Annotated in this window: 57 protein-coding genes, 2 tRNA genes and 1 pseudogene (2 of these 60 only partly in view); 40 read left to right on the top strand and 20 right to left on the bottom strand. The window is 56.7% G+C overall.

The annotated features are described in order from the left end of the window. On the top strand, window positions 1-528 hold the 3' portion of the coding sequence (locus F8B91_RS01160; RefSeq protein ID WP_196501887.1) for a hypothetical protein. Its footprint begins 51 nt before the window's first position; only the last 528 of its 579 coding nucleotides appear in the window; the start codon falls outside the window, past its left edge; its stop codon occupies window positions 526-528. 38 nt (window positions 529-566) lie between these two features. Here F8B91_RS01160 and F8B91_RS01155 read toward each other — a convergent pair. From F8B91_RS01155 to mnmA, 4 genes are all read right to left on the bottom strand, one after another. Beyond that, window positions 567-643, bottom strand: a tRNA-Met gene (locus F8B91_RS01155). A 51-nt stretch (window positions 644-694) separates the two neighbouring features. Beyond that, window positions 695-1477, bottom strand: coding sequence for a CDP-alcohol phosphatidyltransferase family protein (locus tag F8B91_RS01150; protein ID WP_196501886.1), 783 nt, complete (start codon window positions 1475-1477; stop codon window positions 695-697). 51 nt (window positions 1478-1528) lie between these two features. Next, on the bottom strand, window positions 1529-2134 hold the full coding sequence (locus tag F8B91_RS01145) for a class I SAM-dependent methyltransferase (RefSeq protein ID WP_196501885.1): 606 nt from the start codon (window positions 2132-2134) through the stop codon (window positions 1529-1531). Beyond that, window positions 2127-3323 carry a tRNA 2-thiouridine(34) synthase MnmA gene (mnmA, locus tag F8B91_RS01140; RefSeq protein WP_210324314.1) on the bottom strand — a complete coding sequence of 399 codons (1197 nt, stop codon included), beginning with the start codon at window positions 3321-3323 and terminating at the stop codon, window positions 2127-2129. The genes F8B91_RS01145 and mnmA overlap by 8 nt, the downstream gene beginning before the upstream one ends. 229 nt (window positions 3324-3552) lie before the next feature. Here mnmA and F8B91_RS01135 point away from each other — a divergent pair, with 229 nt between their 5' ends. From F8B91_RS01135 to F8B91_RS01120, 4 genes are all read left to right on the top strand, one after another. Next, a complete protein-coding gene (locus tag F8B91_RS01135) occupies window positions 3553-3828 on the top strand; it encodes a DUF1153 domain-containing protein (RefSeq protein WP_196501884.1) in 276 nt (91 codons plus the stop codon). 91 nt (window positions 3829-3919) lie between these two features. Then, entirely contained in the window at window positions 3920-5770 is a 1851-nt protein-coding gene (locus F8B91_RS01130) for a monovalent cation:proton antiporter-2 (CPA2) family protein (RefSeq protein ID WP_196501883.1), read from the top strand. Window positions 5771-6417: 647 nt separating this feature from the next. Continuing rightward, window positions 6418-8037 carry a DUF262 domain-containing protein gene (locus F8B91_RS01125; protein ID WP_196501882.1) on the top strand — a complete coding sequence of 540 codons (1620 nt, stop codon included), beginning with the start codon at window positions 6418-6420 and terminating at the stop codon, window positions 8035-8037. Window positions 8038-8077: 40 nt separating this feature from the next. Further along, window positions 8078-8842: a PIN-like domain-containing protein gene (locus F8B91_RS01120; RefSeq protein WP_196501881.1), complete on the top strand. Its 765-nt coding sequence runs from the start codon at window positions 8078-8080 to the stop codon at window positions 8840-8842. An 81-nt stretch (window positions 8843-8923) separates the two neighbouring features. Here F8B91_RS01120 and F8B91_RS01115 read toward each other — a convergent pair whose 3' ends face one another. After that, window positions 8924-9451 carry a GAF domain-containing protein gene (locus tag F8B91_RS01115; protein ID WP_196501880.1) on the bottom strand — a complete coding sequence of 176 codons (528 nt, stop codon included), beginning with the start codon at window positions 9449-9451 and terminating at the stop codon, window positions 8924-8926. 121 nt (window positions 9452-9572) lie between these two features. On the opposite strand from F8B91_RS01115, the gene F8B91_RS01110 reads away from it, so the two are divergent. From F8B91_RS01110 to F8B91_RS01100, 3 genes are read left to right on the top strand one after another with little or no spacing between them, the layout of a single operon-like run. Then, entirely contained in the window at window positions 9573-10532 is a 960-nt protein-coding gene (locus tag F8B91_RS01110) for an aminotransferase class IV (protein ID WP_196501879.1), read from the top strand. Between the two features lies 1 nt (window position 10533). Beyond that, entirely contained in the window at window positions 10534-11130 is a 597-nt protein-coding gene (locus tag F8B91_RS01105; protein WP_196501878.1) for a LysE family translocator, read from the top strand. After that, on the top strand, window positions 11127-11846 hold the full coding sequence (locus tag F8B91_RS01100; protein WP_196501877.1) for a hypothetical protein: 720 nt from the start codon (window positions 11127-11129) through the stop codon (window positions 11844-11846). Before F8B91_RS01105 ends, F8B91_RS01100 begins: the two co-directional genes overlap by 4 nt. Before the next feature lie 36 nt (window positions 11847-11882). Here F8B91_RS01100 and F8B91_RS01095 read toward each other — a convergent pair whose 3' ends face one another. Beyond that, the gene (locus tag F8B91_RS01095) at window positions 11883-12197 is read right to left on the bottom strand and encodes a flagellar export protein FliJ (protein WP_196501876.1); all 315 of its coding nucleotides are present in this window, start codon (window positions 12195-12197) and stop codon (window positions 11883-11885) included. Window positions 12198-12742: 545 nt separating this feature from the next. Between F8B91_RS01095 and ctrA the strand changes: the two genes are divergently transcribed. Continuing rightward, a complete protein-coding gene (gene ctrA, locus F8B91_RS01090; protein ID WP_196501875.1) occupies window positions 12743-13462 on the top strand; it encodes a response regulator transcription factor CtrA in 720 nt (239 codons plus the stop codon). A gap of 236 nt (window positions 13463-13698) precedes the next feature. Then, window positions 13699-14133, top strand: a pseudogene (locus F8B91_RS17120) (class I SAM-dependent methyltransferase); the annotation flags it as partial. Between the two features lie 331 nt (window positions 14134-14464). Here the strand turns inward: F8B91_RS17120 and F8B91_RS01080 are convergent. Then, window positions 14465-15571, bottom strand: coding sequence for a vWA domain-containing protein (locus F8B91_RS01080; RefSeq protein WP_196501873.1), 1107 nt, complete (start codon window positions 15569-15571; stop codon window positions 14465-14467). 128 nt (window positions 15572-15699) lie between these two features. Further along, window positions 15700-17121: a glycosyltransferase family 39 protein gene (locus F8B91_RS01075; protein WP_196501872.1), complete on the bottom strand. Its 1422-nt coding sequence runs from the start codon at window positions 17119-17121 to the stop codon at window positions 15700-15702. A 292-nt stretch (window positions 17122-17413) separates the two neighbouring features. Between F8B91_RS01075 and F8B91_RS01070 the strand changes: the two genes are divergently transcribed. The 3 genes from F8B91_RS01070 (at window position 17414) to F8B91_RS01060 (ending at window position 21819) form a co-directional block, all read left to right on the top strand. Next, window positions 17414-18046 carry a transglutaminase-like cysteine peptidase gene (locus F8B91_RS01070; protein WP_348641781.1) on the top strand — a complete coding sequence of 211 codons (633 nt, stop codon included), beginning with the start codon at window positions 17414-17416 and terminating at the stop codon, window positions 18044-18046. Between the two features lie 97 nt (window positions 18047-18143). Beyond that, the gene (locus tag F8B91_RS01065; RefSeq protein WP_196501870.1) at window positions 18144-19883 is read left to right on the top strand and encodes a methyl-accepting chemotaxis protein; all 1740 of its coding nucleotides are present in this window, start codon (window positions 18144-18146) and stop codon (window positions 19881-19883) included. Window positions 19884-20082: 199 nt separating this feature from the next. Beyond that, window positions 20083-21819: a methyl-accepting chemotaxis protein gene (locus F8B91_RS01060; protein ID WP_196501869.1), complete on the top strand. Its 1737-nt coding sequence runs from the start codon at window positions 20083-20085 to the stop codon at window positions 21817-21819. Between the two features lie 66 nt (window positions 21820-21885). Here F8B91_RS01060 and chpT read toward each other — a convergent pair whose 3' ends face one another. Beyond that, entirely contained in the window at window positions 21886-22542 is a 657-nt protein-coding gene (gene chpT, locus F8B91_RS01055) for a histidine phosphotransferase ChpT (protein WP_196501868.1), read from the bottom strand. A gap of 99 nt (window positions 22543-22641) precedes the next feature. Between chpT and cysQ the strand changes: the two genes are divergently transcribed. The 3 genes from cysQ (at window position 22642) to F8B91_RS01040 (ending at window position 25423) form a co-directional block, all read left to right on the top strand. After that, a complete protein-coding gene (gene cysQ / locus F8B91_RS01050; protein WP_196501867.1) occupies window positions 22642-23421 on the top strand; it encodes a 3'(2'),5'-bisphosphate nucleotidase CysQ in 780 nt (259 codons plus the stop codon). Window positions 23422-23686: 265 nt separating this feature from the next. Continuing rightward, complete coding sequence (locus tag F8B91_RS01045) at window positions 23687-24280, top strand: DUF1134 domain-containing protein (protein ID WP_196501866.1); 594 nt, start codon at window positions 23687-23689, stop codon at window positions 24278-24280. Window positions 24281-24466: 186 nt separating this feature from the next. Then, window positions 24467-25423, top strand: coding sequence for a hypothetical protein (locus F8B91_RS01040; RefSeq protein WP_196501865.1), 957 nt, complete (start codon window positions 24467-24469; stop codon window positions 25421-25423). 11 nt (window positions 25424-25434) lie between these two features. Here the strand turns inward: F8B91_RS01040 and F8B91_RS01035 are convergent, their stop codons facing one another. After that, window positions 25435-26052: a DUF2306 domain-containing protein gene (locus tag F8B91_RS01035; protein ID WP_196501864.1), complete on the bottom strand. Its 618-nt coding sequence runs from the start codon at window positions 26050-26052 to the stop codon at window positions 25435-25437. A 51-nt stretch (window positions 26053-26103) separates the two neighbouring features. Here F8B91_RS01035 and F8B91_RS01030 point away from each other — a divergent pair, with 51 nt between their 5' ends. Next, the gene (locus F8B91_RS01030) at window positions 26104-26574 is read left to right on the top strand and encodes a hypothetical protein (RefSeq protein WP_196501863.1); all 471 of its coding nucleotides are present in this window, start codon (window positions 26104-26106) and stop codon (window positions 26572-26574) included. 15 nt (window positions 26575-26589) lie between these two features. Further along, the gene (locus F8B91_RS01025; protein ID WP_196501862.1) at window positions 26590-27057 is read left to right on the top strand and encodes a hypothetical protein; all 468 of its coding nucleotides are present in this window, start codon (window positions 26590-26592) and stop codon (window positions 27055-27057) included. Window positions 27058-27101: 44 nt separating this feature from the next. On the opposite strand, the gene F8B91_RS01020 is transcribed toward F8B91_RS01025, so the two are convergent. Continuing rightward, window positions 27102-27932 (bottom strand): universal stress protein, encoded by an 831-nt coding sequence (locus F8B91_RS01020; protein WP_196501861.1) that lies wholly within the window; start codon window positions 27930-27932, stop codon window positions 27102-27104. 412 nt (window positions 27933-28344) lie between these two features. Here F8B91_RS01020 and urtA point away from each other — a divergent pair, with 412 nt between their 5' ends. From urtA to F8B91_RS00985, 7 genes are all read left to right on the top strand, one after another. After that, the gene (gene urtA, locus F8B91_RS01015) at window positions 28345-29583 is read left to right on the top strand and encodes an urea ABC transporter substrate-binding protein (protein WP_196503852.1); all 1239 of its coding nucleotides are present in this window, start codon (window positions 28345-28347) and stop codon (window positions 29581-29583) included. Between the two features lie 144 nt (window positions 29584-29727). After that, complete coding sequence (urtB, locus tag F8B91_RS01010) at window positions 29728-31335, top strand: urea ABC transporter permease subunit UrtB (protein WP_196501860.1); 1608 nt, start codon at window positions 29728-29730, stop codon at window positions 31333-31335. Further along, on the top strand, window positions 31332-32468 hold the full coding sequence (gene urtC, locus F8B91_RS01005) for an urea ABC transporter permease subunit UrtC (RefSeq protein ID WP_196501859.1): 1137 nt from the start codon (window positions 31332-31334) through the stop codon (window positions 32466-32468). The genes urtB and urtC overlap by 4 nt, the downstream gene beginning before the upstream one ends. Then, window positions 32465-33226, top strand: coding sequence for an urea ABC transporter ATP-binding protein UrtD (gene urtD / locus F8B91_RS01000; RefSeq protein WP_196501858.1), 762 nt, complete (start codon window positions 32465-32467; stop codon window positions 33224-33226). Before urtC ends, urtD begins: the two co-directional genes overlap by 4 nt. Window positions 33227-33229: 3 nt before the next feature. Further along, entirely contained in the window at window positions 33230-33925 is a 696-nt protein-coding gene (urtE, locus tag F8B91_RS00995; RefSeq protein WP_196501857.1) for an urea ABC transporter ATP-binding subunit UrtE, read from the top strand. A 317-nt stretch (window positions 33926-34242) separates the two neighbouring features. Further along, window positions 34243-35448: a tyrosine-type recombinase/integrase gene (locus F8B91_RS00990; RefSeq protein WP_196501856.1), complete on the top strand. Its 1206-nt coding sequence runs from the start codon at window positions 34243-34245 to the stop codon at window positions 35446-35448. A gap of 41 nt (window positions 35449-35489) precedes the next feature. Next, window positions 35490-36401, top strand: coding sequence for an abortive infection family protein (locus F8B91_RS00985; protein WP_196501855.1), 912 nt, complete (start codon window positions 35490-35492; stop codon window positions 36399-36401). Here the strand turns inward: F8B91_RS00985 and F8B91_RS00980 are convergent. From F8B91_RS00980 to F8B91_RS00965, 4 genes are all read right to left on the bottom strand, one after another. Further along, window positions 36398-37408 (bottom strand): DUF2971 domain-containing protein, encoded by a 1011-nt coding sequence (locus tag F8B91_RS00980; protein ID WP_196501854.1) that lies wholly within the window; start codon window positions 37406-37408, stop codon window positions 36398-36400. The genes F8B91_RS00985 and F8B91_RS00980 overlap by 4 nt on opposite strands. Before the next feature lie 108 nt (window positions 37409-37516). Continuing rightward, window positions 37517-38410, bottom strand: a complete 894-nt coding sequence (locus tag F8B91_RS00975; RefSeq protein ID WP_196501853.1) for an HNH endonuclease — start codon at window positions 38408-38410, stop codon at window positions 37517-37519. 193 nt (window positions 38411-38603) lie between these two features. Continuing rightward, window positions 38604-38888, bottom strand: coding sequence for a hypothetical protein (locus F8B91_RS00970; protein WP_196501852.1), 285 nt, complete (start codon window positions 38886-38888; stop codon window positions 38604-38606). Beyond that, window positions 38881-39117 carry a hypothetical protein gene (locus F8B91_RS00965; RefSeq protein WP_196501851.1) on the bottom strand — a complete coding sequence of 79 codons (237 nt, stop codon included), beginning with the start codon at window positions 39115-39117 and terminating at the stop codon, window positions 38881-38883. Before F8B91_RS00965 ends, F8B91_RS00970 begins: the two co-directional genes overlap by 8 nt. Before the next feature lie 180 nt (window positions 39118-39297). Here F8B91_RS00965 and F8B91_RS00960 point away from each other — a divergent pair, with 180 nt between their 5' ends. The 7 genes from F8B91_RS00960 to F8B91_RS00930 all read left to right on the top strand — a co-directional run bounded on the left by F8B91_RS00960 (window position 39298) and on the right by F8B91_RS00930 (window position 45293). Further along, complete coding sequence (locus F8B91_RS00960; protein WP_348641706.1) at window positions 39298-39888, top strand: recombinase family protein; 591 nt, start codon at window positions 39298-39300, stop codon at window positions 39886-39888. A 155-nt stretch (window positions 39889-40043) separates the two neighbouring features. After that, window positions 40044-40739, top strand: coding sequence for a hypothetical protein (locus F8B91_RS00955; protein ID WP_196501849.1), 696 nt, complete (start codon window positions 40044-40046; stop codon window positions 40737-40739). Window positions 40740-42357: 1618 nt separating this feature from the next. Continuing rightward, window positions 42358-42774 carry a hypothetical protein gene (locus F8B91_RS00950; RefSeq protein ID WP_196501848.1) on the top strand — a complete coding sequence of 139 codons (417 nt, stop codon included), beginning with the start codon at window positions 42358-42360 and terminating at the stop codon, window positions 42772-42774. Continuing rightward, complete coding sequence (locus F8B91_RS00945) at window positions 42771-43262, top strand: hypothetical protein (protein ID WP_196501847.1); 492 nt, start codon at window positions 42771-42773, stop codon at window positions 43260-43262. The genes F8B91_RS00950 and F8B91_RS00945 overlap by 4 nt, the downstream gene beginning before the upstream one ends. Further along, the gene (rnhA, locus tag F8B91_RS00940) at window positions 43262-43726 is read left to right on the top strand and encodes a ribonuclease HI (protein WP_196501846.1); all 465 of its coding nucleotides are present in this window, start codon (window positions 43262-43264) and stop codon (window positions 43724-43726) included. Before F8B91_RS00945 ends, rnhA begins: the two co-directional genes overlap by 1 nt. Window positions 43727-43822: 96 nt before the next feature. After that, a complete protein-coding gene (locus F8B91_RS00935; protein WP_196501845.1) occupies window positions 43823-44686 on the top strand; it encodes a hypothetical protein in 864 nt (287 codons plus the stop codon). 139 nt (window positions 44687-44825) lie between these two features. Beyond that, window positions 44826-45293 (top strand): hypothetical protein, encoded by a 468-nt coding sequence (locus F8B91_RS00930; protein WP_196501844.1) that lies wholly within the window; start codon window positions 44826-44828, stop codon window positions 45291-45293. Window positions 45294-45296: 3 nt separating this feature from the next. Here the strand turns inward: F8B91_RS00930 and F8B91_RS00925 are convergent, their stop codons facing one another. The 3 genes from F8B91_RS00925 to F8B91_RS00915 all read right to left on the bottom strand — a co-directional run bounded on the left by F8B91_RS00925 (window position 45297) and on the right by F8B91_RS00915 (window position 46570). Beyond that, window positions 45297-46184, bottom strand: a complete 888-nt coding sequence (locus F8B91_RS00925; RefSeq protein ID WP_196501843.1) for a hypothetical protein — start codon at window positions 46182-46184, stop codon at window positions 45297-45299. 127 nt (window positions 46185-46311) lie between these two features. Further along, window positions 46312-46386: transfer RNA gene (locus F8B91_RS00920), tRNA-Glu, on the bottom strand. Between the two features lie 43 nt (window positions 46387-46429). After that, window positions 46430-46570 (bottom strand): hypothetical protein, encoded by a 141-nt coding sequence (locus tag F8B91_RS00915; RefSeq protein ID WP_196501842.1) that lies wholly within the window; start codon window positions 46568-46570, stop codon window positions 46430-46432. Here F8B91_RS00915 and F8B91_RS00910 point away from each other — a divergent pair, their 5' ends adjacent. The 4 genes from F8B91_RS00910 (at window position 46571) to rpoH (ending at window position 50433) form a co-directional block, all read left to right on the top strand. Next, entirely contained in the window at window positions 46571-47539 is a 969-nt protein-coding gene (locus F8B91_RS00910) for an RluA family pseudouridine synthase (RefSeq protein ID WP_196501841.1), read from the top strand. 63 nt (window positions 47540-47602) lie between these two features. Beyond that, window positions 47603-48757, top strand: coding sequence for a 2-trimethylaminoethylphosphonate dioxygenase (gene tmpA, locus F8B91_RS00905; RefSeq protein WP_196501840.1), 1155 nt, complete (start codon window positions 47603-47605; stop codon window positions 48755-48757). Continuing rightward, window positions 48754-49335 carry a (R)-1-hydroxy-2-trimethylaminoethylphosphonate oxygenase gene (tmpB, locus tag F8B91_RS00900; RefSeq protein WP_196501839.1) on the top strand — a complete coding sequence of 194 codons (582 nt, stop codon included), beginning with the start codon at window positions 48754-48756 and terminating at the stop codon, window positions 49333-49335. Before tmpA ends, tmpB begins: the two co-directional genes overlap by 4 nt. Before the next feature lie 171 nt (window positions 49336-49506). Next, window positions 49507-50433 (top strand): RNA polymerase sigma factor RpoH, encoded by a 927-nt coding sequence (gene rpoH, locus F8B91_RS00895; RefSeq protein ID WP_196501838.1) that lies wholly within the window; start codon window positions 49507-49509, stop codon window positions 50431-50433. A 53-nt stretch (window positions 50434-50486) separates the two neighbouring features. On the opposite strand, the gene F8B91_RS00890 is transcribed toward rpoH, so the two are convergent. After that, window positions 50487-50978, bottom strand: a complete 492-nt coding sequence (locus F8B91_RS00890) for a CAP domain-containing protein (RefSeq protein WP_196501837.1) — start codon at window positions 50976-50978, stop codon at window positions 50487-50489. Window positions 50979-51142: 164 nt separating this feature from the next. Here F8B91_RS00890 and F8B91_RS00885 point away from each other — a divergent pair, with 164 nt between their 5' ends. Next, on the top strand, window positions 51143-52540 hold the full coding sequence (locus F8B91_RS00885; RefSeq protein WP_196501836.1) for an EAL domain-containing protein: 1398 nt from the start codon (window positions 51143-51145) through the stop codon (window positions 52538-52540). Here the strand turns inward: F8B91_RS00885 and F8B91_RS00880 are convergent. After that, window positions 52537-53829 carry an adenylosuccinate synthase gene (locus F8B91_RS00880; protein WP_196501835.1) on the bottom strand — a complete coding sequence of 431 codons (1293 nt, stop codon included), beginning with the start codon at window positions 53827-53829 and terminating at the stop codon, window positions 52537-52539. The two genes, F8B91_RS00885 and F8B91_RS00880, sit on opposite strands and share 4 nt — an antisense overlap. A gap of 260 nt (window positions 53830-54089) precedes the next feature. On the opposite strand from F8B91_RS00880, the gene F8B91_RS00875 reads away from it, so the two are divergent. The 3 genes from F8B91_RS00875 to F8B91_RS00865 form a co-directional block, all read left to right on the top strand. Further along, window positions 54090-54446: a hypothetical protein gene (locus tag F8B91_RS00875; RefSeq protein ID WP_196501834.1), complete on the top strand. Its 357-nt coding sequence runs from the start codon at window positions 54090-54092 to the stop codon at window positions 54444-54446. Between the two features lie 118 nt (window positions 54447-54564). Then, complete coding sequence (locus F8B91_RS00870; RefSeq protein WP_196501833.1) at window positions 54565-56013, top strand: DUF2125 domain-containing protein; 1449 nt, start codon at window positions 54565-54567, stop codon at window positions 56011-56013. Window positions 56014-56097: 84 nt separating this feature from the next. Continuing rightward, window positions 56098-56201, top strand: partial view of a hypothetical protein gene (locus tag F8B91_RS00865; protein ID WP_196501832.1) — the 5' portion only. The gene runs 1285 nt beyond the window's last position; 104 of the gene's 1389 nt are visible here — the first part of the coding sequence; its start codon is at window positions 56098-56100; its stop codon lies beyond the right edge, outside the window.

Raw genomic sequence — 56201 nt, 5'->3', positions numbered from 1 at the left:
TCACGTGCCGAATGCCTGGATGAAATCAAGGCCATGATGCAGGCGCATCTGGCGTCCGGACCCTATCACGTCTCCATGGATCAAAGCATGGGTGGCACCACTCGCAAGATCGAGGCGGATGTGATCCTGCCCTCAAGCTTCCACATGAAATCCCCAGAAATGGAAGCCGTGATGCTGAAGCAAGGCACCTGGATGAAAATGGGTGGCGCCTGGCGCCAGATGCCTGCGGCCATGACGGGCGCCATGAGTGGTGCCATGAAAATGGAGATCGAAGACGGCATGAAAAACGTCAAGAATGCGCAATGTCTGGGCAGTCAATCCATCGAAGGCCAAAACCTTGACGCATTTATTTTTGATTCAAACGCCAATGTAATGGGCACCAAAGTAATCAGTCACATCACTGCCTACAAAGATGCCCAAGGCCGGCCTGCCATCATGATCATCGACGGTGAAGCCATGGGCAAGAAATCAAAGACAGTGCAGCACATCACCTACGACCCCGCGATTACCATTTCGCCGCCCAAGTGAAAACAAAAAGGCCCGGTAAAAACCGGGCCTTATGATGGTGGTAGCGAGAGAGGGAGTTGAACCCCCGACCCCAGGATTATGATTCCCGTGCTCTAACCAACTGAGCTACCTCGCCGAGATTGCGTCCGTATATGTAAAACCCATGCGCCAAGTCAAGGCACCTGTGTCACTCGTGTTCCTCTTCCTTGTCGCCCACCACAAAGGTGCGCCACAGCGAGATGCCGGCAAAATAGAGCGACGCGAAGCCGAACAGGAACAATTGAATCTTGTAGGACCAATCGGAATAGTCCGGGTTGCGGCCTGAAATCACCAGGCTGAGTGTCAATGCCGCCCACAGCACCGTCATCGGCACCGTCACATTGCGCCACAGCGTGACGCGCAGTGGATGCACGAACTTCACCGGAATAAAAGTGAGGATGGAAAGCCCAATGATAGTGATGAAATTGACCACCCAGCCGGTATTGAACAGGTAGAAATACAGCACCACCACATTCCAGATGGCTGGAAAGCCCACGAAATAATAATCGAAGCTCTTCATGTTCACATTGGCGAATGTATAGAGCGAAACGGCCATGATCAGCGCCGCCATGATCAGGCTCCAGGTCTGGGTGCCGAACCAGAAGGGCGCGGGCACCATGTCAAACCAATAGATCATCAATGCCGGCACTGCCACGTAAGTGAAGAAATCGATCACCAGATCGAGCGAGCCACCATCAAAATTCGGTGTGTATTCTTTCACGCGGGCCCGCCGTGCCAGCGTGCCATCTACTCCGTCCACGAAAAGTGCGAGGCCCAGCCACATGAAGGCGGCAACGGCATCATTTTTCAGAACCGATACGAGCGCGAGAAAACCCAGCACGATGCCGCTGGCTGTAAAGGCATGAACCGACCAGGCCACGCCCTTCTTGATCTCATGTTCGAGACTAGGCTTGATTTGAAGCTTCGGCACCGCATCTCCCCATTTTTATGAAACTATAGAGAGGAGAGTGGACCTGCGCAATCACTCCCGCTTGTCATAATGCCAGACGAAGGCTGGCGGAAAATTGGCAAGAACCAGTTCCTGCCGCCGCCCCGCCAGCCCGGCGCGCAACGCGTCATCAGGTGCGATGGGCGGCAAGAGACGATAAGTGAACTGAACGACAGTGCCGCCCGGCGCCAGCGCGCGGCCCATCGCCATCACGATGCGGCTGGCACTCTCTGCCGGCAAATTGCGGAACGGCAAGCTCGACAGGATCAGCGCTGCTTTGTCCAAGCCGCGTTCCGCCAGCATCATATCGAGATCTGCCGCATCACCTTCAGCGACATCAACGCCCAAAAATTCTTTCCGCAGCCGGCGCGCAAAGACCGGATTGAATTCGACCAACATCAAATGCGCAGGTTCAATGCCCATGGCCAATAACCGGCGGGTGAACACACCCGTGCCCGGCCCCAGCTCCACCACCAGCCCGGAACAGGGCGCCAAGCCCTTGACCATGGCCGCAGCCAGATGCTCGCCACTGGGCACAAAGGAGCCGACCGCACGTGGTGACTCAACAAACTGCCGCAGGAAAACCAGCGGCTGGACCGCCTTGCGGCATGTTTCCACAATGCGGTTGGGATTAGGCATGGGCCGGCAACGCTTGCGAACGAGTGAAGGCGACACGGGTTTTCGGCAGCGCGATAAACCCGCCGCCCAACACACGCTGGCCAGCGCCCTGCCCGTCATAAAACACAGCGGCCTGGCCGGGCGATACGCCGAATTCGCCTTCCGCCACCGTGAGCACGGCCCCTGCCCCATCGCGCTTCAGCAAAGCGGGAACGGGGGCACGCGTCGAGCGGATGCGGGCAAAAACTTCCTGAGGCTGATCCGACAGTGCCAAGGCACCCAGCCAATTCACATCGCTTACGCTGATATCATGCTGCTTCAAGGCTTCACGTGGGCCGACCACCACTTGCGCGGTATCAGCCTCCAGCCGCACAACAAACAAGGGCGCTCCACCGCCGATGCCTAAACCTTTGCGTTGGCCGATCGTGTAATGGATGATGCCATTGTGCTGGCCCAGCACACTGCCATCCATATCCACAATATTGCCTGGCGTTGCCGCATCAGGCCGCAGCTTCAGAATCACATCGGCGTAATTGCCATCCGGCACGAAGCAGATGTCCTGACTGTCTGGCTTCTGCGCCACCATCAGGCCCAGTTCCTCCGCCACAGCGCGCGCTTCCGGCTTGCTCAGCAGGCCCAGCGGGAAGCGCAAGAAATCCAGCTGCTTCTGCGTGGTGGCAAAAAGGAAATAGCTTTGGTCACGCGCAATATCGGCGGGCGTGAACAGGCCGCGGTGGCCGTTGGCCAGCACGCGGCTTTCTACATAATGGCCCGTCACCAAAGCGGAAGCGTCCAGATCATGGGCGCGGGCGAGCAGATCGGCGAATTTCACCGTCTGGTTACAGCGCACGCAGGGAATGGGGGTGGCCCCCTGCACATAGGCTTCGACGAATTCGTCGATCACGCTTTCCTTGAAGCGCGTTTCAAAATCCAGCACGTAATGCGGAATATCCAGCGCAGCGGCCACGCGGCGCGCATCGTGAATATCCTGGCCCGCACAGCAGGCGCCCTTCTTGCGGATGGCTTCGCCATGATCATAAAGCTGCAGCGTGATACCGACCACATCATAGCCGGCCAACTTCAGCAGCGCGGCGGCCACGGAAGAATCCACCCCGCCTGACATGGCGCACACGACTCTATGCGATGACGGATCACCTGGCAGAGCCATGGCGTCATGCACGAGATCAATGATGCGTCTGTCGATATTCATGAATTCTTCAAGTGGGTACGATTGCGGCTTTCTTACACCCTTTTTCAAATTATTCCGCAAGGGAACGGCGGAAGGGGCTTTTCTGTGCCGAATTGAACCAGCCTGAGGCCGGTCTTTGGAATTTGTTTAGAAGCACTTAGGTCGTTGTTAAGGCCAGCGTGGCAGATTTGTAACTGTGCGGATGATACATTTCGTCTCCTTCGCAAGGTCAGTTTGTGAGTATGCGTAAATGAATGGTCAGTTGCGTCCACGCGTCAATTACGTCATCGGGCCCGATGGCAGTCCCTTGACGATCGCCGATCTTCCTCCTCCCGGCAATCACCGCTGGGTGATCCGCCGCAAGGCGGAAGTGGTGGCTGCCGTTCGCGGTGGTCTCCTTTCCCTGGAAGAAGCCTGCAGCCGGTATACCCTCACTGTTGAGGAATATCTGGGCTGGCAGCGGTCGATCGACAAGCACGGCCTTGCCGGTTTGCGCACCACGCGCATCCAGCATTACCGCCAGTAAAACGGCGTAGAGTTTTTGCAAAAGCCGGGGCAGCCCGGCTTTTGGCGTTTGAGGCTTCCCAATTTGGCCGACCGCCGCCATATTGGCGCGCATGGAACTCAATCAATTTCTTCTCTGGTCTCTCCTCTATCTCGCAGCCGTGGTGATCTCGGCACCCATTGCCAAGCGCCTGGGCCTCGGTTCGGTGCTGGGATTTCTCGCTGCCGGTGTGATCATCGGGCCTTCGGTGCTGGGCTTCGTGCGCGCTGGCGACGAGGCGGTTAAAAACTTCGCCGAATTCGGCATCACCATGATGCTGTTCCTCGCCGGCCTTGAACTCGAAATCGACAAGCTGAAAGAGCTGCGCACCAAGATGATGGGCCTTGGCGTGGCGCAACTTCTCGGCGTAGCCGGCGTGCTGGGCCTTGCCGCCTTCGCTTTCCGTGGCGATTGGCGCGAGGCGGTTTGCATCGGGCTTATTCTCGCACTCTCCTCTACCGCCATCGTGCTGCAATCGCTGCAGGAAACAGGCAAGCTGAAGACCCCGGCTGGCCAATCGGTCTTCGCCATTCTCTTGTTCCAGGACATTTCGCTGATCCCGATCCTCGCCCTCTTGCCGCTGATTGCCGGCACGCGGCCCGAGCCTGATGAGCACAGCCTGAACCTGTTCGCGCATACGCCAGTCTATCTCCATGTCGGCGCGATTATTCTCGCCGTTGCTGCCGTGCTGGTGGCCGGGCGTTACATCCTGCGCCCGCTGTTCCGCATCATCGCCGGCACCGGCCAGCGCGAAATCTTCGTCGGCTTCTCGCTGCTGCTGGTGATGGCGATTTCGCTGCTGATGGCTTGTGTGGGCTTGTCGCCCTCGCTCGGCGCCTTCCTCGCCGGCGTGGTTCTGGCCGACAGTGAATACCGCCACGAAATCGATATGGACTTGCAGCCCTTCAAAGGCTTGCTGCTGGCCATCTTCTTCATCGCGGTGGGTGCCGAGATTGATTTCAGCCTGTTCAAGACGGCAGCCGTCACCGTGATCGCCAGCCTCGTCGGCTTCATCGCGCTGAAATTCGCCACCCAATATGTGATCGCGCGGATTTTCAAACTGACCAAGCCGGACCAGTGGTTCTTCACCGCGGCGCTGACGCAAGCCTCGGAATTCGGCTTCGTGCTGATCGCCTTCTGCGTGGGGCTTGGCCTTCTGACGGCAGAGACTGCGGCCATGCTCACCGCTGTTGTGGCACTGTCGATGGCCGCTGCACCGCTGCTGATGATGCTGGACCGCAAGGTGATCCAGCCCAGCTTCACCCGCGCCCTCGACGCGCGCGAGGCTGATGAGATCATCCATGATGGTGCGGATGCCATCATCGCCGGCCATGGCCGTTTCGGCATGACGGTGGGCCGCGTGCTGAACGCGCAAGGCTACAAGACCGTGGTGCTGGAGAATGACTCGAGCCAGGTCGATGTGATGCGCAAATTCGGCTTCAATGTTTTCTATGGCGATGCGCTGCGCCTTGATCTGCTGGAGGCTGCCGGCGCGCGCCATGCGAGATTGCTGGTCATCGCCATTGACCAGCCGGATAAGGTGAATGAGCTGGTCCAGATCGTACGCGGCAATTTCCCCAATCTGGAAATCTTCGTGCGCGCCTTTGACCGCAGCCACGCGATGGAGCTGATGAAAAACGGTGTCACCAATGTGTACCGCGAGGTGTTCGGCTCGTCGCTGTTCATGAGCCACGACATCCTGCTCGCCCTCGGCCACACCAAGCCCGAAGCCGGCCGCATGGTGAAACTGTTCCGCGAACTGGACGAGAAGTTCCTGAGAAAATCTGCCGCCGTGCAGGATGACGACGAACAGAAACTGATCGATCTGGCCAGACAGTCACGCAGCGAAATCGCGAGAGTCTTCGCCGCCGACCAGGAACTGCAAAAGCAGGAAGAACAACGCAGCATCCGCCACGAAACCTGAGCCCCCTCACCTCCCCCATGCTCCGCATGGGTCCCCCTCCTCCCCAAAGCATTTTCGAAGAAAATGCCTGGCAAGCGGGGCGAGGCCATGTACACGCACCTACTCCCTCGCCCCGTGAAACGGGGAGAGGGTTGGGGCCCGCGAGTGAAACGAGTGGGATTGTGAGGGGCCGCTCAAGTCATGCAGTCACCGCGCAAACCAAAAAAGTGGAGGGGATGCCCCGCCACTGGCTTCAAGCCCGCATATGCATGATTGTGGAATTTAGTGGCCGTGAGGCTCAAAGCCCGTGGGCAGAACGCAGCGATTTTAAATCCGGCACTAATATTGGTTAGCCATTGAAGGCGCGTGGGTCTTAGTGCCCGCGGTCCAGTACCGGAGCTCCCGGAAGCATGGAGTGAGTTAGTCTCCACCCTGCAGGCGCTGCCATCTTTTCCGCGATCATGGAACTCTGTGATCATCATCGTCCCCTACTGTGAAAAAGACTGCGGGAACGGATAGCGAACTTTTATTTCCTTGTAAAGGAATATTTTCTGTATTGAGAAATTCGCCATTATCTCGTTGATATACGAAGCAACCTTCATTGCGCCACCTGCAGTTCTTGAATAAGGTCAGGTCACTGCGAATATTTATACGTCGAGGTTGAAGCAATGGCCCAAACGGAATTAAACGCAAATGCCAGTACAGCAGGCGCGTTGTTTTCAAGCTCGATGTTCGAAGTTCCTCCATACCAGCGTGAGTATGCTTGGCAAGACGAGGAAGTGAAGGAGTTCTATTCCGACATACAAGGCGCCCTTGAGGGCGAAAGTTATTTCCTTGGCCTAGTGATCTTAACTGAGCAAGGCCAGCGAAAACAGATTGTCGATGGGCAACAGCGAATTGTCACTCTAAGTTTGCTTGCGGCTGCGCTATTTCACGAAGCAACACGCAGCGGTCGTAAGGCGCTAGCTGATAGACTTCAGGCAGATTTCCTAAGCTCAATTGATTATGCAACTGATGAAACCAAGCCTCGTGTGTGGCTCACTGACAGCGAAGATAACGTCACATTTCAAGATATCATTGCCAACGGCACCAAGGCCAAAAAGGTCAAAAACCAAGATAGCACCTCGGGGCAAATGCGTGCGTCGTTCGATTTTATTGCAAAATCTCTTGCTACGGACTTAGCGCCAGATCCGTTCAGACGGCTGGGTAAGTGGACCGAGTTTATAACACACAAGCTCTACTTTGCAGTTTTCGTACATCCGAACCCTGCGACAGCCTACGGTGTTTTTGAGGTTATCAATACAAGAGGACGCGATCTCACCACCGCCGACCTCCTAAAAAATTTCATTTTAAGCCAAACGCCAGAGATTAAAAGAGAGTCGATATATGAAAACTGGAAGCGGATCGCGAGCACGTTTTCTGCTGAAGGGACAACTAGTCTCGTTCAATATATTCGTCATGTCATCACCGTCGAGAGCGGTTATGTATTGCCTAGGGACTTGTTTGCGTTTTTGGCAAATCGCGATCCGTCCAACAGTAAAAGAGCACCTTCAGCCTTAGAGGTCTTAAACCTCTTGGGCCAACGCTTGCCAATATATTCTCAAATGATTGACCCAACTCTAGAGGGCCCAGCTGAACCGTTTGCACTGAAGGCGTTTATCGCACTGAACAAGTTAAACGTCATCACCGTTCGACCTCTCATGTTAGCTATTTCAGATTTACCTAATCCGCAGCAGGGGCTCGAATATGTACTGAAACTAGTTGTCAGGCGCATTATCGTAGGAACACTTGGAACCGGCAATATTGAACGCAGATTTTCGGATGCGGCCAAAAAAGTAAAAGACACTTCGTCATGGGGGTTCCTTGAAAGCGACCTGCGCGACCTCAATCCAACAAAAGATTTCTTTGAAAGCCAGTTGAGCAAAAGATCGTTCAACAAAGGAACGCTATCATTCATTCGAAACTCCATTGTGTCTCGGTCAATCGTTCCAGAGACCTACGGAGTCTTGCATTTCGTTATGCCGAAAACCGCTATCGCCTGGCCTGGGTTTGATGATGATGAGCGGGCCTATTGGCTCACCACAATCGGCAACACGTTTTTGTCATCCGAAGTCAGGCGACCGGGCGACGCGATCACATGGCCTGGGTTCAAGGTGCACGTGCTTCCAACTGCATGGCATGGGGAGTGGGTGCGCGAGCTAGAAGAAATTGAAGTTTGGGATGCAACCGCAGTTAAGTTGATGGCAGCGCGCCTAGCAAAAGCGGCAGCTGATATTTGGTATGCTTAGAGCAAGAGCGAGGGTTAGACCGGAAGCCTTGTTAGCGAAGATGATTGAAGTCTTCGACAGACAACTAGAATTGCCAGCACTTCCCGCGCTCATATCCGCATTGAGTACTGCGCAAACCAATCGACCATTTGCAAATGCAGCAATTGCTCTTGATGCCAGTGCCGTGCTTCGCATTCCCGGTCATAAAAAAAGCGTGGGGATAATTGACTATCTGAATGCCCAACATCAAGGACCAATCATACTCCCGGGGCAGGTCGTTCAGGAATTTTGGAATAATCAGCTAAATGTGATCGACACCATTTCTAAGAGTCTGCAAAAAAACTTTGAGGCTTTCATGAAGGATGTTGAGCGAGCGGGAAGCGAGACAGATCCAGCTCTAATATCTTTAAAAGCAGGGCTGGATGATTTCAAAGATAGAAACGGGGCACTCTTTCATCCCGATATGATCAGACGTACTGAGCAATTTCTTGAAGGGCTAAAGTCGACGGCAGAAGTGCCATTTGCCCCTCGCCAAGCACTACATCAGAGTGCTGAACACCGGAAGAAAGCGAAGACACCACCAGGTTTCAAAGATCCGGGTGACGGCGATTTTTATGTTTGGGCAGATCTTTTATTTGGCCTACTTAAATTGAAAGCAAACCGTCGCAATTTTGACCGGCTCATTTTGATAACAAACGATGCGAAATTGGATTGGTGCAGAGAAGGTAAGCCCCATCCAGTTTTGTTCGCGGAAGCGCGCGCTTTGCTCGAAGTTGATTTTGATATCTGGACACTCGACAAATTTGCGAACGGTGTGGCCGCTTAGACTCACTGCACTGGCCGCGAACTTCCACAATTACAATATTGGTCGGTGCAACCTGTCCATTTGATCTCGTTAAATGCCGCGTTACTCCGCCAGCTCCACCTGCTCCCGCATAGCCTTCCGCGCCTCGAGCTGCTCCATCACCTGCCCGGCCAGTGCCCTGAGCGCGTCCTTCTGCGCGTCCGTCAATCCTTCCGGGCGCGGCACAAGGTCGATCACGCAGAGCGAGCCCAGCGGAACGCCGTCGGTGGTGCGTAAGGGCGCGCCGGCATAGAACCTGATGGAAGGATCGCTGGTCACCAGCGGGTTCATCTTGGTGCGCTCATCCTTGCTCAGGTCGGTGATCACAAAAATGTCGTCCGACCACATGGCGAATTTGCATACCGATTTATCCAGCGTGGTTTCGCAGCCGTCAAAACCCGCCGCCGCCTTGAACCATTGCCGCTCGGGCACCACGAAAGTGACCAGCGCCACCGGCGTGTTGCAAATCTCCTTGGCCTGCTGGACGACGGCGTCATAGCCCTCCTCCGGCGGCGTATCGAGAATGTCAAACGCTTCCAGAGCCAGCATGCTTTTGAGGAGATTGTCGGGTTCGAAATAGTCGTTTGCCATGTGGCCGTGTCACTCTGTGAACTTGGTTCTGCGCCCTTCATATAGGGTGTGCGCGCCAGAGAGTGAAAAAATTCTTTGCCCAAGGCTTCCCTCCCCGCGCCCGCGCCGCCATAATCACCGCATGAACGCTCCCATCGCCCCCGCCTCCAACCTCCACGACGCTGCCATCGATCCACGCAATCTCAACATTTTGATCTCGGTCAATGGCGAGTTGTTCCCGCGCGAGAAAGCCATGGTTTCGGTTTTTGACTCAGGTTTCATCCTGGGCGATGGCGTGTGGGAGGGCTTGCGCCTGGTGGGCGGCGGCGTGCCATTTCTGCGCGAGCATATTGAGCGGCTGTATGAAGGCGCCAAGGCGATCTTCATGGACATCGGGCTCTCGCCCGATGAGCTCGTAGCACGGCTGTTCGCCTGCATCGCCGCCAACAAGATGAGCGACGGCGTGCATATCCGCCTGATGGTGACGCGTGGCGTGAAGGCCACGCCCTATCAAGACCCGCGCGTGACCATCGGCTCGGCCACCATCGTGATCATCCCCGAATATAAAGAGCCGCGGCCCGGTGCGATGGAGCACGGCCTGTCGCTGCATACGGTGAATATCCGCCGGGGTGCGCCCGATGTGCAGGACCAGAAGCTGAATTCGCATTCCAAGCTGAATTGCATCCTGGCCTGCGTGCAGGCCGCCAATGCCGGCGCCGACGAGGCGCTGATGCTCGATCCGCTGGGCTTTGTGGCCACCTGCAATTCCACGCATTTCTTCATCGTGCGCCGGGGCGAGCTATGGACTTCTACAGGGCAATATTGCATCCCCGGCATTACGAGGCGCGCACTGCTGCGCGTGGCGCATGACCTGGGCATTCCGGCTTTTGAAAAGCAGTTCTCGCTGTATGACGTCTATGGCGCCGACGAGGCTTTCGTCACTGGCACCTTTGCGGGCGTGACACCTGTGCGGGTGATTGACGGGCGGCCGGTGCGCCATCCACTGTCCACCGAGGAGTGGAGTGGCGCCGGGCCGATTTCGCGCAAGCTGTCGGAAGGCTACAAGGCGCTGGCCAAAAAAGAAGCGCTGCGCGCACTCTGACATGTGGGGCTTTCTTCTCGCCAGCCTGCTGATCGAGCTGACGCCCGGCCCCAACATGACCTGGCTGGCCGTGGTGGGCGCACGCCATGGCCGCCGCGCCGCATTGGCCGCCGTAGCGGGTGTGTGCCTGGGCCTGGGTCTCGCAGGGCTTGTCGCGGGCTTCGGCCTCACGGTGTTGTTCAACACCTTCCCTAGTCTGCTCACTGCTTTGCGCGTGGCTGGCACGCTCTATCTGCTCTATCTCGCCTATGACGCGTGGATCGACGCCGATGACGAGGACGTGGCGGCCGCTTCATATCGCACGTATTTCAGCCAGGGCTTCGTGTCCAACGCTCTCAACCCCAAGGCCTATCTGTTCTACGCGGCGATCCTGCCGCAGTTCTTGAGTCCAGACGCGGGCTGGCCGCAGATCGCCTGGCTCACCGCGCTCTATGTGGCCGTGGCGACCGGCGTGCATACTGCAATCGCACTGGCCTCCGGCAGCCTGGCAGGCTGGCTCAAACATTCACCGCAAGCCGTGATCCTGCGCCGTGTTCTGGCCGCGCTGATCGGCCTCGCCGCCATCTGGTTCTTCATCTCGACAGGAAATCTGAAATGAGCGTCAATATCGCCATGTGGTCCGGGCCACGCAACATCTCGACCGCCATGATGTATGCCTTCGCGGCGCGGCCTGATGGCATGGCCTGGGATGAACCCTTCTACGCCGCCTATCTGGCGCAGACCGGCTTGCAGCATCCGATGACCAAAGAGATCCTGGCGGCGGATGAGAATGATGCAGGCAGGGTGGCAATGCGCTGTGCCGGCCCTGCCGCGAAGCCGGTTTTCTACCAGAAGCACATGACGCATCACATGGTGCCGGCATTCGACCGGACATTCATCCGTGGGCTGACGAATGCGTTTCTGATCCGCAGCCCGGAGAAGGTGCTGGCCTCTTATGCCAAGAAGCATGACGAGGTGACGCTGCACGCCATCGGCTTTGTCGAGCAGGCGGAGATTTTCGAACAGGTGGCCGATGCCACGGGCAAGGCACCGCCAGTGGTCGATGCGGATGAGCATCTAAAGAATCCGCAAGCGAGCTTGGAGAAGCTGTGTGCAGCTGTTGGCATCGCATTTGATCCCGCCATGCTGCACTGGGAAGCCGGCCCCAAATCCTGCGACGGGGTCTGGGCCTCGCACTGGTACAATGCCGCCTGGGCGAGCACGGGTTTCTCAGCACCTGAAGCGAAGGCGGTTGAGTTGCCTGATCATCTCAAGAAAATCGCCGACCAGGCACGGCCCTACTACGACAAACTAAAGGCCCACGCTTTCGCGTGAGCCTCGAAACTTCACCTTGCCCCACGGGGCGGTGGTTTAGCGATGTGCGCTGGCGGCCAGCTCGGCGGCGGCAATCACCGGCGCACCGCGCCCCGCGGCGGCGTCTTTTTCCACCAGCAGTTCGATCTTCCTGAGATCCCCTTCGGCTTCCTTCAGGCGCTCGAACGAGGCTTCGCGCTGGTCGCGCAATTCGGCCACTGATTTGAGCATGTTGTCGCGCCGGCTGCGTACAGCTTTCGCGGCCATCGAATAATTCACATTGTTGGGATCGGAAACACCAGTGCGGGTTTCTTCAAACTTCACATGATTGTCGAGATCGTCATGCTTGCGCATCAGGTCCCCGATCATCATGTCCATATCTGCAACCTGCCTCCGGCAATCTTCAACGCGGAAACGGTTCAGCCGCAAAAGGCTGTCTCTTGAACGCATGGTACCCTCACTCACTTACGCAACACACAAAACACAAACTCAAAAAACCACTTTCAGCACGTAAGCACGCCGCCCCGCCTTGAATGGCCCTTCTCCAAACGCGATTTTTTCAAAATCTCATTATGGACTCTATTCACGATTCTCCGAATCAACTACCTAATGGAGAGTCGTTCATCGATCAGAGATGATAAATGAACAGGTTTAAAAGCGGGTAAACCTGAAAAATCCTCGCAGTGAACAAAACAGTAAGTCAGTCCGCGTCCACGGTTTTCCCTCTATTGGTGTGCTTTCGCAAGCTTGCCACAACCTATTGAGGTTACATCGTAAACCAAGACGTGGTTTCGGATTAGGTTTTGTTAACCTTTCTAAGCCTATCTTAAGGAACAGAGTTAAGCATTCGTGAGCAGGCAGCTCCCGAAGATCGGTTTGGGATTCCGGTGCGCCGGGGTTAGGATAAGGGGAACCACATGCGGGTTTTGTTGATCGAGGACGATACAGCCACCGCTCAGTCGATTGAGCTGATGCTCAAATCGGAGGGTCTCAACGTCTATACGACGGACCTGGGCGAAGAAGGCGTCGATCTCGGCAAGTTGTACGATTACGATATCATCCTTCTCGACTTGAACCTCCCGGATATGTCCGGTTATGAAGTTCTGAAGTCGCTGCGCGTCTCCAAAGTGGGAACGCCAATCCTCATTCTCTCGGGCCTCGCCGGCATCGAAGACAAGGTCAAGGGTCTGGGCTTCGGCGCCGACGACTATATGACCAAGCCGTTCCACAAGGACGAACTGGTCGCCCGCATCCACGCTGTGGTGCGCCGCTCCAAGGGCCACGCCCAGTCGGTCATCCTCACCGGCGAATTGCAGGTCAATCTCGACACCAAGACGGTTGAAGTCGGCGGCCAGCGCGTGCACCTCACCGGCAAGGAATACCAGATGCTGGAGCTGCTCTCGCTCCGCAAGGGCACCACGCTCACCAAGGAAATGTTCCTCAATCACCTTTACGGTGGCATGGACGAGCCGGAACTCAAGATCATTGACGTGTTTATCTGCAAGTTGCGCAAGAAGCTTGCCAATGCCGCACAGGGCAAAAATTTCATCGAAACAGTCTGGGGCCGGGGTTACGTGCTGCGCGAAGGTGCACCACCCATGCACGGCGCCGACGAAGACATGGCAGCAGTCGCCTAACGAGACCCATAAAGCGCCGCGCCAAAAAGTTGAGAGACTTTTTGGAACCAGCGGCGCGTCCTTCGTCAAAAGAGATCGCCCGATAGAATTGCGGGATAAGGCAAGGTCCTAGGGAACATGAAATTCCCGATGGCCTGCCCGAAAATTGAAGACCCGGAACGCATGACGCGAACCGGGTTTTTCGTTTGCGGAAAGCCTTGCAAATCCCCTATGCAACGGCACTTGGGGAGAATGAAATGTCCATAGTCCAGAAGATGATTGATGGCGGCATCGACAAGAATATCCGTTTCAAACAGTCATTCCCCAGTTGGACATTGCAGCGTGTCGAAAAGCTTCTGCCTGCATCTATGGAGCACACGGCCGAAACCGGTTGCGGCAAATCCACCATCCTGTTTTCCAACTTGTCAAAGCGCCACACGGTGTTCTGCCTCGATGACCGCAAGGACGAGGGTTCCAGCGTGGAGCTGTTTGAAAGCTCAAAGCACACCAAGCCCAAGGCGCTGGATATTATATTTGGCCCCAGCCAGGTCACCCTGCCCCAATGGGCGGCTGGGCCGGGCAAGGATGTAAAGCTCGACGCGGTGCTGATCGACGGGCCGCATGGTTTCCCTTTTCCAGAGCTCGAATATTATTATTTCTATCCGCGCCTCAAGACCGGCGGCATCCTCATCATCGATGACATTCACATTCCAACGGTAGGCCAACTCGCCGATTTCATCGCTGAAGACGCGATGTTTGAACTCGTCGAAGTGGTGGCCACCACGGCCGTGTTTCGGCGCACAGATGCCCCCACCTTCAGCCCCATCACGGATGGCTGGACGGTGCAGCATTATAACCGCCGTCGCCTGGGCAATCTTCAGGTCTATCCCGGGCTGCGCGAAAATGGCCTTGAGGACGGGAAACGCCGGAAGCCGTTTGCTGAGACCGTAGGACAAAGCCGCAGCCTGATTGTCAGGGAATCCGTGCGGGTCTATCTGAGCAAATTCTTCCGGCGCAAGTAACTCAGTTCAACTGGGTTTTGAGGGTGTCCTCTACCACCGCGTCAAAACTGTCGCGGGCGGCTTTGGGCTGCTTGCTCTTTTCACCAGTTACAAAGGCATCACGCTTGGCGACGAGACCGGCGATCTTGTCCTGAAGCGCGCCGCGTTCAGCCACTTTCGCTTTGGTCCACGCCTCGCGCTCGGCAACGCTCTTGCCTTTCAACTCATCCGGCAAATCCTTGTCCGCCATGGTGGAGGTCGCAAGGCCGCCGCTCATCGCATCGGCCACGTAATCGCCAGCCCCGGTCACCACTTCCTTCTTGCTGCGCTTGGCATAGAAGCTGGAGGAATCCAGCGCCACGCTGGGGGCCGCAGCGGCCTTTTCACCCATTTTGCCGGTGATCTCGGCCTTCTGGGCCTGGCTGCCGTAAGGCACCACCGAACCATCCAGCTCACGCTGTAGATGCAGGATCTCGGCATCATAGGGCGTCTCGATGATCACCACGGCGCCACCATCCTGCGGGATGGGGATGTAGCGCCCGCCACCCAGCTGGGCGATGTCCTTCCACACCTGCATCGTATCCTCGGCATCACCGGCCTCGACCGCATTGACGATGATCTTTTTCTGTGCGGCTTCCTTCAGGATGGCCGGATATTTTGTCTCGTTGTAATCCATATGCGGCGGCGCATCGCCCACCAGGAAGACGATGCGGCGGGTATCAGGCCCGGATGTCCATTGCAGGCTGTTGATAGCCTTATCCAGCGCTTCATTGACAGACTCTGGTGTGTCACCCCCGCCATCGGCTTCCACCTTCAGGAGCTTGCCGTAAAGCCCCTGCACGTCTTCGGACAGCGGCGTGGTCTTCACCACATATTCGTCATCGCGGTCGCGGTAGGTGACCAGCGCCATCGAAATATCGGCCTGCGGGTTGGCATCCACGATGCTGCCGGCGATCGACCAGATCTTGCGCTTGGCGCCCTCGATCAGATCCCCCATCGAGCCGGTGCTGTCGAGCACGAAGGCCACCTCCACGCGTTTATAGCCGGCACTGGCTTGCGCCTGTGTGGCCAACATTCCAAGTGCCAGCGCGGGCAAGGCGCACATCTTCAGTTTCAACATGGTCTTCATTGATTTCCTCCGTTCGGTGCCACCCTGGGAAGAAGTCTTGCGGAATGTTCATGTTGCGCTGGAGCCGGATTTCCGGCGGCGGCGTGAATTGATTGTGGCGCTTTGGCGGCTTTTCGAACCTGGCTGGTTTAGTGCGGACAGAAAGCTAGAGTTCCTTCAGTCTCATTTTTTGCCACGTTACCATCATAAACAACAAAGTATTTTGGAGCTGCGGCAGCACAAAATCCTGCTCTCAATTCATCGTCCGGCTTCTCGACCACAACCTTCAAAGTCTGATCTTTGGTCACAATTTTCAACGAGTCTCCAGGCCCCGCTGAAAATGGATTGAAATAAGTCTCCAGACCGGAAATGAAAATACTGGAACTACGCTCAGGACGGCCAATGGTATTGAAGAATGATTGATATTGGCTAAGAATGGCGATGGATTTGGTGTCGTGATAGTTCAGAACGTTCATAAACCATGCACTGCTGAGCGGGAACACAACCAGCAGAATTGAAAATATGACCGAGAACGCTTTCCAGTACATGCCAAGGGAGGCACCAGCAGCAATCACAAAGGCCATGAAAAAATGTGGTGCATAGAGATAGAGCGGATCGCGATGACTGGTTAGCAACAAGGTAGGTCCGAGAAGTGTAACAAAGCCCAAAAGACCCACACCAAGAAGGTGCCGATACTCGGCAGATATGACGCCGGCGATGACAAACGCAAAAGCTGCCGCCACCGCTGGGTAAGGCCCAAAGGCTTCGACGTAAAAGGCGTAAGAGAAATAGAACCAGAGATTACTCACTAACGAAGTGAAATCCAAACGGTAGACGTTGCTTGAACTAGTTAGCAAGTCGCTGTGCATGATCAGAAATGCGTATCTGAGAGCCAGCAAAATCATCACAGCAGCATATGGAACAATATCCTTTGCCAATTGAGCAATCGGCTTCTTTTCGAGCAAAAAGCCAATAGCAAAGATCAAAATAGGCAATCCAACTGAGAACTCTTTGGTTCGCACCGCCAAGAAATATGCCGCGGCACTGGCAAGGATATAGACAAACCGATATTTGTTTTCCCGCAATTGCCATACATATATTGAGACAAGGCACAGTGTCGCCCCAGCCAGATCGAACATGGCAGCGGTCCAATAGACAGCAATATCAGATGCCATCCACGACCCAGCCAGACCGGCAGCTATCAGGGCTACGGTATTTCCGATATGTCTCTTTGAAATGAGATAAAGCAGAACGCAATTGATCCAATGAATGGCGATCTGAAGCAGCAGAAAATATTGGTGGTTCAAGCCAAAGAAATAATAAGCAGCTTTGATTATGACTGCGCCTACGGGCCTGTCGTTATAAGCGGACCGCGGTACTAACGAAAAAATTTCAGAGTAACTTCTGAATTCCGCATTGTAGATCCAATCCCAATCATCTGCCCAAAAAAAATGCCGCACGCTGGATTCGCGATAACAACAATAACCCACAACAGCAACAACCAGCAGGAACAGCGCAGTGTGAAGCGCCTTCGGCTTCAAACTGTTTGGATTTTCAATTTGTGAGATCACTTGTTAGGCCTGCCCCCGCAGCTTCATTTTCAGCAATCCTACTCAGATTTTGGTCTTCGTGGAACTGGTTTGCAAATTTACGAGGCACGAGCCAGTCAAACCAGGTCTTCGAATTCTCGGTTGCTCAGCTCGATTGCGCGGGCTTGAATCCGGCGGCGGGGTGAATTGATTGTGGCGCTTTGGCGGCCATAACCTTACCGCGAGATGGCGGCGTTAACCATTTGGTAACGATTGGATTCCCAAAACCAGCGGTTAATAATACATTAACGCCATGGTGTGGGCGTTGCGTTTGGTGGTTGTTCTGGGGATGTGGATGGGCTGTGCAGGCCTTGTCCAGGCTGGCAATCCTGCCGCCCATCCGGTGCGTGGCAATTTTGATTTCCCTGACCGCAATGCACCGGCCGCCAGGATTTATGGCAAGGCCCTGCCCCCAGTTGGCTATGTTGATTTCTGCGGCCGCGGCGAAAACGAGTGCCAATTCAAATCCGGCAAGGTTGAGCCGCTGATGCTGACCAGCGAGAACTGGGACGCGATTTTCCAGATTAACAAGCATGTGAATACCAAGATCCGCCCGGCCACTGATGTTGAACTCTACGGCTCGCCGGATTTCTGGACCTACCCGGTGTCGGCCGGCGATTGTGAAGACTATGTGCTGCTCAAGAAGCGTTTGCTCGTGGGCCTCGGCTTCAACCCCGAACTTCTTTTGATCACGGTTGTGCTCGACGAAAACCGTGAAGGCCATGCCGTCCTCACCATCCCGACCAACCATGGTGATTTCATTCTCGACAACCGCCGTACGGAAATCCTGCGCTGGGACGAAACCGGCTATATTTTCCTCAAGCGCCAGTCGCAACCTGCTGCCAATGAATGGGTTTCACTGCAAAAAGCCGCGCCGCAGGTTGTGGTTTCGACCAAGGCAAACTGAGGTTGAATTTATCTCATTGAGATAATTCGGTTTTTACGGCTTTATGCCTTCTTAACCATGATTGCCTAACCCCGAAAGGCTATCGGGGAAAAGAGACATGTTTGGTTTCAGCAATCTACAGCGCGACAATGCCAATGTCCTCAGAGCTTTCGACCGATGCCTGGCACTGGTCGAATTCACGCCCGATGGCACCATCCTGGGCGCCAATGAAAAATTCTGCGCCGCGATGGGTTACACCCTCCCCGAGATCGAGGGAAAGCACCACCGCATGTTCTGTGACCAGGACTATGCGAAAAGCGCAGACTATGCTGCCTTCTGGCAAAAGCTGGCCCGCGGTGAGGCCGACACCAACGAATACCTTCGCTATGGCAAGGGCGGCAAAAAACTCTGGATCACCGCCTCCTACAATCCGGTGACCAGCAAATCCGGCAAGGTCTATAAGGTGGTCAAGGTTGTGACCGAAGCCTCGGCCAGCCTTTCGGCCTTCAGTGCCGGCGCAACGGGCCTCGACATGGGCAACGTGCTGAAGGCGCTTGACCACTCCCAGGCCGTCATTGAATTTGAACCGAGTGGCAAAATCCTGTGGGCCAACTCCAATTTCTGCGCGGCCATGGGCTATGAGCTTGCGGAAATTCAGGGCCAGCACCACAGCCTGTTTTGCCCTGCTGATTATGCGGCCAGCGGAGAATACCGCACATTCTGGAAGGACCTGGCCAGCGGCGCATTCCATTCGCAGCAATATATGCGCCTGGGCAAGGGCGGCCGCGAAATCTGGATTCAGGCCACCTACAACCCGGTCCGCGATCCCGCCGGCAAAGTTTACAAGGTGGTGAAAGTTGCAACCGACATCACCGGCCGTGTCGCTTCCGTTAACATGATCGGCGAAGGCCTGCGCCAGCTGTCGCAGAACAATCTCGATTTCCGCGTTGACGAAATGAAAGACAGTGCTTTCGATGTGCTGCGCGAAAACTTCAACCACTCCATCGAACACCATTGCACCACCATGCTGAATGTGACCATTGCGGCAAATTCAATTGATGGCCTGATCCATGAAATCGCCAACGCCTCCGACGATCTCTCAAAGCGCACCGAACAGCAGGCGGCTGCAGTTGAACAAACCAACGCTGCGCTCACTGAAGTTCTGAACACGGTGAAGGATTCATCGCAACGCGCGCATATTGCCAATGACGAAGCCAACAAGGCCGGTGCAGTGGCAACGCAGTCGGGCGTGGTGATGGCCGAGGCCGTGAAGGCCATCAACAAAATCGCAAAAAGCTCAACCGAAATCAGCCAGATCATCGGGGTGATCGACGAGATTGCTTTTCAGACAAATCTGCTGGCGCTCAATGCCGGTGTTGAAGCCGCGCGTGCAGGTGATGCCGGCCGCGGTTTTGCGGTGGTGGCACAGGAAGTGCGATCACTGGCACAGCGCTCCGCGCATGCCGCAAAGGAAATCAAGACATTGATTTCCGGAAGCTCGGAACAAGTGCGCGAGGGCGTGGCGCTCGTGGATAAATCTGGCAAGGCGCTGGCCGAAATCGTGGTCAAGGTCGCTGAGATCAGCACGCACATTGCCGAAATCGCCAGTACATCAAAGCAGCAGGCGCACAGCCTTTCCGAGGTGGTGACCGCCGTCAACCAAATGGATTCGATGACCCAGCGCAACGCCGCGATGGTCGAGCAATCGGCATCGGCGGTGGCCAACGTGAAAAATGAAACCCGGAACCTGGCCGAACTCGTCGGCCAATTCAAACTTTCCGATCGCCATCAGACAAACCGGCCTGACCCTGTGGGGCAACAGCTGGACTACCTCGCCCGTAGTTTGAAAAGCGCGTGATTGGAACGCGATGCTACAGACTTGAGTTGTAGCTCAAATCGGCCATTTGGTCGGAATTTCGCTAGCTGGCCCGTCGAACACCAGTCGAACATGTTGATTTTGCAACCAGATTGACGTTTACCATTCGTTAAACAACCGGAAATAGTTTCGTTGACATTCAAAGTGCTCGCCTCACGCGAGTTACTGAAGGGGATGTCAGATGCTGGGATTTTCGCAACACGCTCACAAAGACGCCGAACAGGCGCTCAAAAGATTGGCCGATACGGTGGCCATCATTGAATTCGATGCAACCGGAAACATCGCATGGGCCAATGACCCGTTCTGTCGCGCTATCGGATATCCACTTTCAGAGTTGCAAGGTAAGCACCACCGCATGCTCTGCGATCCTGTTTATGTCGCAAGCCCTGCCTATTCTGCCTTCTGGCAAAAGCTGGGAAGCGGCGAGGCTGATGCGGGGGAATATCTACGCGTCAGCAAAAGTGGCCGCTCCATTTGGGTCAAGGCCACCTATAATCCCATCAAGGATAAGACAGGCCGGGTCACCAAGGTGGTGAAGCTCGTAACCGAAGCCAACCCTGCCCGCTCCGCCTTTGAGCCTGGCGGGAACCGGCAGGACATGCAAAACGTGCTCTCTGCACTGGGCCATTCCACCGCGGTCATTGAATTTGATCCAAGCGGAAACATCATCTGGGCCAATGACAATTTCTGCAATGCCATGGGCTATCAGCTTTCCGAATTGCGTGGCCAGCATCACCGCTTGTTCTGCCCGCCTAATTATGCCGAAAGCGCGGACTATGTGGCCTTCTGGCAGAAACTGGGTGCTGGCCAGTTCGATGCCAATCAATATATGCGCCTTGCCAAGGGCCGTCGTGAAGTCTGGATTCAAGCCAGCTACAATCCGGTGAAGGATGAAACGGGCCGCACTTATAAAGTGGTCAAGATCGCATCCGACATCACCGCGAATGTGAATTCGATGAACGCCATCAGCGGCGCATTGATGGCGCTGGCCAGCAACAATCTCACCCACCGCATCACTGAGACGCTGACAGGGTCGCTTGAGGCCTTGCGTGATCCAATCAATGACTCGGCTGAAAAGCACGAAGCCTCAATGTTGACGGTCAAGAACACTGCCACCCATATCAAGGACGCACTGATCGAGGTATCCTCGGCTTCCGAAGATCTGGCCAGGCGCACGGAACACCAGGCTGCCGCCGTGGAGGAAACCACCGCAGCCCTGAGTGAAGTGGTTCAGGCCGTGAGGATCAGTTCGGAACGCGCCAGCGTGGCCCACGGTGAGGCAGCCAATGCCAAGCAGGCGGTTGAGCATTCCAGCAATGTGATGAAGCAGGCTGTTGGTGCAATGGACAACATTGCCCAAAGCTCCACCAAGATCACCCAGATCATTGGCGTGATTGACGAGATCGCTTTCCAGACCAATCTGCTTGCGCTGAATGCGGGGGTTGAAGCTGCGCGTGCCGGAGATGCCGGGCGTGGCTTTGCTGTTGTAGCACAGGAAGTCCGCTCGCTGGCGCAGCGTTCTGCTGAAGCAGCGCGTGAAATCAAGAAGCTGATTTCCGAAAGCACGTCACAGGTCAGTCATGGTGTATCCCTCGTGAACAAGACGGGTGACGCACTCACCGACATTTCCACCAAGGTGACCAACATTGACGCACTTGTTGCCGAAATCTTTTCAAAGTCGCAGATGCAGAGTTCATCGCTAGGCGAAGTCGCCACAGCGATCAACGAGATCGGCCAAACAACCCAGCGCAACGCCGCCATGGTGGAAGAAACAACTGCAGCCATCAGCAGGCTGAATGGCCAGTCACGGCGACTGGCCGATCTTGTGGGTGCTTTCAAATTTAGCAATTCTCCTGACACCAGCAATGCAGTGCACGGCCAACAGGACAAATTGGAACGCGCGTTGCGCAGCGCCTGAGCGCGGAGTTGTTCGTGCAAACAAAAAAGCCCGCAGCAATGCGGGCTTTTTCAATTGAAGAGTTCTTTAAGCCGCTGCGGCGGCTTCCACCGGAATAGCAATCACCGCCACTGTGTCATCGCCTTCCATTGCCATGGTCAGCTTGAGGCTCGAAGCCTCGGCCAGCAAAGCGGAGTAATAAGGCTGCACCAGGCGCGCATCGAGATTCACCAGATCAGCCGTGCCATCAAGTGCTGAAGCCAGGCCTTCATTGATCTTGGCGCGCTCGCCCTTTGCCTTGATCGTAAACGACCGGCCTTCGGCAGCAACAGTCACCACGCCACCGCGCGGAATGCCGGCAATCGCCATCAGCAGCATGTTGAGCAGCAGCTTCACTTCCTGCTTCGGGCGGTTTTCACGCGCCACGCTCCATTCCAGTTTCACCTTGTCGGTGCCGACGAAAGCCTGCGCCACGTCGCCAGCCTCGCCCATGTCGATGAACGAACCGGCAGAGCCTGAAGCGCCAAACGCGATACGGCAGAATTTCAATTTGGCGGTCGCCGTGCGCGCCGAAGACTTCACCATTTCAAAGGCGGTCTGCTTCATTTCCGCATCGGTCTCGGGATCTTCCATCAGCTCAAGCCCGTTGGCGATCGCACCCACTGGTGAGATCACGTCATGGCACACGCGCGAGCACAGAAGGGCCGCAAGGTCGAGGTCGGAAATGCGCTTGGAACTGGTCATGGTTTCACCATCGGATGGTTGCTGATTCGCCTATCTATAACAGAGTTCTTTTGCATGCGCCGCATTGACGAGGCGGCCTAAGATTGCGATCAGTGGCACATGACAAGTTTCACGCAAGACCTTCAATCGCTTGGTTTGATCGCCCATGAAGCCGCCAAAAAAGTGATGGAAATCTACAACTCTGATTTCACCACGGAAACCAAGGCCGATGCCTCGCCCGTCACCGCCGCTGACACGGCTGCGGAGGCCATCATCCTCAAGGGACTGGCACAGCACTTCCCCGACATCCCGGTGATTGCCGAGGAAGAGGCGGCCGCCGGGAAAATCCCCGCCATCGGATCGCGCTTCTTCCTTGTCGATCCTGTCGATGGCACGCGCGAATTCATTTCCCGCAACGGCGAATTCACCGTCAATATCGGACTCATCGAAAATGGCGTCCCAATCATGGGCGTGGTCTATGCCCCTGCGCTTGATGAACTTTATATGGGCGCCACCGGCCATGGCGCCTTCCGCGGCAAGATCAATGTGGGCGAAAGCTTCCCCGGAATGATGGAAGCCATCGCCACCCGCGCCTGCCCGGCGGAAGGCCCGGTGATCCTGGCCAGCCGCTCGCACCGCGACCCGGAAACCGAAAGCTTCATCGCGGCGCAAAAGCCCTCCGCCATCAACAATGCCGGGTCATCGCTGAAATTCTGCCGCCTGGCGGAAGGTGCTGCTGATCTTTACCCGCGTTTTGGCCGCACCATGGAATGGGACACCGCCGCCGGCCACGCCGTGCTGCTGGCCGCTGGCGGCCAGATGGCAAAGGCTGACGGCACGCCGTTCCTCTATGGCAAGCAGGGCTTTGCCAATCCACCCTTCGTGGCGCGGGGGCGCTGAGAACCCCTCATCCGCCTGTCGGCACCTTCTCCCACAAGGGGAGAAGGCGGCCCGCTGCGAGGTTTCAAATAGATCCCCTTCTCCCCTCGCGGGAGAAGGTGCCCGAAGGGCGGATGAGGAGGCCTGCTCCCCGCCCGCATTAAATTTCCTCTTCATTAACCAAGTTGAAATCGCTTGGTGCCAAAACCTCATCTCGGACGGATTTTTGCCCTGCTTTGGCCGCGACTGGCCTTTACCTGCAGGGCTCAGTTGATGTGAGGGTTCCATGAAGAAGTTCATTTCCAGCTTGGCGCTGGCTTCGGTGATCGGTCTTTCGGCGGTAGCAGCCCACGCTGGCCAGCTCACCACTGGCAGCGTGTCAAAATCAGAATCTTCCAGCACTTATTCCGCTGAGGAAATCGCGGCCCAGGGCCACCAGTTCTTCGGCAAGACCTCCCGCGGCCTGGCCGAGGCAATTGAATTTGTCTTCCGCGAACAGGGCCAGCCCTCAGCTTACATTGTGGGCGAAGAAGGTGCCGGCGCCATTGTCGGCGGGCTCCGCTACGGCGAAGGCACCATCTATTACAAGAACGGCGCCAAGAAGCACATTTTCTGGCAAGGCCCTTCAATTGGCTGGGATTTCGGTGGCAACGGCTCGCGCACCATGACGCTGGTCTATGGCTCGCAATCGCCTGAGGATCTTTACACCCGCTTCGGCGGCGTTGAAGGTGCAGCCTATCTGATCGGCGGCCTGGGCGTGAACTTCGCCCGCAAGGATCAGATCACCCTGGCCCCGATCCGCACCGGCGTGGGCGCACGCCTGGGTGCCAATATCGGCTATACAAAATACTCGCCGAAAGCCACCTGGAACCCCTTCTGAAGCGGAATGACTTTTCTTCGAAAAGTCATTCTCGCCTAGTCTATTCCAGCTCTCCCCACCCTTCCATTAACCGCGACCTTCGCAAAACCGTCGCTTTTGCGTTCATAAACTGTTAACGAGTGCTGGCTGGAACAAGGCTTGCAGAAGTTGGCATTATTGTTCGCGTAATGTGTCGGGTGGTGTGAAATGTCTCAAACAGAGACGCTGATGGTTCTGGGGCTGGGCGCAGCCGTTACCCTTGTTCTCGTACTTTTGTTCGGACGTGTGCTGTGGAGCTGGGCGGTTGCCGCTTCCACCAGGCGCAACGCCAAGCAGGTTCCCATTGAAATGCTGGAGATGCAGGCCGACCGTGACCGCCTGCGCGCCGAGCACGCCATCATGGCGCGCAAGCTTGATCTGCGCCTTGATGACATCAAGATCCGCATGGCGGAGCAGATGGCCGAAGTTTCGCGCAACCGCAACCGCGTGCAGTCGCTGCTGCAGGACATCCAGCAGAAAGACAATGCGCTGAAGATGAAGAGCCAGGAGAATGAAAATCTCCAGTCACAGCTTGAAACCTCGCGTGCCGAAATTGATGCGGCCCACCGCACCATTGAAACCCTGAACGCCGATGCACGCCGCCATGACGCTGATCTCTCGCGCCTGCAGGACGCATTTCGCAAGCTGAATGGCAAATTGCGTGACCGCCAGCAGGCGGTGGGCGATCTGAATTTGGAAATCCGCGCTGCATTGGACAATGTATCGATCAACGACATTGTCTCGCCTGCGGCCCCGACGGTTGTCACGCCGATGCCGGAACCTGAAGCGGCTTCCAGCCGCGTGCGACAGCGTACCGCCGAGATTACCTCGATATCCGCTGACATGAACCGCTCCAGCGAAAGCTTGATGACCGGCATTTTCATGCCGGAGCCCACCAAGGTGGCCCCGCTGGCTGAAACCGTGACCAACCGTCTTCAGGAGAAGATGGACCAAACCGCTTCGATGAATGACGATCTGCAGCGCGAGCTGCGCGAAATCGACCAGCTGATCGGCCAGAGCGTGCCACATGATCCGCAGCCGCAAGCCAAGCGCGTCGGCGCAGTGGCCAATGTCATCTCGCTGGCCCAGCGCATCCGCGCCTTGCAAAAGGGCTTCGACGAGTAATTTGATAGTCGTTATCCCGGCGCAAGCCGGGATTTCACAACGGGCCGCCTGCGTCCCAGCCACAGCCAGGCCGCAACTGCGCCCAGCGGCAAGACCCAGCCCATCCACGCATCGCAGGCATAGAACGTGTCGAAATGGCGCCGGCTCCCGTAGAGGGCCCAGAGCGCGAGGTAGATGCGGAAGAATACCGCACCCGACGTAACGGCTGCCATCATCAACATGGCCGCCCGGTGCTGCGCCACCCTGCCCCGCCTGATGTTCCAGATGCCGATGGCCAGCAGCGCCAGCCACACCACACCCTGCATGGCAAAACCTGCGCCTGCCATCGGCGTGACCGGATAAGTCAGTGCTACCGGGATTGCCGTCACTCCCGCAATCAAGACATCGGCAGCAGCAACGCGCCCGGCAATCTTGTGCCAGCGCGTGCGCCGCATGAAAATCGCCAGCGGCACCAAGAGCAGCGACAGGCCGCCGGTCAGCATGTGCACCGGGAAAATCACCGGCAGAGCTTCCAGCTTGATGGCGAGCGCCTCGGGGAAATCATTGCCATCAAAAGCCACCGCCATGGCCTTCAGCGCGGTGGAAATGACAAACAGGCCGATCCCTGCTAGGATCAGGATAAGGGGCACTCGCCAAATTGCCATATTCACTGGCAAAATTCGGCTCATCGGGAGGTTACCATGATGTTTCACCTGTCTCGCCGTCACTCTATCCTGCTTTCGGTTCTGGGCCTAGCCGCACTCAGTGGCGCCACCATGGCACGCGCCGAAGGCCCGTCCATTTTCGGCCGCTGGACGGTGAGTGACGAGAAGCCCGCCTTCTCCGCCAAGGGCAAACTCTACAAGACGATTGATGTGGCCCCCTGCAGCGCCGACTTCTGCGGCGTGAGCGTGAGCGACAAGGGCGCGTGCGGGCCCACGCTGTTCCGCTTCTTCACGGCGCATGCCAAGGACGAAGAATTGACCGGCCATGGCATGTGGGGCAGCGCGAAGAAGAAGCTGATGATTTATATGTCTACTGTTGACGACAAGCCGCAAATGCTGCTGGGCGTGGGTGCGGACGATTTCAATTTCGAAGCGCGCGACGGATCCATGGCGTCGTTCCAGGCCAATTACAAAACCACCGGCAGCGCCAGCTGCACGGCAAAATAATCAAGGGAGAGTTTGATGAGAAATATTCTGCGCCACGCCATTCTGGGCGTTAGCCTTTTAGTTGCTGCAACCAGTGCAGCCAAATTCGCCAATGCCGATGAAAGCCCGTTCTTCGGCCGCTGGACCGTGCCGGACAAGAACGAAAAGTTTTCTTCGAAAGGCCTGATGTACAAGACCTTCGACGTGGCCCCCTGCACCAATGATTTCTGCGGCGTGAGCGTGGGTGAAGATGGCACTTGTGGCCCAACCCTGTTCCGCTTCCTCACCGCGCATGACCATGAGGAAATGCTCAAAGGCCACGGCCTGTGGGGCAATGTGAAGAAGAACATCGAAATTTCTAGCTACGTGAACCCCGACACCAAGGAAGGCGAGCTCACGGTCGATGTGGGCGATGGCCACGATTTCGGCAGCCGCGAAGGTTCAATGCCGACTTACGATGCGACTTATAAAAGAGTAAGCGCTGCAACCTGCACTGCGAAGTAGCAATCACCCTCTCCCGCCTTTCGCGGCGGGAGAGAGTTTTCAATTTAATGCGACAGCAACACGGCTCGATCAATATTCTGCATCACATGGCGCGTGGTACCGCCGAAGATCATCTCGGAAAAGCGGCTGTGGCCGTAGCATCCAATGACGATCAATCCGGCACCATAGTCACGCGCGCACCGCAGTAGCGTCTCGCCGGTATTGCGTGACTCTGCCCCCAACCGCTGGATTTCGGGATTGATGCCGTGGCGTGAAAGGTTCTCGGCAAGTCCAGAACCGGGGATTTCACCATCGGGGCCAGCACCTACCGTGCAGATGCTTACCCGTTTGGCCTTGATCAACAGCGGCAAGGCATCAAATACAGCACGCGAAGACTCCCGGCTGCCGTTCCAGCCCACCACCACATCGTCGAAGTTCAGGTTTAGTGTACCCTTTGCCGGCAGCGCCAACACCGGGCGGCCAGCGGCAATGGCCACGCGTTCCAGCATGTCAGTTTCAACTGGTTCATCTGAATCATCACGCAACGCCGCCATGATGATCAAATCGCAATCGCGCGCGGTGGCCACCACAGTGTCGGTGATGTCGGGCACTTCCGATTCAAGCTCGATGAAATCATAGGTGAGCCCATTGCTCTTCATCGCCTGCTCGAATTGCGCACGCACTTTGGCTTGGCGGTCCTTGAAGAAGGTCTGGTTGCCGTCGAACACTACCGGAGAAATGGTGTAAGATTCCGCCCCGTAAACCGTGGCGGCTGGGATGACATAGAGCCCCCGAACGTGTGCGCCGAACTTTGAACCTACACTCACTGCCGCATCCAGCAGGCGTGGCAGTGCTGCAATTTCGTTGAGGCAAAGCATGATGGTTTTGTAGCCCATGGTGTCTCTCCTTCTGGAAAAGCTCGCGACCAGTTTGGAGGTGCCATTCTGCTGAAGCCTTGATCCACCTCAAACGAACTGAATTTTGCCGCCGATCGAGCGCTATTGCGTCAACGATCTGCACTGATGCAAGTTCCGCCCGGCGTTTGATGCAAAGCCGCCCCACCGCCACTCTAGATTTTGCGCCGCACAATTGCACCGCATTGCAGCAGGCTTTTAGCCCAAAATTTCGGCATATTTTAAATTGCCTAATATTTAGTCGTATTTTTATATAACAATTTCAATATGATAGAAATTCACCAACTGGCACGCCCCTTGCGTAGGGATCAATGCGTTAACAGAGGGATAACAAATGACCACACGCAGGGGACTACTCAGATCAGCGGTTGCTTTTGGCGCCGTTGCGGCCACCATGGGCATGCCGCAATTCGCATTCGCAGCTGGCGAAACCATCAAGGTCGGCATTCTTCACTCACTCTCGGGCACCATGGCCATCAGCGAAACCACGCTGAAGGACGTCATGCTCATGCTGATCGACCAACAGAACGCCAAGGGCGGCCTGCTGGGCAAGAAACTGGAAGGCGTGGTCGTTGACCCGGCTTCGAACTGGCCGCTGTTTGCCGAAAAGGCTCGCGAGCTGATTTCCAAGGACGGTTGCGTCGCCACCTTCGGCTGCTGGACCTCAGTGTCCCGCAAGTCGGTGCTGCCGGTATTTGAAGAGCTGAACAGCCTGCTCTTCTACCCGGTGCAATATGAGGGCGAAGAAAGCCAGAAGAACGTGTTCTACACTGGCGCTGCGCCGAACCAGCAAGCCATTCCGGCGGTTGATTACCTCGCCGCACAAGGCGTGAAGCGCTGGGTTCTGGCCGGCACCGACTATGTCTATCCGCGCACCACCAACAAGATCCTTGAAACCTATCTCAAGGACATCCTGAAGGTTGCTCCGGAAGACATCATGATCAACTACACGCCATTCGGTCATTCCGATTGGCAGTCGATCGTGTCGGACATCAAGAAGTTCGGCTCGGCCGGCAAGAAGGCCGCTGTGGTTTCAACCATCAACGGCGATGCCAACGTGCCCTTCTACAAGGAACTCGGCTCGCAAGGCGTCAAGGCCACCGACATTCCGGTTTGCGCCTTCTCGGTTGGCGAAGAAGAACTCGCCGGCATCGACAAGAAGCCTCTCGTCGGCCATCTGGCCGCCTGGAACTACTTCATGTCGGTGGATACGCCGATCAATGCCGCCTTCATCAAGGATTGGCAGACCTATACCAAGAACCCGAAGCGCGTCAGCAATGACCCGATGGAAGCCCACTTCATCGGCTTCAACATGTGGGTTGAGGCTGTCACCAAGGCCGGTACCACCGACACCGATCCGGTGCTGGATGCCATCATCGGCGTGACGGTTCCAAACCTCACCGGCGGTTACTCGGCCATGCTGCCGAACCACCACATCACCAAGCCGGTGTATATCGGCGAAATCCAGGAAAGCGGCCAGTTCGATATCGTCTGGCAGACGCCTGGTCTCGTGGCCGGTGACGAATGGTCTGACTTCCTTCCCGGTTCGAAAGACCTGATCTCGGATTGGCGCAAACCCATGTCTTGCGGAAACTTCAACGTGAAGTCCGGCAAGTGCGGTGGCGCTACCTAGTCGACATCAGCCCGGACTTTGGTTTCCTCCCGGAGCCGGGCTGATCTTCCATCTGGCGGTTTCCTCAAGGCCGTCAGACTTCCGGGGCCCGTTCACACCTCCTCCCGTGGATGGGCCCCGCCCAATTCTTCTCAGTGGACCAAGATGCAGAAGATTTTAATCAGTATACTGATGGTTTTTGCCCTGCTCTGCGGGGCTGCTTCTGCCTGGGCTGGCACCACCGATCTGGTGAATGCGCTGGGACCAGGTGATTTCAAGGCGCGCGAACAGGCGATTGCGGCATTGGCCGCATCGGGTGATCCTGCCGCCGTGCCGGTGCTCGATGCCCTCGATGCCGGCAAGCTTTACATGCGCAAGGCCGACAAGGTGGTTTTCATCATCAAGGATGACGCCGATCCCGCCACACTGATTGATCCCGCCACCGGGCAGGATGCAGGCACGGCACCCAAGGCCACGCTCGAAAAGGTAAAGGTCAACAACGCGCTGCGCGGTGTGATCAGTTCGGCCAAGGGTGGCCTCACATTGTTCAGTCCTGATGTGGCTACGCGTAAAGCCGCTGCCGCGAATATCCTGAAAGCCGGTGATGCTTCTGCCGTAGATACGCTGGAAAAGGCCATCGCTGCCGAGAAAGATCCATCCGCACTCGCCTTGATGAAGCAGGCCTTCGCTGCGGCCGTGCTGAATTCTTCACGCCCCGATGCCGACAAGCTGGCGGCTATTGAAACCTTGAAAGAGGTTGGAGACCGCGACACTGCCGCTCTCCTCGCACAAGTGGCCAATTCTGCCGAAGAACCTGTTAAGTCCGCCGCTGCAGCGGCTGCCGCTTCTATTCAGAGTGGCCTCGCGTCGTGGACACTGGTGCAGAATTTCTGGTACGGCATCTCACTCGGTTCAGTTCTTCTGCTCGCCGCTATCGGCCTTGCCATCACCTTTGGCGTGATGGGTATCATCAATATGGCGCATGGCGAGCTGGTCATGGTCGGCGCCTACACCGCTTACGTCACGCAACAAGTGGTCACCGCCTACATTCCCGGCGCAGCGGATTACGCACTGCTCATTTCCGTGCCATCGGCCTTCATCGTCACTGGCCTTCTGGGCATGGCGATTGAACGCACCATCATCCGCTTCCTCTATGGCCGCCCGCTGGAAACCTTGCTCGCGACTTTTGGTCTCTCGCTGGTTCTCCAACAAGCGGTACGCTCGCTGTTCGGCCCCACTAACAAGGATGTTTCAGCCCCTAGCTGGATGGCGGGTTCCATCGACATCACCAACGGCCTGTCGCTCACCATGAACCGCATCGTGATCGTGGCTTTCACCGCCGTGATCTTCTTCGGGCTGATGCTGCTGATGAAGCGCTCACCCATTGGCTTGCAAATGCGCGCCGTGACCCAGAACCGCCCGATGGCGCGCGCCATGGGCATCAAGGCCGCCTGGGTTGATACGCTCACCTTCGGCCTCGGCTCCGGCATCGCGGGATTGGCCGGTGTCGCGCTCACGCAAATTGATAATGTGAGCCCTAATCTCGGACAGAATTACATCATCGACAGCTTCTTGGTCGTTGTATTCGGTGGTGTGGGCAATCTCTGGGGCACTTTGGCTGGTGCCATGGCCCTGGGGATTGCCAATAAATTTCTTGAGCCCTTTGCCGGTGCGGTGCTGGGCAAGATCATCATCCTGATCTGCGTGATCCTCTTTATCCAGAAGCGGCCACGCGGCCTGTTTGCGATCAAGGGACGCTGGGTGGAATCATGAGCGCACCCGCTGCCGATAAATTGCTGGATCGGCCTGCCATCATTTTCACTGGCCTTCTTCTGGTGCTGGCGGTGCTGGTGCCTGTGCTCAACCTCGTCATTCCGGAAACCAGCGGCTTTCACTTCCCCGATTATGGCGTCACGCTGGTGGGAAAATATCTCTGCTACGCGCTGCTCGCCCTCTCCGTCGATCTGGTCTGGGGCTATTGCGGCATCTTGAGCCTGGGCCATGGCGCGTTCTTCGCGCTCGGCGGCTACGCGCTCGGCATGTACATGATGCGCCAGATCGGCGCGCGCGGTGTGTACGGCAATGCCGACCTGCCGGACTTCATGGTCTTCCTGAACTGGAAGGAACTGCCCTGGTACTGGTACGGCTTCAACTGGTTCCCGTTCGCCGCCTTCATGGTGATGCTGGCACCCGGCTTGCTGGCACTGGTCTTCGGTTGGTTCGCCTTCCGCTCGCGCGTCACCGGTGTTTATCTTTCGATCATCACCCAGGCGATGACATACGCCTTGCTGCTGGCCTTCTTCCGCAACGACATGGGCTTTGGCGGCAATAACGGCCTCACCGATTTCAAGGACATTCTGGGCTTCCCGGTTCAAGCCGCGACCACCCGCGCTGTGCTGTTTGCACTCTCTGCGCTAGCACTCGCAGGCTGCTTCATCATCGCCCGCGTGATCGTGCTGTCGAAACTGGGCTGGGTGCTGGCCGGCATCCGCGATGCCGAAGCGCGCGTACGCTTCCTTGGTTACCGGGCCGAGAACTACAAACTCTTCGTCTTCGTGGTTTCCGCGGTGATGGCCGGAATTGCCGGGGCACTTTATGTGCCACAAGTCGGCATCATCAATCCCGGCGAATTCGCGCCGACCAATTCGATTGAAGCAGTGATCTGGGTGGCCCTCGGCGGGCGCGGCACATTGTGGGGTGCGGCTTTGGGTGCCGTCGTCGTCAATGCTGCCAAGAGCTGGTTCACCGGCGTGCTGCCGGAAGCCTGGCTCTATGTTTTGGGCGCGCTATTCATCGCCGTCACCCTGTTCATGCCCAAGGGCCTGGCCGGAACCTTCGCGGGATGGTCCAAACTGAAGAAGCGCGCCGCAGCTGCTGCTGAACTCAAGCCGGAGCCTGCGGAATGATCCCTGCCGAAACCAAAACCCTGGGCGAGACCCTGCTCTATCTCGAAGACGTAAGCGTCTCCTTCGATGGATTCAAGGCGCTGAACAAATTGGCGCTCGATGTGAAGCGCGGCGAAATGCGCGCCATCATCGGCCCCAATGGTGCGGGCAAATCCACCATGATGGATGTGATCACCGGCAAGACGAGGCCAGACGAAGGCCGCGTGATGTTCGGCAATATCGACCTCACCAAGCATGATGAAGCCGCCATCGCCAATCTCGGCATCGGCCGCAAATTCCAGAAACCCACCGTGTTTGAAAACCACACGGTGTGGCGCAATCTGGAACTGGCGCTGAAAGCCAACCGCTCGCCCTTCGCGGCCTTGAACTGGAAAGCTGCTGCGGCTGATAAAAAGAAGATCGAAGAAAACCTCGCGCTCATCAATCTGGAAGAACAGCAGAACATCCGCGCCGGAGGTCTGAGCCACGGCCAGAAGCAATGGCTGGAAATCGGCATGCTTCTGATGCAGGAGCCGGAGCTTTTGCTCGTCGATGAGCCGGTGGCCGGCATGACCGACGCTGAAACCGCCAAGACGGCTGAGCTGTTGAAACGCATCGCAGGCGAAAAATCCGTAGTGGTGGTAGAGCACGACATGGATTTCATCAACGCGCTCGGCGTACGTGTCACTGTGTTGCATGAAGGCTCGGTTCTGGCCGAAGGCTCGCTCGAAAACGTGCAGAAAAACGAACGCGTGGTTGAAGTCTATCTGGGGCGCTGAGAGATGTTGGAAGCAAAATCAGTCAACCTGTTCTACGGCGCCAGCCAGGCGCTGAAGGATGTATCGGTGTCCGCCTCGCCCGGCAAGATCACCTGCATCCTCGGTCGCAACGGCACCGGCAAGACCAGCCTCATTCGCGCCATTGCCGGCCAGGCCGCAGCACGCGGCGGAAGCATTATGTTTGACGGCAAGGACATCACCAAGCTTCCCGCCGACAAGCGTGCCCGCGCCGGCATCGCTCTGGTGCCGCAGGGCCGCGAGATTTTCTCCAGCCTCACCGTGGAGGAAAACCTGAAAACCGGATTTGCTGGCCTCGCCCGCAAGGAGCGCAACATTCCCGACGAAATCTACGAGCTGTTCCCCGTGCTGAAATCCATGCTCCACCGGCGCGGCGGCGACCTCTCCGGCGGGCAGCAGCAGCAATTGGCCATTGGTCGCGCGCTGGTGATGCGCCCCAAAGTTCTGCTGCTCGACGAGCCCACTGAAGGCATCCAGCCCTCAATCATCAAGGACATTGAGCGCGTCATCGCGATGCTGCGCGACCGGGGCACCATGTCGATCATCCTGGTCGAGCAATATTTCGATTTCGCCCGCAGGCTGGCGGACAATTTCATTATCCTCAACCGTGGCCGCGTGATCCATTCCGGCGACGGAGCGGCATTGCAGGATGAAAAGGCCAGAACGATGGTGATGGTGTAGGCGACAAAATCGCGCCACACACCAAACATTCAGATTTTTGAAGTGGCGCTCCCTACGGGACTCAAACCCACGCCGTGACACAGTCCCACAATCCTTGATTTTCCCAGCTACTTTGCCTAACACTTGGGTAAAGTAGTTGGGTAAAGTGAATGGGTAAAGAACCTAAACTCGATAAGTATCTCGAACGTCGAGGAAACACGCAATGGTACATCCGAGGCATCAGAGAAGACCTTCGAGCTTGGGTTCGTCCACCGCATCATGGCAAGTCGAACTACAGGGTTAATCTCAGAATAGAAAGTAGAGTGCAGGCACGAGCTATGTTGCCGACGCTCAACGCTGACTATGACTACGAACTGCAACTGGCTAAGGTCGCACGAGATGGCGGTGATCTGGCACCTCTTCACCGCGAGGCGCTCGGCATCCGCACCTTTGCTCTCGAAAACACAGAGACAGGCGAAACCACCGATCCGGACACATTGGAAGGTTTGGGGCAAACCAATCAGGACATCGCGGAGGATATTGCCCGTGACCGCGCCGAGCAGATTGAGAAGCAATACGGCCCCGCGGCGGCAAAGAAGTTCTACAGCACCGCGACAGCCACCCGCAGCGTTGTGCCTATCGACGAGTATCTACACAAGTTCAATGCTGAAAAGCCTGCTGAGACACACACCATCTACCGCCGGAAGATGGCCATCACTAACCTCAAGAACTGGAAACCAGAGGTTTCGATAAACGGCTATACGCGTTCGCTAATGAGAGACTACGTCGAGAAGCAGCTCATGCCGGGCAGAAGGGCGGGGACGGTCAACTCTGACTTGGGAGTGTTAGGCCAGTATTGGCACTGGCTAATGGACAAGGGCTACATGATGGAAGGTCCGGTCTATTGGTCGAAGTTCCGACTGCAGAAACAGCGCAAGAGTATCGAGGATAAGGAGCGGGCGTTTAATGATCAGGAGATGAAGCGCCTGTTCTGTGGTAATCTACAGATGCGCCCGGACCTCCTCGAACACTCGACTACTGCTGCTCTTACAGGAGCGCGACAGAACGAGGTAGGTGAGTTGCGTGTTGGTGATTTGAACTTCGTTGCCAAGACAATCCACCTTCCCGGCGAGAAGACAGCCGCCGCAGACCGCACTATCCCTCTTCACCCTGATCTCTTTCCAATGCTCAAAGAGCGATGCAAGGGTAAGACCGAACGAGACTATGTCTTCCACGAGTTGCCCATACGCAAATCGAGTGACCTCAAGTCGCGGTCCTCACCCATCTCTAAGGCTTTCACACGGTTCCGACGCAGTGTTGGCGTGGGCTTCGGCAAAGATCGAACAGATAGGTCTCCCGTGAACTTCCACAGTTTCCGCCGCTGGTTCTCTAAGGAGCTTCTGGAACATGAAGCGCCCGCTGACCTCGTTGACTTCATCTGCGGGTGGACATCGGGCAGCATGAGAGAAACCTACGCTTGGACTGCAGACCGAAAGCGTCAAGCACGTCAGTTCATAGAGAAGGTAAAGCTGCCCAAACGATAACACCGTTGCACTGCATGGTCGTCGAACTATGATGTTGCGCAATGCAAAGCCAGTTCTCTCTCTTTGTTTTGAAAGCGCTTGTTGATACCATCACAGGCGGTCGCGCACAGGGCTATGGTGGTTCGAGCGATGAGCCACCTATCGGGCACTACCGAAGCCTACCAGGCATCCAGCAGTTCATGTTGGGTTGCAACATTCCTATGCCTCCGGCAATTGGATCGCGACTCCCAGCCGCAACGGCTGCCCTTAACGACGCTGCCAACGGTGCCAATGGCCATGAACTGATCACCAACGCCATTGTGACGGTATGCGACCCTCGGGGCTATCCCAGAGACCCGGAAAAAGCAGCGGCGGTAAGAGAGCACTTAAACAATGCTCTTGAGGCTGACGGCTTCACCGTTACGATTGTTAACGGCAAGGCCCTCCTCGTCGCCCGCCAAGCTGGGGGCGTGATTGTTGGGAATATCGTTACAAAGGCAACGACACTCAACTTCGACACAGTCGAAAACGAGATCGCCCGTGCTCTTGTCAACCTCACCAGCGATCCAGAAGACGCGGTCACAGCCGCATGTTCCCTTTTGGAGGCGGTCTTTCGGTCCATCTTGATTGAACTAGACCTAACACTACCACCGAAGAAGGACATAGACGGTCTGTGGAAAGCGGTGCAACAACCGCTGCAGCTTTCTCCGGGACTCTCGGGTCTACCGACCGTGATAGAGCAGGACATGCGCCAAGTACTTGGAGGCTTGAACACCGTGGTGTCTGGTATCGGGGCCTTGCGCACACATGCAGGCGATGCACACGGGCGTGAGAAGGGATATCAGCGCATCGAACCGGCTATTGCTCGATTTGCGGTTAACGCAGCTGGAACCGCCGCACTGTTTATTATTGAGACATGGGAAAGGCTTCAGAAACGTTCTCTCCCGCTGCACCACAGTCCAACACAAGACTAACCGCGCCTATGCCTGCCCACAGTCGACTGCACGACCTTGACGGTCTCGGGGTTTGGATGGTGCAGTTGAAGTAGTTCTCGTGCCAATGCCTCTCCGCCATCTTGATCTGCTTTTGGCCCTATGATGATTTGAGACAGACAACCGGGATCAACGGAACGCCAGTCAAAGGCTCTGTACTCGATAGCGGCACCGCCCATTGGATCGGGACGCAGCCTCACGTCAGTTGGTTTCGCATCTATGCTGAACAAGTTCTGAAACCTGTATTCTCTTTCCGCGCTCCATTGTCTTGCTTTGAAGAACATCGCGAAGCGAACAATAGCTAACAGATGCACCACAGCCAGTTCGTTGTAGTAAGCATCTAGAGACGGCTGTGCCAATACGCCCATTCGAAGAGGTGCCAGCAGCGGGGCAATCAGGTCCAAAATCTCGCCCTGCAGTCTGGCGGCTATCGCGCGGTCATAGGTGACAGGGAACGTATTGTTATTCTCTATCGGCACACCGTTTGCTTGCGTGAACGCCACTTCTAACCTCATAGCATCGAACGCAAGCGCAAAGCCTCTAGAACTGGCACCATACAGTCGCCATTGCCTCTCACTTTCCTCCTGGCCTGTTAGGCTACAGATGTAAAAGTTCCCCACGTTTTCCATCGGATGGGTTCTCCGGAACCTAGCGATATTGCCAGCGTAACCACGGAACAAATCCGGGTCCTTGCGACCGCGCTCGATCAACTCGTCAAAGGCTACGTTAATGCCATGTCTTATTTCTTTTTTGTCGTTCTGGCGAAAGACGTCCGAACAGAAGAGAGTACCACTTCCAAGTATGCCCCGAAGTCCGCCCTCCCCTGTGTAGTGATAGAGCAGCGGCGGCAGTGGACGAGCCTCGATCTCAGCTAAGAACCGACGAAGTACTTCTCCTGTTGCCGCTTCGAACTCATCAAGACTTTGCAGTAGATACTGCGGAAGCTTTGCTCTCAGCTGCAGCTCGTAGAGGTTTACTGGTGCGGTCATTCGTCATCCAAAATCACAAAAAAATGTGAAGCCTCAATCAAAGGCTGCCCATGGCGCTTCACCCCCCCATGGCCCCGCCCCCCGTTTGTCCGCCTTTTGAGGCTTGGGCTATTGGGCATTGAGAAGTCTTTTGAGCTCCGCCATAGCCAACGGAACCTCCGGTTTCTCAGCCTTTCGATGTGCCATCCTATGACATCGTGGGCACAGAATAGCGTAGCTGTCGATGGTGCTTATCCGTGGACCAGTGGCGAGCGGTTGCAGATGGTGTGCATCGAACATTCCCCTCACTTCGTCGGCATAGGCACAAGCCTCGCAAGTGTACTTGCCCCCGTTTTGAGTGAGGTTACGTGCTTTTGCCGCTAGAGCCGCTTTGCTACTTCTTTCAAGCACAGTAGTTTCTTTTGCTCTCCGCTTACCCTCCTCCTCAGAAATCTGAGGGTAAAGAGTGTAGGAGCGATCTAGCTTTCCCGGGTCTCGAAAGAACGCAGGCGGAGCCATGTCCCAACGCCGCCGCAGTTCGCACTGATCCAACGCGTCCCACAGCTCCTTCATTCGATCATCATGAAAAACTACGCCGTCGAACGCGAAGGTCAATATCCTCATGTCATCCAAACCGAGGTCATCGACAAGTCGAGGCATGCCAACAATCTCATAAACTTCGGTAAGCACGATTGCGGCTGGCCACTGCATCAAGCGCCTGTAGGTAGCGGGTGTCTTCACAAAGGCTTCAGTCTTGCCGAAGCATCCCGTCGCTTTGACAACTTCGATTGCGCGACCTCTGTAGCCCGCCTGTACGTCGTGGCCGCCACCGACTGTCACGAAGTACGGCCTTTCGAGCGCCTTCTTTGCAACCGTCTCAGCGTGGGAAAAGTAAGATGACTTGTTTGGGTCTATCCCAACAGCACCGAAGCACATCACAGCTTCCGGACCGAGGCTTGGACCATAGACGGCTTTCGCCCCCATCAGTTGATCAACCGTGGAAACAAGGTCTTTCAGTTTCATGAGTCTATTTCCCCAGACTCACCGAGCTAATCATCCTGCGATAACGGGCGCAATATCGCATTCCGATGAGACTACAGCGCCGTCGTGGGCCAGAAGCAGCATTTTTTGACGTTTGCCGCCAGGTCAAAAACGGACCAGGAGTGATGAGACCGGTCTAACAGAACAACGCATGGTGTTCGTATGCCCGGTGTCCTTAGATGCTTCTGTAGTGCTGAAGCCCTTTGGAGGTCAGTTTGTGGAACCGATCGGCGGACTCAATCCATCCTTGTACTACCATGTAATCTACTGCGGCTTTAAGTTCTTCCTGTTTGAACATTCCAGCGGTCATCACACTCAACAGCATTGGTCCATGCAAGACTTCGCCCGGCCTCCTAACCAGCGGATGTTTCACATCACAGACTCGGATCAATATACGATAGGCCAGTTCTTTAACTCGTTCTGTTGGCTCCCGCGTCTCTTCAAATGAAAGTTCACTCAAGTTCGTACCCTTCATGCCCGACTTTTCCTTCTGGAATATTCAGACCCTTAAGAACAGCGTGGGTGATAGGTTCTTTAGCTTCGACTGAAACATTGGAGTCTAATCCCTTTGCCACCCTCACCGCCGAAACTGCTTCATCACGATCTGGCAGATGTGCGTAGTAAATCACCGGCTTTCCTAAGCTTTGAAAATCGGGAACTCTCACCATTACCGACCAACCGTCTGCCATTGTCGTTTCCTTTTTGTGAAGTGTAGAAGCCTACATGGTTGCCCGCCGTTGCAAATACGAGGTTTTTACCAAATGAACTAGGGAGCGAGGCGGCTTCGTGCACATTAAGTATACTTTCTGGACGCACCCCCTTGACTGTACTCTTAGCGTACACTAACAAAGTGTCAGCAATTGTCTTAGATGAAAGGGTACAGGATGGCAATCGTAGGATACGCGCGTGTGAGTTCCACTGGGCAAGGCCACGCTACTCAAGTTGAGAAATTAAAGGCGGCAGGGGCCACCAAGATATTCGAGGAGAAGAAATCTGGGCTGGACAAGTCGCGTCCCGTGCTGGCGGAGTGCCTGCAGTATCTCCGCGATGATGCCGACATGCTGATAGTGACGAAGCTGGACCGTCTCGCCCGTTCGGCTTCCCATCTCCATCAGATAGTGGAGGAGCTTACCGCCAAGGGTGTAGGCTTCAAGGTTCTGGATGATGCCGCGCTGGACACGACCACTCGTACGGGCAAGCTCGTATTTGGTATTCTCGCCAGCATTGCAGAGTTCGAAACCGCTCTCAGGAAGGAACGCCAACTCGAGGGAATTGCTAAGGCGAAGGCGGAGGGCAGAACCGGGGGAAGGCCCGCAATGGTAAAGCCTGAGACGCGGGCGGAGATAGCGAGGTTGAACGGTGAAGGTTTGAGCATGAGGAAGATCGCCGCTCACGTTGGGTTTAGCAAAGCCACGGTACAAAAAGAGCTAGCAAGACTGGCTAAGGCGGCGGCGATATGACCCCGCTGCTTGTCTACCTGATCACAATATCAGGGGCCTTGGTGTTTTTGCATATCGTTCTTGATTGACTCGCCCTTCTCACACGAACGGTGGGGATTGTCATTTGCAGGCGTTTCCACTTATGGTCGCATCGGGGCATCGCGGAGTGGGGCGGCGTGGATCGGCAAGGCAACACAGCTATTATCATCCTCTTGGGTCTCATTCTGGCCGTTTTACTTTTCGGCAAGTCTGTTGTGTTGCAAGCCTTCACCATCGTCCCGGTCGTTCTTGTCATCGGCATTGTACTTGCGGTTCTATATTGGCTTCTTGGGTCCGGTTTGCGGATCGCGGGCGGCTTCCTGCAAGACAATCGAAAGACTAGAGCGGAAGGAGGGCCTTGGATCGCTCAGATAATCCTGGGCCTCGTCGTGCCCTGCTATGTCTGCTACATCCTACCGGGCACTGCTTTCATGTGGCTGGCTTATGGCGGCAATCTGAAAGACGCGATGACTGCGCTTCCGGGATGGCCGATACCGTTGATCCTTATGGCAGGCGGCCTCGCTGTCATGGCCGTCGAGACTCGGAAGCAGTGGTGCCCGCGTGTTTTGCCCACCGCGATGATAGCAATCCCCAAGGCGTTTATGTGGTGGGGCAGCTTGTTGTCAGCGCCCTTTTGGGCACCCATTGGCCGCATGCAGGGCATCAAGGAGAGACGACTGGCAGGAGAACAAGTAGGAGTGTTTCAAGTGGGCCTTGAGATGTTCTTGGCCGTGTTTGGTGGCGTAATCATTTTCATGCTCGGCCTCGCCGTCACCGGGATGGTCTTGGCAGGAGTGATAGGCGGGCTCACTAGCTGGTGGAGCGGTCTCTAAATCAGTCTGCCGCTTCGCGTTGGACGGGGCTACTTGGTCGATCTACCCCGCCTTCGATAAACCGCGTTGCCGTGTCGGTTTGCCGCCTAGTGCCTAACCTGCGTTCAACCTCACGCAAAACCTTCCACGCAAACGCGGGACGCTGCATTGAAGTCTCGGTGAGTGCCAGCACTCGGGCCTCCTGCCATGCGCCCTCCGTGCCATAGGCGGTCAGCAGTCTCTCAGCCTCGGCTCTCACCCAAGCAGCTTCCGTCTTTCTTCCCATCAACCAACTGAACATGCCCGTCCTCCCAAAGAGGCGCACTTGCCAACTGCGCTGCACATAGGACCATATCGCAATTGCAAACACTAGCAGCATTGGAAGAAGCACGAACATCCATCTCGGTTCTGGTGCGACGGCTGCCCAAACGGATAGGAGCGAAGCGGCCAATGTCAGCACCGCCCTTAGTGATTTTCGGTTTGCTCCATCCATTCGTCTTACATCCTTGTTGCTTCCGACAGTGAGAAGGTAGGTTCCCGTTCGAAGTACGGCCACCAACTTGACCAGTGGCTATCGGTGGTTTGTTCGTCTTCCCCGCGCGGTGGCTGCTGAGTCCCTTCATCGCGTCCCGTTGCTCCTGTTCTGAAATAACAGTGAACGCAGCGCCGAAAGGATCAGGCGGAGAAATGAGACGCGGTGCCCGGCCAGTGGCCCAAGTTCGCTACCCATTGGTAGCAATATAGTCCTTGACTAGGAAGATAGCAAGAGCCTATCTCTGCGCCTGTGCAAACCAGAGGGAGACAGCACGAATGACGAAGCAGACGAGACTATCAAAGCGGGAGCGCGATGCGGTGGCGGACGCCGTGGCAGCACTGGCGGTTAACACCGTGGCGATTGCGGCAGGCGACCGTGCGGACGTGAGGTACTGGGCCAAGATCAACCTGCAGGCTCTACACGGGCTGCTAGCGGCGGTCCCGGCCTAGGTTAAACACGGGCGGGGGAATTGTATCTCGGCCCCCGTCCACCTGCCCCAAAGGCAACGGCAAGCCCTTGGAGTGCGCTCCCTTGGGTGAAGCCCCGAGCGCCAAGATGGCGTTGAGATAGGGCCAGAGCGATAGCGCCGCCCTATAACAGCGATACTACCCCCTATAGCCAATGCCGCCCCCGTTAGCGGCGATACCACTCCCCCATTACACAACCAGCACAGTTAGGTCAGCAGCACTGACTCTTTTGCCTGTGTGGCTACCCCTGCCACCTGTAGGCTCGATGCGCCGCCGGGGACGCTGCCTGTCATACCCACCATCTATAACAGGACACCGTCACCAGCTTGCCTAGCGGACGCGACCTCCCAACCCCGAAGCACCAAAACTCATAAGGATGATCCAACACATGCCCAAACAATGTGCCGCCCCCGGCTGCACTAGACACACCACAGCGGGCTACGCCCGACTCTGCTCCAGACACCAGAAACTACTCCGCCGTCACGGCCACGAAGCTGCGTTGCCGCTTACGAGAGGAGAAATAGCCCGCGCTGCCTGCCATGTTGAGAGGCTGCTATCGCGGCACCCGAACCCCGAAGCCGCCATGTCCAGTCTCCGGCAACTGCTAGCAGGTCTAAGGCAAGAGGCACGCGATAAGGTGACCGAAGCTCCCGTCGGTGCGCCGTATAGCCAGCACCTCGCCGCCAAGGCCGCAATCCAAGTTCTGTCAGAGGCCGCTGCGGATAAGGTGATCTATTCTCTCCTCGCCGTGGCCTACCTGAGAGAGGACAACCCACGCCGCTTCATCAACGACCGCAACTATTTCATCTCTGTCGCGCGGCGCTTCCGCAGCCTCGGGTCTTCACAGTTCAACACCTACAGCAAAAGCGAAGGGGAGCGGCGTCAAGTCCTGGGCGACCTCAAGCCTGAAGCATCATTCCAACTCGGGCAGATGCTGATGACTGCCTTCGGGCCGCTCGGAATGCGACTCTGCCAGCAGGAGCAAGAGCGGTTGCGAGGGGCGGCGGATCGCAAACAGGCCGCGATTACTGCGTTGTTCGGAGAAGGCGCATGAAGGGCACGGTTATCGCCTATGCGGCGTCCGCTTGCTATTACAACCCGAGCTACGGTCAGTGCGGCTATGCTGTGATCCTCAAGCACGGCGACACTCGGTGTGAGCTAGTCGGTGGACGCAGGAGGGGCACTGCTGCTGAGATGCTGGCCTTCGGGGTTCTCGACACGCTGTTGACCCTGCCCGTTCACGTCCCTGTTACCTTCATTCTTAACGAAGGGCCTAAGCCCGGTCTGACTTGGGAACAGGTCATGTCGCGCGGCGAAAGGCCGGAGATTGAAGACTCGGTTTGGTACTTGGTGCGGCGGCTCATCGCAAAGCGCAGCGCCACTACCGAAGTCAGAACACCGAACTACCTACGGGGCGAGGAAAGCTATGCCGACCTCGCTTACCGCAAGGCGTGGCTGGAGCTTTTCAAACACGGCCCCAGACCTCGGGTGATGTCCCCAAGGAAACGGCGGGCGGCAATGTTCATCGCGGGAGGTGTGTAATGGCGTCCCTTGAACACGTCATCGTCTACGCAGACGGCTCATGCCTCAATAATCCCGGCCCCGGTGGCTATGCCGTGATCATGCGGCGGGGCGCGGATGAGCGCGTTCTCGTCGGTGGCGCTTCTCACACCACCAACAATCAGATGGAGCTTGCGGGACCTATAGCTGCTCTGAAGTCGATGAAAACTGATGCACCCATAACCTTCGTGCTGGACGCCAAATACGTTGTGGACGGCATGACGCGTTGGGTCTTCGGATGGCGCAAGAATGGCTGGCGGACTGCCGATAAGAAGCCCGTCAAGAACCTGGCCCTCTGGCAGGAACTCTTGGCTTTGACCGAGGGCCGCGTGGTCCAGTGGTTATGGGTCAAGGGCCACGGCGACGACGTGGTCAATCAAGAGGTGGACCGCCTCGCTCGTCAAGAGGCTGAGCGGCAGAGCGCCCGCCTTTCGTCCCACCCCTAACCACACCCTCAACCTAGATTTAACACCAATGCAGCGCACGGCACCCACCGTGCGTTCGCCCTCCCATCAACCCCACCACATCACGGAGATGTTTACATGACAGCTACCACTGCGCCCTCAGCGCAAGTTGAAACCCCGACGTTTGCCCAAGGTTATGCCCGCCTGCTAACCGAGCGTAACGAGGGTCGCCCACAGCCCGAAGCACCCACGATGATGAAACGAGGCGAGTACCACTTCGCCACTTCCGTCTTTCAGCCCCGCACGTTTGAGGGGACAGAGGATGAAAGCATCGAACATCGCGACGAACTCTATGAGGCCCTGTTGCGAGGCGACAAGTTCCCGCCGCTCGTGTTGTGGTGGAGCGGTCAACGCTTCTACATCATTGACGGCCACCATCGGGCAATGGCGATTGCAGACTTGGCGAGGGACTTTGAAGCGGGAAAGCTGAAAGCCTCTGAGCCGCCAACAGTTCTGCGCGAAGGAACGGCGGTCGAGGTGTTCGTCGGAGCCCTCCCCGAGGCGATGGCAGCGGCAGTCGCGTTCAACAGCCGCAACAAGCTAGCGATGTCGAAGGATGACAAGACTGAAAGGGCTTGGAAGCTGGTGACTCTGGAGGATGCCGCACTATCGAAAGCTAAGATTGCGGCGGCGGCAGGGGTATCCGAACGGACAGTGGCAAACATGAGAGAACGTCTGAAGGAGTTCGGGAACGATTACCCCGACACCGACCCCAAGAGCCTGACATGGCGCGATGTGAAGGAGGGCAAAGTGATGCCTGCCAAGGGTGATGACTGGAGGGATAAGCAGGGCAAAGCATGGGGAAAGAAACTCGGGCGGGTCTTTGGGAAGAAGCCTGCTGAGATGCCAGATGTGTTTCTCTTGGCAATTCACTACTACTCGACCCGGCTTTACTCCAGAATGGCAGAGGAGTTTGAACGGGAGGTCAACTCCGACTTCTAAGCCAGAAGGCTAACAAGGTATGCAAACCTCGGGGTGTGCATCTGCATAGGAAAGCGATCTACGCCTGTGCATTGCACACCCTGAACACTCCAACCGTTGACCGATTGCCAGCTTTCACACACCAATCTAAGGTACTCGAATGTTCTCAAAGCTTCTGACGGCAGTTTCCAATGCGGTTTCCACAAAAACGAAATCTGAGATTTCGCAGATAGACGAGGCTATGGCTTACTCAAATGCATTCCGCGAAATGGTGATGGCCGATGCCGCCTATTCGAACCAAGTGGGCGAATGGTTCATCACAAAAGGCGTGCAGCTGATGCAGCAACACAAGGATGCTGCTCTCAATGCGCCTAACAGAGCGGCAAAGAAGAAGGCATTGGAGAACGCTGGCGTCGAAATTGCCCATTACGTTGCGATACAAGAAAAGACACGGGGCAAGAGTGACACCACACTGCAAGCCCTGTTTCTCTGCGCCCATACTTTGCGCATGTACAGTTTGGCCTATGATGAGAGCCCGGCCATAAGTGCGGCTGCGAAAGAGGCACTTCACCGCTGTGAGGGCCTACTTATTAGTTGCGCAAGCATGAGAGAGCAGAATGCGAACTAGTTGCTATGACGTCGCTGGAAGCAGTCCGGCATTCCTGCCTTTGTTGATTAAATAGCTGACGAAGGCCGCACTCGCGCCCAGCATGAAAGCTGCGTCAGTAACGTCAACATTCGCATCACCGTCCTCCAAGAGCGAGTGCCGAACGCCCTTTTCGTCACTGGTCCACCAGTAGAGTGCCCTAAACCCTTCCTTCAACGCACCATGTATAACGCCTTTGGCTTCCAAAATATTCAATGCCGCGCCGAGCCCACTCTTAGATTTTCCCGCCAAAATGCTGGCAACGGACTCTATAGCGTGGATACTCTCACGTATGCTCCCCGCATAATCACCGGCAAACAGGTTCTGGGCTGAACTTACGAGATGTGTGTTTGCGCCTGCATACGGTGTTGAGGCCAAATCATCCAACGCTTGAGTAACAGTGGCAGCTTCTGCTTCGGAGAAGATCGGATAGAGCTGTTTGTCTGCCGCCACACGGTAACCCATTCGTCCTTCGATAAGTGCGCTCTGGACTTGCGCAGCGAAGTTGGCTGGACACAGCGCATGCTGTAGAACGAAATCGATAAAGCCCAATGGGTGATGATATGCTGCGCCCCCCATGAAAAGTGGGGCGACATGCGCTTTCACCGTAGCGCCGCTGATTGATATTTTGTCGGACCGCCCGCCCTGCCTTACCATCCAGTCACGAAGAATGGTCCACCAAGGCGCGGCTATGTACGTATCCATCGTTCCACGTTTTGTGCTGGCTTCAATCGACTGATTGACCACATGCCAAAGAAGATTTGCGGCACCTATCGAGATTGATTTTGGCGCGAGCTCGGGTGGTATTTCTTCGATACCTTCGCGCTGAGCAAAAGTGGGTCGGTATGAACTTCCCTTATCGATGTTTGTCACTTATGCGGGACCGTGTTTCTTTTGGAGACTTGGGTAACCCGGTTGGGTAAAATAGTTGGGTAAAGCGAAATTGCGCCTTATAGATAACCTACTGTTTCTCAACGGACAAATGAAGCTACGAAAACTATGGCGCTCCCTACGGGAGTCGAACCCGTCTTTGCAACGTGAGAGGCTGCCGTCCTAACCGATAGACGAAGGGAGCGTTGGGCTACGCTTACAGCGCAGCCCCGGGCGCCGCAAGCCCCTCAGGCGTGATGGGTGAGCATCCAGAGGATCGTTCCGAGGATGAAAACAAACAGCGTTACCAGAACCCCGCCCATGATATAGACCAGCCATAGCAAGCGCCGCTGGCCCTTCGTCATTTCAGGTTTCTTCTCTTCGCTCATATGTCCAACATCCTCACAGCCACTGCAACGGAAGCTTCCCGCCTCGACAAGTTCCTGGCGTCGCAATTTGCTGAGATCAGCCGCGCGCGCTTCCAGAAGCTTATTGCGGATGGCTGTGTCTCTGTCGAGGGCGAGACGGCGGACGACATGAGCCTGAAACTGAAGCCCGGCCAGGAAGTGGTCGTCGAGGTGCCGGAAGCCGCACCCGCCGAACCGCAGGCCGAGAATATTTCGCTCGATGTCATCTTTGAAGACAAGGACCTGATCGTCATCAACAAGCCGGCAGGCCTTGTGGTGCATCCGGGGGCGGGCAATGAGACCGGCACGCTGGTCAATGCCTTGATCGCGCATTGCGGCGATTCACTCTCCGGCATCGGCGGCGTAAAGCGCCCCGGCATCGTGCACCGCATCGACAAGGAAACGTCGGGCCTTCTCGTCGTGGCCAAGAATGACAAGGCGCATGCGTCTCTGTCCGAGCAATTCGCTGCCCATGGCCGCGACGGAAGGATGGAGCGCGAATATCTGGCCCTCGTCTGGGGCAAGCTCGACCGCAAGTCTGGCACGGTGAGCACTGGTCTCGCCCGCTCCTCGGCCAACCGGCAGAAGATGGCCGTGTCGAATTCCGAAAGCGCCAAGGAAGCCATCACGCATTACGACGTGGTGCAGGCTTTCGCGGCGGCCAGTTTGATCCGCTGCCATCTGGAAACCGGGCGCACCCACCAGATCAGGGTGCATATGGCGCATCTCGGCCATCCACTGTTGGGCGATGGCACCTATGGCAGCGGCTTCGCCGCATCGAAATCCAAATTGCCGAAGCCCGCACAGGATGCCCTGAGCCATCTGCGCGGTCAGGCTTTGCATGCCACCGTGCTGGGCTTTGATCATCCGCGCACCGGGAAACATCTGCGCTTCGAAGCACCCCTGCCGCCAGTAATGGCCGCGCTTTTGCTGGCACTCAAAGCTGCGTAATCCTGCCGTCTTGCACCGGTCACGAATTCTGGCTTTGATGCCGGAAAAATTCGGAGAGGCAACATGCTCAGCAAAGCCCGGGTGAATGCGGCGGGTTCGGAACTGGAACTGCATTGGGCCGATGGCGCGCAAGCGCGTTTCCACGCCATGTGGCTGCGCGACAATGCGCTGGATGACAAGACGCGCAGTGCCGGCAATGGCCAAAGACTGGTCACCATTCTCGATATTCCTGCCGCCACGAAAATCAGCGCGGCAGAAATTGTGGGCGGCACATTGCGCGTAACTTTCACGCCCGAGAACAAGTCGGTCACCTTCCCTGCCGATTGGCTGCACAACCATCGCTATGATCGCAAGCCGTCTGATGCCATCGCCTGGACCAGCCCGGCCATTACCCGCTGGACGGGTGCGGACATGCAAGCGAATGTGCCACGCGCGCGGCTCAGCGACATGCAGCAGAACCGCGACACGCTGGCCCACTGGCTGGGTGCAGTCGAGCGTTATGGTTTCGCCGTGGTGGAAGGTGTGCCCACTACGTCAGGCGCGCTGTGCGACATCGTCAAAACCTTCGGCTATGTGCGCGAGACCAATTATGGCCGCTGGTTCGAAGTGAAGGCCGAGGTCAATCCCAGCAACCTCGCCTATACCAATCTCGGCCTGCAGGCCCATACCGACAACCCGTATCGTGACCCGGTGCCCACGCTGCAGATTTTGAGCTGCCTGGAAAACACCGTGGATGGCGGCGAGTCCACTGTGGTTGATGCCTTTGCCGTGGTGGCCGCGTTGCAAGCAGAAAACCCCAAAGCTGTCGAACTGCTCAGCGGCTTTCCTGCCCGCTATGAATATGCCGGCAGCAATGGCGTGCGCCTGCGCGCCAAGCGCCCGATGATCGAGCTGGGGCCTGACGGTGAACTCCTCGCCATCCGCTTCAACAACCGCTCCGCCGCACCGACTGAAGATGTTCCGTTTGAAGCGATGGCCAGCTGGTACGAAGCCTACCGCCGCCTGGCCGAGCTGATCGAGGACAAGCGTTTCGAAGTCAGCTTCAAGCTGGCGCCGGGCGAAGCCTTCATTGTCGACAATACCCGCATCCTGCATGCACGCACCGCCTTCTCCGGCCATGGCTCGCGCTGGCTGCAAGGCTGCTACGCCGACAAGGATGGCCTTCTCTCCACCCTCGCCTCCCTTGTTGAAACCCAAAGCCCGAAGGCCGCCGAATGAAACCGGAAAAACTCGACGCCACCACCATCGTGCCCTTCCTCGCCAGCATTTTCGAACGCCGCGGAGCGGAAGATTACCTGGGCGAGCCGGTCACCATGGCCGAACACATGCTGCAAGGCGCGCATTTCGCCGAAGCCGAAGGCGCTCCGGATGTTCTGGTCGCCGCAGCCCTGCTCCATGACGTGGGCCACTACACCTCGGAATTCGGCTCCTACTCGCCGGAAGACACTGAAGATAAGCATCACGACGAGGCAGGGGCGGAAGTGCTGGCCCCCTTCTTCCCGCCCGTGCTGGTGGAATGCGTGCGGCTGCATGTGTCGGCCAAGCGCTTCCTCTGCGCCACCGATCCCAGCTATTATGCAAAGCTTTCAACCGCTTCCAAGCATACGCTGGAGCTCCAAGGCGGCCCTATGTCAGACGCCGAAGTCGCTGAGTTCCGCCAGAACCCCTTCCACTCTGAAGCCGTGCGGGTGCGGGTGTGGGATGAGGCAGGCAAGGTTGCGGGGATGAAAACCAAGCAATTTGAAGACTATGTGCCCCTTCTCGAACGCGTCGTCAGGCAGCACAAGGCAATTTAGGCTTGTCCCGCTGGAACTTGAGCGACCTCACCTGACTTATCGCAGAGGGACGCGCGACAGGAGCCAACATTAAACTGTGACCATTATGGTTACGGCTCTTTAAATTCGCCACATTGCACCTATATCCCGTCTCTAGGGTTAGGGGCTGAAAGAGCCCAGAAGGATCAAACAATGGCCAAGTCATTGAATATGCCAATTTTATCAGGCGGCGAGGGCAGCCTGAACCGCTATCTCCAGGACATCCGGAAATTCCCGATGCTGACGCCTGAAGAAGAATACATGCTCGGCAAAGCCTGGAAAGAACACGAAGATCCCAAGGCCGCCGAACGCATGATCACCAGCCATCTCCGCCTCGTGGCCAAGATTGCCATGGGTTACCGCGGCTATGGCCTGCCGATCGGTGACGTTATTTCCGAAGGCAACATTGGCCTGATGCATGCCGTGAAGCGCTTCGAGCCGGACAAGGGCTTCCGCCTTGCCACCTACGCCATGTGGTGGATCAAGGCGCAGATTCAAGAGTTCGTGCTGCGCTCGTGGTCACTGGTAAAGATTGGCACCACCTCCAGCCAGAAGAAGCTGTTCTTCAATCTGCGCAAGATGAAGAGCAAGATTCAGGCTCTGGAAGAAGGCGATCTGCGCCCTGAACACGTGAAATACATCGCCAAGAATTTGGGCGTGGACGAGAAGGACGTTGTCTCGATGAACCGCCGCTTGCAAGGCGACGCTTCGTTGAATGCGCCTCTGCGTTCGGATGCCGAAGGTGATGTCGAATGGCAGGATTGGCTGGTCGATGATGCCGACACGCCCGAACAGATGGTTGCTGAAAATGAAGAGGCCGGCCAGCGCAATTCGATGCTGACCGAAGCCTTGACCAAGCTCAGCGACCGCGAACGCCGTGTCATCGAAGCCCGCAAGCTGCAGGACGAACCAGCCACGCTCGAAGACCTGTCGCAGGAATTCAACGTGAGCCGCGAACGCATCCGCCAGATCGAGGTGAAAGCCTTTGAAAAGCTGCAAAAGGCTGTGAAAGCCGCAGCCACCAAAGTGGCCCCTGCCCTCGCAGGCAAGGCCAGAGCATTGCCGCAGCCGGCGATGTAAATCCGGTCAAAACAGAAATCCCAACGGGCGCAAATTCTGCGCCCGTTTTTTTGTCACGGCGACGCTCCGAAAATATTGGTCTGCACTTGTGCGCCAACGAAAATCTGGTCGGCATAGGCTTTGCCGCCAGCTACTGAAACCCCTACCGCACCACGCAGATAATCGCGTGACGCCATCGCCAGCCGGTGCGGATTGCTGTGCAGCCAGGACTGGAAAAGACCCTCCGCCACGCTGTCTGGATCAGCTCCATCCGGCGCCTTGAAGGCGGCCGCATTCTCCCCCATCGCAGGCAAAATGAGCAGTCCGCCACCCTTGAAGGCGCGCATCCGGCTGTCAAAATCCTGGCCGGTTGAGGCCACATGGCCAATAAATCCGTGTACGGACATATCCCCGGCATGGGCGCGCGCTGCAAATTGCAGCGTGGCGTCAGGTTCAAGAACCTTGAGCCCTTTCCCCGCGCGGTACGCATTCACTTTCAAAAACAAGGCCTTCTCGATGTCTGCACGGAATTGCCCCTTCGCCATCATCCGCCCGGCAAATTGCATGTAAGTTTCGGCACGCGCCGGGCAGCTAGAGGCAAGGAAAGAAATCAATAAGGTTAATGCGACTTGGCATACCACCTGACGCAAAATTAACTTGGGCATAAGAGACTGATCCCATCTTTGACGCCAGAATAACTGAATCCGGAGCTTTTGGAGACTTTAATTTAGTGGCCTTGACGCAAGAGTCTGTTGAAGTTCTGCGCGACCGCATCGTCAAGCTTGAAGCCGATATTGACCGGCTTTCAAAGCATGATGCATTGACCGGCCTGCTGAACCGCGTCTCGTTCTATTCCGTCATCGAGGAACAGCGCGTCGCCGCCTTCAATGCTCACCTATTTGACGGTGCCCTGGTTGAAGTGATGGTCCATGGCATGCCGAAAATTTCTGGCACGCTGGGCCGCCATGCCGGCGACTATGTGCTCTCTGCGCTCGCCGCGCGCCTGAACCAATCCGCTGTTCCCGGCTGCGTCTCCGCGCGCATGGATCAAAGCCAGTTTGCAGTCTTCTTCCCCCATGTTTCCACTCACGATCACGCCATGCAGCTGGCCGACGACGTGTTGCGCGAACTGAGCCAGCCGGTGGAATGGCTGGACCGCCCCCTGTCGATTGAGCTGGCCGCCGGCGTTTCACTCCTGAGCGAAAGCGGGCGCGCCACCGTAAACCTGATTCAGAACGCAGAACTCGCATTGGAATCCGCCATGCTGCGTGGCTCGATGGGCCGGGTGATGTTCAATCCGGAAATCGCCCGCAGCTTCAAGCGCCGCAACGAAGTGCTCTATGCCTTGCAGGGTTGCCTTGAGAAGAATGAACTGAGCCTCCGCTATCAGCCGGTCTATGACGCCAATAGCGGCGCGCTGGCCGGCTTTGAAGCCTTGATGCGAATGAATTGCCGCGATCTGGGCATGGTGTCTCCAGCCGAATTCATCCCAGTGGCGGAAAGTGCCGGCATGATTTCCATCTTCGGTGCCTGGGCGCTGCAGGAAGCCTGTTCCGCCGCCGCCCACTGGCCGCCGCATTTGACCTTGGCCGTGAATATTTCGCCTGACCAGTTCCACACTGGCACTTTGGTGGCCGATGTGAAAAAGGCGCTGGTTAAATCCGGCATGGCGCCCAACCGGCTTGAACTCGAAATCACCGAAAGCACCTTGCTGGTCAATTCCGACAATGTGCTGGAACAGCTCAAGGCCATCTACGATCTGGGGTGTTCGATTGTGCTCGATGATTTCGGCACCGGCTATTCCAGCCTGAGCTATCTGTGGAAATTCCCGTTCTCCAAGCTGAAGCTCGACAAGGCTTTCATCGCTGCGATGGACCTGACGGCATCGGCCAAGGGCGTGGCGCAATCCATCGTCGGCCTGGCCAACAGCTTGAGACTGAAAATCACCGCCGAGGGAATCGAGAGCGAAACCCAGGCAAAATCCCTGCGTGACCTGGGCGTGCATTACCTGCAAGGTTTCTATTTCAGCCCGCCAGTGACCGAACAGGACCTGGCCCCGCTGGTGCTGCGCGAATTTTCAAAGCTTTATCCCTCACAGCGGCCCTCACCGCTGCAGGCCATCGCTTAATCCTCGAATGGGTCCTTCATCAGGATCGTGTCATTGCGCTCCGGCGAGGTTGAAAGCAGCGCCACCGGGCATTCGATCAGCTCTTCGAGATATCGCACATATTTCACCGCCTGCGCCGGAAGCTGCGTCCATGAACGCGCGCCGGCGGAGGAATCCTTCCAGCCTTCGAAGCTTTGATAGATCGGCTCTACGCGTGCCTGTGCTTCTTCCGAGGATGGGAAAATGTCGATGCGCTTGCCGTCCAGCATATAGGCCACGCAAACCTTGATCTCTTCCAGCCCGTCCAGCACATCGAGCTTCGTCAGCGCGATGCCCTGAATGCCGGACGTCTTGATGGCCTGGCGCACCAGCACCGCATCAAACCAGCCGCAGCGGCGCTTGCGCCCCGTAACCGTGCCGAATTCCTTGCCGCGCTGGCCGATCCATTCACCAATGTCATTGGCCTGTTCCGACGGGAACGGGCCTGAGCCCACGCGCGTCGTATAGGCCTTGGCGATGCCCAGCACATAAGACACGGCAGACGGGCCCATGCCCGAGCCATTGGCGGCCTGACCGGCAATGGTGTTGGACGATGTGACGTAGGGATAAGTGCCGTGATCAATGTCGAGAAGGATGCCTTGCGCACCTTCAAACAGGATGCGCTTCCTCCCCTTCTTCATCTCATCCAGCAGATGCCAGACGGGATCGAGATAAGTGACGACAGTGTCGCGCACCTGCATCAATTCATCATAGACTTTTTGGCCATCAAGCTCCGGCTTGCCGAAGCCGCGCAGCAGCGCATTGTGATGCAGCAACAGGCGGTCAATCTTGCCGCGCAGATTCTGCAAGTCGAGCAAATCACCGGTGCGAATGGCACGACGCCCCACCTTGTCTTCGTAAGCTGGGCCGATGCCGCGGCCCGTTGTGCCGATCTTGGCAGCGCCTGCCGCTTCCTCACGCAAAATATCAAGTTCACGGTGTAACGGCAGGATAAGACTCGCATTTTCAGCAATGCGGAGATTGTCCCTGTTGATCACGATGCCTTGCGATTTGAGGCTGTCGATTTCCTTGGCCAGATGCCACGGGTCCACCACCACGCCATTGCCGATCACTGAAAGCTTGCCAGGCCGCACGATGCCTGAAGGCAGCAGCGAGAGCTTATAAACCTTGCCGTCAATGACCAGTGTGTGGCCGGCATTGTGCCCGCCCTGGAAGCGCACCACCACATCGGCCCGTTCAGAAAGCCAATCGACAATCTTGCCCTTGCCCTCGTCGCCCCACTGGGCGCCGACCACTGCCACGTTTGCCATTTCAAATTCCTGCACACATGAGAACGGCCCCAGGCAGAAACTGCCGGGGCCGTGCCAAGGTCTTACAGCAATTGCCGGGTGAGGCAAGTGCGGCAGATCGGCTGTGGACATGAGAGAAATTGCAGGGCGTTGGAATAGGCCGCCAGCCAACGCGTAAGCAAGGCAAGCCCGCGTGTGTTCTGTTCTGAGGTTGACAAACCGCTGACGAAATGCGCCGCGCGTGATTGGGGAAACTAAAAACTTAAATCAGGAGAGATTAAATGAAAGTTGAAACATCCCCCACACGTCGCCTGCTGTTGCAGCGCCTTGCTGCCATTGGCCTTGGTGCTGCTACCATCACCACCTCTGCTTTTGCGGATCACGGCAATTCCGGCGGCGGATCAGGTGGTGGAAATTCTGGTTCAGGCGGTGGAAACTCTGGTTCAGATGGTGGAAATTCTGGATCCGGCAGCAGCAATTCTGGCTCGCAGCATGATGACAGCGAGCATGACCAAAACGAAAATGAGCACGAAAACGAGCAGGAAACCGAAAATGAGTCCGGTGACGACGTGCCTCCTGGCGTGGCGCCACAAAGCAGCACCCAGGTCGTTCATCAACGGCGCCGCAGGGGCAGATAAAGGCAGCGTGACCACACAACCGAGAGCCGGGTAAAACCCGGCTCTTTTTTAACCTTCTCAGCATGCCTCCTGTTGGTTAGAGTGGAGCGAACCATCATCACCAACATTGAGGCATATCATGCGCAAAACCAATCTTGCCGTTTCGACACTTTTGGCCGTTGCATTGTGCGGACCGGCTTTCGGCGCAACCACAGCCGATGACGCCGCAAAACTGAAAGCCAGCCTGGGTGCCTATCTTGGCGCCTCGGCCGACGCCGTGGCGATCACCCCGGAAGGTGATGGCTTCAAAGTGGTGATTGATGCGACCGGCATCCTCGCCAAATCGCCCGACAGCAAGGATGTGGTGATCTCGCCAATTGATTTCATGTTGACGCCCGCAGGTGAGGGCAAATGGAAAGTCTCCCATGAAGGCCCGCTCGCTTTCAGCGCCCAATTCAAAGGCCAGTTTGAAATCACCGAAAAGGCCGAGAGCTACACATTGAATGGCGAGTTTGATGAATCCCTTGCCGCCTTCACCACGCTCGACGCCAAGGTCGCCAATCTCACCTTTGATGAAACCATCAAGGACGAGAAAGGCATGGACATCAAGGCCAGCGGCAAGTTTGACTCGGTTGACGTCAAGGGCACAGGCACGGCCAATTCCGCTGGCGGTGTGGATGTGAAATTCACCGAAGTCTTCGGTCCCGGCGAATTCACTCAGGATGTGGCTGGCGGCGACGGGTCAGCGCCCTTCCATCTCAATGTGAAAATGGCAAGCATCAATGCCGAGGGCGCCGTGAACGGCACGACGACCACTGCCATCGCGCAGTTTTTCAAATTCGTGGCCGCACACCCGGATGACAAGGCCATGGCCAATGCCCAGGATGATTTGAAATCCGTTCTGCGCAATTTGCTGCCCGTCTTCACCAGTGGCGAAGGCAGTGCCACCATTAACGGCATTGAGGCTGAAACCAGCGTGGGCCATTTCAAGGCGGCTAAAACCACCATCGGCGTGAAGGCGAATGGTGCAGTGAAGGATGGCCGCCTGGAAGAGAGCATCAATTTCGAAGGCATCGAATTGCCGCCCGGCCTGGTGCCCGCCTGGGCACAATCGCTGGTCTCCAAGAATGTCAGCCTCGGCGTGGCCATGTCTGGCTATGATCTTGAATCATTCCTGAAGGCCGAAATCGACTCAGCCGATTTCTCCAAGGACCCGGCGGTTTCGAAGGAAGCCGAAGACAAGAATGCGCAACTGCTGATGCCCAAGGGTGCGGTTGACGTGACGTTGACCAAATCCAGCATCAGCAACGATGTCTATGCGCTCACCGCTGAAGGCACCATGCAGGTCGGCCCCTCTGCCCAGCCCACCGGCAAGGCGCATATCACCATGAAGGGCCTTGATGATGTGATGAAGGCCGCGCAGGCCGCCCCCGCCGAAGCCGGGCTGCAGGAAATGGGTGCGGTTGCCATCGTCGCCAAGGGCCTTGCCAAAACAGAAAATGACGGCAGCCTGGGCTGGGACGTCGAAGCCACCCCAGACGGCAAGATCACCGTGAACGGCATGGACATGAGCAAGCTGAAAAACTGAGTTTTTACCGGATGTTCTGCATCCCGGAGTTGATCTCTCCGGCTTGAGCGTGCAAATACCACGCTCAAGCGATTGGGGATGGAAATGAAATTTGCAGCGTTCAGCGCGCCAAATGAGCGTGACTGGCAGGAAATCCTCAGAGTGACCGCGGTGATTGGCGTTCTGCTTCAGGCAGCGCTCTATTATCC

It is taken from the genome of Aestuariivirga litoralis (assembly GCF_015714715.1).
Taxonomy (GTDB): domain Bacteria; phylum Pseudomonadota; class Alphaproteobacteria; order Rhizobiales; family Aestuariivirgaceae; genus Aestuariivirga; species Aestuariivirga litoralis_A.
This window is presented reverse-complemented; position numbering and strand designations above follow the sequence as displayed.

Bases quoted from the DNA above. Each gene is read 5' to 3' on its own strand.
- F8B91_RS00945 (WP_196501847.1), top strand. From the start codon at position 42,771: ATGAAGGGCACGGTTATCGCCTATGCGGCGTCCGCTTGCTATTACAAC.
- F8B91_RS01025 (WP_196501862.1), top strand. From the start codon at position 26,590: ATGAGAAATATTCTGCGCCACGCCATTCTGGGCGTTAGCCTTTTAGTT.
- rnhA (WP_196501846.1), top strand. From the start codon at position 43,262: ATGGCGTCCCTTGAACACGTCATCGTCTACGCAGACGGCTCATGCCTC.
- F8B91_RS01065 (WP_196501870.1), top strand. From the start codon at position 18,144: ATGTTTGGTTTCAGCAATCTACAGCGCGACAATGCCAATGTCCTCAGA.
- F8B91_RS01130 (WP_196501883.1), top strand. From the start codon at position 3,920: ATGGAACTCAATCAATTTCTTCTCTGGTCTCTCCTCTATCTCGCAGCC.
- F8B91_RS01105 (WP_196501878.1), top strand. From the start codon at position 10,534: ATGTGGGGCTTTCTTCTCGCCAGCCTGCTGATCGAGCTGACGCCCGGC.
- F8B91_RS01040 (WP_196501865.1), top strand. From the start codon at position 24,467: ATGTCTCAAACAGAGACGCTGATGGTTCTGGGGCTGGGCGCAGCCGTT.
- F8B91_RS00880 (WP_196501835.1), bottom strand. From the start codon at position 53,829: ATGGCAAACGTGGCAGTGGTCGGCGCCCAGTGGGGCGACGAGGGCAAG.
- F8B91_RS01110 (WP_196501879.1), top strand. From the start codon at position 9,573: ATGAACGCTCCCATCGCCCCCGCCTCCAACCTCCACGACGCTGCCATC.
- tmpB (WP_196501839.1), top strand. From the start codon at position 48,754: ATGAAACCGGAAAAACTCGACGCCACCACCATCGTGCCCTTCCTCGCC.
- F8B91_RS00990 (WP_196501856.1), top strand. From the start codon at position 34,243: ATGTTGCCGACGCTCAACGCTGACTATGACTACGAACTGCAACTGGCT.
- F8B91_RS00910 (WP_196501841.1), top strand. From the start codon at position 46,571: ATGTCCAACATCCTCACAGCCACTGCAACGGAAGCTTCCCGCCTCGAC.
- mnmA (WP_210324314.1), bottom strand. From the start codon at position 3,323: ATGAATATCGACAGACGCATCATTGATCTCGTGCATGACGCCATGGCT.
- chpT (WP_196501868.1), bottom strand. From the start codon at position 22,542: ATGACCAGTTCCAAGCGCATTTCCGACCTCGACCTTGCGGCCCTTCTG.
- F8B91_RS01100 (WP_196501877.1), top strand. From the start codon at position 11,127: ATGAGCGTCAATATCGCCATGTGGTCCGGGCCACGCAACATCTCGACC.
- F8B91_RS00875 (WP_196501834.1), top strand. From the start codon at position 54,090: ATGAAAGTTGAAACATCCCCCACACGTCGCCTGCTGTTGCAGCGCCTT.
- urtD (WP_196501858.1), top strand. From the start codon at position 32,465: ATGATCCCTGCCGAAACCAAAACCCTGGGCGAGACCCTGCTCTATCTC.
- F8B91_RS00930 (WP_196501844.1), top strand. From the start codon at position 44,826: ATGTTCTCAAAGCTTCTGACGGCAGTTTCCAATGCGGTTTCCACAAAA.
- urtE (WP_196501857.1), top strand. From the start codon at position 33,230: ATGTTGGAAGCAAAATCAGTCAACCTGTTCTACGGCGCCAGCCAGGCG.
- F8B91_RS00890 (WP_196501837.1), bottom strand. From the start codon at position 50,978: ATGCAATTTGCCGGGCGGATGATGGCGAAGGGGCAATTCCGTGCAGAC.
- cysQ (WP_196501867.1), top strand. From the start codon at position 22,642: ATGACAAGTTTCACGCAAGACCTTCAATCGCTTGGTTTGATCGCCCAT.
- F8B91_RS01030 (WP_196501863.1), top strand. From the start codon at position 26,104: ATGATGTTTCACCTGTCTCGCCGTCACTCTATCCTGCTTTCGGTTCTG.
- tmpA (WP_196501840.1), top strand. From the start codon at position 47,603: ATGCTCAGCAAAGCCCGGGTGAATGCGGCGGGTTCGGAACTGGAACTG.
- F8B91_RS00870 (WP_196501833.1), top strand. From the start codon at position 54,565: ATGCGCAAAACCAATCTTGCCGTTTCGACACTTTTGGCCGTTGCATTG.
- urtB (WP_196501860.1), top strand. From the start codon at position 29,728: ATGCAGAAGATTTTAATCAGTATACTGATGGTTTTTGCCCTGCTCTGC.
- F8B91_RS01115 (WP_196501880.1), bottom strand. From the start codon at position 9,451: ATGGCAAACGACTATTTCGAACCCGACAATCTCCTCAAAAGCATGCTG.
- urtA (WP_196503852.1), top strand. From the start codon at position 28,345: ATGGGCATGCCGCAATTCGCATTCGCAGCTGGCGAAACCATCAAGGTC.
- ctrA (WP_196501875.1), top strand. From the start codon at position 12,743: ATGCGGGTTTTGTTGATCGAGGACGATACAGCCACCGCTCAGTCGATT.
- rpoH (WP_196501838.1), top strand. From the start codon at position 49,507: ATGGCCAAGTCATTGAATATGCCAATTTTATCAGGCGGCGAGGGCAGC.
- F8B91_RS00980 (WP_196501854.1), bottom strand. From the start codon at position 37,408: ATGACCGCACCAGTAAACCTCTACGAGCTGCAGCTGAGAGCAAAGCTT.
- F8B91_RS01120 (WP_196501881.1), top strand. From the start codon at position 8,078: ATGATTGAAGTCTTCGACAGACAACTAGAATTGCCAGCACTTCCCGCG.
- F8B91_RS01095 (WP_196501876.1), bottom strand. From the start codon at position 12,197: ATGATGATCGGGGACCTGATGCGCAAGCATGACGATCTCGACAATCAT.
- F8B91_RS00915 (WP_196501842.1), bottom strand. From the start codon at position 46,570: ATGAGCGAAGAGAAGAAACCTGAAATGACGAAGGGCCAGCGGCGCTTG.
- F8B91_RS00965 (WP_196501851.1), bottom strand. From the start codon at position 39,117: ATGGCAGACGGTTGGTCGGTAATGGTGAGAGTTCCCGATTTTCAAAGC.
- urtC (WP_196501859.1), top strand. From the start codon at position 31,332: ATGAGCGCACCCGCTGCCGATAAATTGCTGGATCGGCCTGCCATCATT.
- F8B91_RS00985 (WP_196501855.1), top strand. From the start codon at position 35,490: ATGCAAAGCCAGTTCTCTCTCTTTGTTTTGAAAGCGCTTGTTGATACC.
- F8B91_RS01145 (WP_196501885.1), bottom strand. From the start codon at position 2,134: ATGCCTAATCCCAACCGCATTGTGGAAACATGCCGCAAGGCGGTCCAG.
- F8B91_RS00960 (WP_348641706.1), top strand. From the start codon at position 39,298: ATGAAAGGGTACAGGATGGCAATCGTAGGATACGCGCGTGTGAGTTCC.
- F8B91_RS00975 (WP_196501853.1), bottom strand. From the start codon at position 38,410: ATGAAACTGAAAGACCTTGTTTCCACGGTTGATCAACTGATGGGGGCG.
- F8B91_RS00935 (WP_196501845.1), top strand. From the start codon at position 43,823: ATGACAGCTACCACTGCGCCCTCAGCGCAAGTTGAAACCCCGACGTTT.
- F8B91_RS01125 (WP_196501882.1), top strand. From the start codon at position 6,418: ATGGCCCAAACGGAATTAAACGCAAATGCCAGTACAGCAGGCGCGTTG.
- F8B91_RS01080 (WP_196501873.1), bottom strand. From the start codon at position 15,571: ATGAAGACCATGTTGAAACTGAAGATGTGCGCCTTGCCCGCGCTGGCA.
- F8B91_RS01135 (WP_196501884.1), top strand. From the start codon at position 3,553: ATGAATGGTCAGTTGCGTCCACGCGTCAATTACGTCATCGGGCCCGAT.
- F8B91_RS01020 (WP_196501861.1), bottom strand. From the start codon at position 27,932: ATGGGCTACAAAACCATCATGCTTTGCCTCAACGAAATTGCAGCACTG.
- F8B91_RS01045 (WP_196501866.1), top strand. From the start codon at position 23,687: ATGAAGAAGTTCATTTCCAGCTTGGCGCTGGCTTCGGTGATCGGTCTT.
- F8B91_RS01060 (WP_196501869.1), top strand. From the start codon at position 20,083: ATGCTGGGATTTTCGCAACACGCTCACAAAGACGCCGAACAGGCGCTC.